The organism is Enterobacter sp. 118C5, assembly GCF_034107645.1.
Classification (GTDB): Bacteria; Pseudomonadota; Gammaproteobacteria; order Enterobacterales; family Enterobacteriaceae; genus Enterobacter; species Enterobacter nematophilus.
The window spans coordinates 744,558-798,758 of the sequence record NZ_JAWNEU010000001.1; the positions used below are offsets into that span (position 1 = coordinate 744,558).

Here is a 54,201-nt window from a genome sequence, read left to right on the forward strand (position 1 = left end):
TGAAAACGCCAAGGCGGCGCTGGAGCTGGCGCAGATTGACCTGCAAAACACCCGCATTACCGCCCCGCGCGACGGCCAGCTCGGCCAGATTGCCGTGCGTCTCGGCGCGTACGTGACCGCCGGCACGCACCTCACTACCCTGGTGCCGCCGCAGCACTGGGTGATCGCCAACATTAAAGAGACCCAGCTGGCGGAGCTGCGCGTCGGTCAGCCGGTGAAGTTCACCGTCGATGCCCTGAACAACAAAGCGTATCAGGGCCGCGTGGAGAGCATCTCCCCGGCGACCGGGGTTGAATTCAGCGCCATCACGCCGGACAACGCCACCGGCAACTTTGTCAAAATCGCCCAGCGCATTCCGGTGCGTATTGAGGTGCTGGGTGAAGAAGACGCGTACAAACTGCTGCGTCCGGGTATGTCGGTCCAGGTGACGATTGATACGCGGGAGGCGAAGCAATGACTCTTCGCCCGATAGCCGCTCTGGTGCTGGCGGTAACGCTGGCCGGATGCCAGTCCGTCGACGTAAAGCCGGCGCAGCCGACGCTGCACATCCCTGCGCAGTGGCGAGCCGACTCGGGGCCAGCCAGCCCGGCGGAGCAGCTCTGGTGGCGCAACTTTCATGACAACGAACTGAACCGCTACGTGGATCGGGCGCTTAAAAACAACAGCGACGTGCTGATTGCCCGCGAGCGGATAAACGAATATCAGGCGCGGGTCTTTGCCGCCGACGGGAGCCTGTTTCCTTCGCTCGACGCGGGGGTAAGCGGAACGCGCGCCCGTTCGCAATCCGCCACCACCGGGCTGCCGGTCTACGGCACGCTGTACAGAGGCAGCCTGACGGCGAGCTATGACGTTGATATCTGGGGCGTAAACCGCAGCACTTCTCGCGCAGCCGAGGCCTCGCTGGAGGCGCAAAAAGCCGCCGCCGCGGCCGCGGATCTCACCGTCGCGTCGTCCGTTGCCTCCGGGTACGTCACCCTGCTCTCGCTTGATGAACAGCTGCGCGTGACCGAATCCACGCTGAAATCGCGCGAGGAGGCGTTTAACCTCGCCAAACGCCAGCTTGAGACGGGCTACAGCTCGCGCCTGGAGCTGATGCAGTCGGATTCCGAGCTTCGCTCAACGCGGGCGCAGGTGCCCGTGCTGCGGCATCAGATTGCGCAGCAGGAGAATGCCCTGAGCCTGCTTCTGGGAAGCAATCCCGGCGCGGTGGCGCGCAGCGATAGCTTTGCGGCGCTGACGCCGCTGACGCTGCCGTCACAGCTGCCCTCCACGCTCCTGAATCGTCGGCCGGATATCGTGCAGGCCGAGCGACAGCTGATCGCGGCTGACGCCTCGCTTGCCGCGTCACGCGCCAGCCTGCTGCCGTCGATCAACCTGACCGCCAGCGGATCGATTCAGGATCGTACCCTTTCCGGCCTGCTGGACAACCCGCTCCAGCTCTGGAGCGCGGGCGGCAGCATTCTCGCCCCGCTGCTGAACCGTCAGGCGCTTAACGCGCAGGTGGATATTTCCCAGTCCCAGCGTAACCAGGCGCTGTATGCGTATGAAAAAACCGTGCGTAACGCGTTTGCCGAAGTGAATAACAGTCTTGACGCCATTACGCGCTATCAGGAACAGCTGACGGAGCTGCTTGCCCAGCAGGATGTGGCCCGGGAGACGCTGCGCATTGCGCAGAACCGCTATCGCAACGGGTACTCCTCCTATCTGGATGTGCTTGATGCGCAGCGCACGCTGTACTCGGTCCAGACCAGCGTGGTGCAGGTAAAAAATAATCTGCTGCTGGCACAGATTGATTTGTATAAAGCGCTGGGCGGCGGCTGGGTCAGTGCCTGAAAACCTGCCCGGTGGCGCTACGCTTACCGGGCCTACATTTCGCATCCGGCAATCCCTATCAAGGAGTCAATCTATGCAACAACAATGGTCTGCAGTAGATAATTACATGATTTCTTCGCTTATCCCTGAGGATGAGGTTCTTCAGAAGGTTCTTGAAAATAACAAGCGCGCCGGGTTACCCGAACACGATGTTGCGGCCAATCAGGGGCAGCTGCTGGCGCTGTTCGTGCGCATGACGCAGGCAAGACGCATTCTTGAGATCGGGACGCTGGGTGCCTATAGCTCAATCTGGATGGCGCGCGCCCTACCGCCGGACGGAAAGCTGATTACGCTTGAGGCTGACCCGACGCATGCCGATGTTGCCCGCCAGAATATTCACCTTGCGGGGCTAAGCGATCGTATTGAATTAATTGAAGGCCCGGCGCTGAACTCGCTCGAAAATTTTGGTGACATTCCGCCGTTCGACCTGATCTTTATTGATGCCGATAAGCCGAACAACCCCGGCTATCTGGAGTGGGCGCTGCACTACTCCCGTTCCGGCACGGTGATTATCGGCGATAACGTGGTGCGCGACGGCGAAGTCATTAACGGGGAAAGCGACGATGCGCGCGTGCAGGGCGTGCGGCGTTTTATCGAGATGATTGGGGATAACCCGCGCTTAACCGCCACCGCGCTGCAGACGGTGGGGGTTAAAGGATGGGATGGGTTTACGCTGGCGATGGTGAACGGGTGAAAAAATGTGCGGGATGATGCCCTCACCCCGAACCTCTCCCACAGGGCTGAGGATTCCCCACAAATTAATGCTAGCACTGAACAATCCCCTCGCCCCTTTGGGGAGAGGGTTAGGGTGAGGGGAACATACGGCAGTGGTGGTCATTCCGTTCACTTTATGTTCCTTGCTACTCTGTAAATGCTGTTTCGGTGAACGTGCCAGGGCGGCTCAATCGCCCCCGCCCGGGCAACCCGGGCTCCCGGCGGTAAATCGCCGCTTCGCGGTGCCCTCAGCTTATTCCTTCAGGCTATCGGGTCGGGCATGAGCCTGCATCCCTGCAGGCCACGCCCTCTCGGCGCATCCCTGCGCCTCGCCCCGGCCTTACGGAAACGCTTCGGCGATTTACAGCCGGACCAGGGCGTCGCTGAAAGCCTTTAGTCGTTCTGAAACAACGTTATTGCTTCTGCTTATAAATTACTGGGGATTCCTCAGCCCACAGGGAGAGGGAGAAAACCGGGTTTTAACCGGAGATCTGCTCCATCGCCTGCAGAATACGCTTATCCGAAATCGGATACGGCGTACCGAGCTGCTGAGCAAAGAAGCTCACGCGCAGTTCCTCGATCATCCAGCGGATCTCCTGCACATCTTCATCCTCGCGGCGCGCTGGCGGCAGCTTGTTCAGCCACTGCTGCCACGCCTGCTGCACGCTCTCCACTTTCAGCATCTGCGCGCGATCGCGGTGCGGGTCGATAGCTATTTTCTCCAGACGTTTTTCAATCGCCTGCAGATAGCGCAGGGTATCGCCGAGACGCTTAAAGCCGTTGCCGGTGACAAAGCCGCGGTACACCAGCCCCGCCATCTGCGCCTTCACGTCCGACAGTCCCAGCGCCATGGTCATATCCACGCGCCCCTTCAGGCGCTTGTTGATATTGAACACGGCGGTGAGGATCTGCTCGACCTGTTTGGCAATCTCGACCACGGTGTCGTTCAGCTCGGCGCGAACCTTGTCATGCAGCTTCGCAAAACCTTCTTCCGTCCAGACCGGGCCGCCCGCCTCGTGGATCAGCTTGTCCACGCCGCAGGAGATGCAGTCGTCGATCAAATCCAGCACCTTGCCGTACGGGTTAAAGTAGAGCCCCAGCTTGGCTTTGTTCGGCAGCTTCTCGTGCAGATACTTGATCGGCGACGGGATGTTGAGCAGCAGCAGGCGGCGCAGCCCGCGCCACATCATCTGCTGCTGTTCCTGCGGGTTATCAAAGAGCTTAATCGCCACGCTGTCGCGCTCGTCCACCAGCGCAGGCCAGGCTTTGACCTTATAGTTGCCCCGCTTCTGCTCGTAGCTTTCCGGAAGCTGGCCAAAGCTCCAGATGTGCAGCCCGCTCTGCTCGATGCCGTCGTCCGCCACCGCAGAAAGCGTCTCCTGAACTTTGCCTTTTAACGCCTCTTTTAGCTCGCTAAGCGAACGCCCTTCCAGCAGCTTTTTATTTTTATCATCCACCACGCGGAAGCTGATTTTCAGGTGATCGGGCACCTGATCCCAGTTCCAGTCTTCGCGGTCGATGGTGGTGCCGGTCATGCGGCGGAACTCACGCTCCAGCGCGTCCAGCAGCGGCAGCTCCAGCGGCGTGACGCGGCCTAAAAACGCTTCCGCATAGTTTGGCGCAGGCACAAAGTTTCGGCGCACCGGTTTCGGCAGGGATTTGATCAGCGCAATCACCAGCTCGCGGCGCAGGCCGGGGATTTGCCACTCAAACCCGCCCTCGTCGACCTGGTTCAGCAGCGGCAGCGGAATGTGCACGGTCACGCCGTCCGCGTCGGTGCCCGGTTCAAACTGGTAGGTCAGACGCAGCTTGAGGTTGCCCTGATGCCAGAAGTTCGGGTAGTCGAGCTTGCTGACCGACTCCGCTCCCTCTTTAATCAGCATGCTCTTTTCGAAGTTGAGCAGGTCCGGCGTCTCTTTGCTGGCCTTCTTCCACCAGCTGTCGAAGTGGCGGGCAGAGATAACATCATGGCTGATGCGCTGGTCGTAAAACTCAAACAGCGCCTCATCGTCCACCAGAATGTCGCGACGGCGGGACTTGTGCTCAAGCTCCTCGACCTCGGCGCGCAGCTTCAGGTTTTCACGGAAGAAGGCGTGACGCGTCTGCCAGTCCCCCTCCACCAGCGCGTGGCGGATAAACAGTTCGCGGCTGAGCGCCGGGTCAATCTGGCTGTAGTTGACCTTGCGCGCGGCGACCACCGGCAGGCCGTAAACGGTCACTTTCTCGGTTGCCATCACCGCGCCCTGCGCGCGCTCCCAGTGGGGTTCACTGTACGAGCGTTTCAGCAGGTGCTGAGCCACCGGCTCAACCCATTCCGGGTCGATACGCGCGGCAATGCGTCCCCACAGGCGGCTTGTTTCCACCAGCTCCGCGACCATGGTCCACTTCGGCGGCTTCTTGAACAAGCCGGAACCCGGGAAGATGGAGAAGCGGGCGTTACGCGCGCCGGTATATTCCTGCTTGTCCGCATCCTTCATCCCGATATGGGACAGCAGGCCGGTCAGCAGCGCGATGTGAATTTCGCGGTACTCCGCCGGCTCGCTGTTGACCGGAATGCCCAGCTCTTTCACCACCTGGCGCAGCTGGGTGTAGATATCCTGCCATTCGCGCACGCGCAGGTAGTTGAGGAAATCCACGCGGCACTGGCGGCGGAACTGGTTCGAGGAGAGCGCTTTCTGCTGCTCGCCGAGGTAGTTCCACAGGTTCACGAAGGCGAGGAAATCGGACTCTTTGTCGTGGAAGCGACGGTGCTTTTCGTCCGACGCCTGCTGCTTGTCCATCGGACGCTCGCGCGGGTCCTGAATGGAGAGCGCCGAGGTGATAATCATCGCCTCGCGCACGCAGCCGTGCTTTTGCGCTTCCAGCACCATGCGCGCCAGGCGCGGGTCGACCGGCAGCTGGCTGAGCTGGCGGCCCAGCGGCGTCAGCTTATAGATGCTCGCCTGCTCGTCGGTGGTAATGGCGCCGAGCTCTTCCAGCAGGCGCACGCCGTCCTGAATGTTGCGCTTATCCGGCGCTTCGACGAACGGGAACGCCGCAATGTCGCCCAGCCCCAGAGCGGTCATCTGCAGAATAACGGACGCCAGGTTGGTGCGAAGGATTTCCGGGTCGGTGAATTCCGGACGCGAGAGGAAATCGTCTTCGGAATAGAGACGAATACAGATCCCTTCCGACACGCGGCCGCAGCGGCCCTTACGCTGGTTAGCGGAAGCCTGAGAGACCGGCTCAATCGGCAGGCGCTGAACCTTGGTGCGGTAGCTGTAGCGGCTGATGCGCGCCGTGCCCGGGTCGATCACGTATTTGATGCCCGGCACGGTCAGCGAGGTTTCCGCCACGTTGGTCGCCAGCACGATGCGGCGCCCGCCGTGCGGCTGGAACACGCGGTTCTGCTCGCTGTTCGACAGACGCGCGTAAAGCGGCAGGATCTCGGTGTGGCGCAGGTCGCGCTTGCTGAGCGCGTCGGCGGTGTCGCGAATTTCGCGCTCGCCGCTCATGAAGATCAGGATGTCCCCCGCGCTCTCGTTGCCCAGCTCGTCGACGGCGTCGAAGATGGCCTGCAGCTGATCGCGCTCGGTATCGTCCGCCTCTTCCACAATCGGACGGTAGCGCACTTCAACCGGATAGGTTCGGCCAGAGACCTCAACGATCGGCGCATTGTTGAAATGCTTCGAGAAGCGCTCCGGGTCGATGGTCGCGGAGGTGATGATGATTTTCAGATCCGGGCGACGCGGCAGCAGCTCTTTCAGGTAGCCGAGCAGGAAGTCGATGTTCAGGCTGCGCTCGTGCGCTTCGTCAATGATGATGGTGTCGTACTGCATCAGCAGGCGGTCCTGCTGGATTTCCGCCAGCAGGATACCGTCCGTCATCAGCTTGACCATGGTGTTGTCGCTGACGTGGTCGCTGAAGCGCACCTTGTAGCCGATGCAGCCGCCCGGCTCCGTCTGCAGCTCTTCGGCAATACGGTTCGCCACGGTGCGCGCCGCCAGACGACGCGGCTGGGTGTGGCCAATCAGCCCTTTTAGCCCGCGCCCCAGCTCCATGCAGATTTTCGGCAGCTGGGTGGTTTTCCCCGAGCCGGTTTCCCCGGCGACAATCACCACCTGGTGATCGCGTACGGCCTCAAGGATGTCCTGTTTCTTCTGGCTGACGGGCAGGTTTTCCGGGTAGGTAATTGCCGGGCGTGCGGCTTCGCGCAGCACAACCTTCCCTGCCGCCTGTTCAATCTCTTTCGCCATCTCCTGGAAAATGGCCTGTTGTGCATCAGGATTTTTAACCTTCTTCACGCCGTGCAGCCGGCGGGAAAACCGCTGTTTATCGCGCAGCATCAGGGAATCAAGCTGTTGCAGGAGCATCGGGAAGGTGATTTTTGGTTGTTCTGTCATAGCGTTAACGGGCAGTGCTCTGCCGGGTAAAATCTCTTTTTAATGATTGCTATAGAGTACCACATTGACGCTTTTAGCGCCTTATTCAAAAAATTCGAACATAGGCTTCGATATATTGCGCTATCTCTGTGGCAGGATTGTGAATAAAGTGTCAACAAGCAACGGGGCAACCCCCTTCAATCAAATGCAACAACAGGAATCACCCATGAGCAAAGTATTAGTTTTGAAATCCAGCATTCTGGCAGGGTACTCTCAGTCTGGTCAGCTGTCTGATTACTTCGTTGAGCAGTGGCGTGAACAGCATTCTGCAGACGAAATCACCGTGCGTGACCTGGCAGCAAACCCAATTCCTGTCCTGGACGGCGAGCTGGTTGGCGCGCTGCGCCCGAGCGATGCGCCGCTGTCCCCGCGTCAGCAGGAAGCTCTGGCCCTGTCCGACGAGCTGATTGCTGAGCTGCAGGCGCACGACGTTATCGTCATCAACGCCCCAATGTACAACTTCAACATTCCTACCCAGCTGAAGAACTACTTCGACCTGGTGGCGCGCGCTGGCGTAACCTTCCGCTACACCGAGAACGGCCCTGAAGGTCTGGTGAAAGGCAAGCGTGCGATCGTCCTGACCAGCCGTGGCGGTATTCATAAAGATACCCCAACTGACCTGGTTGCGCCGTACCTGAGCCTGTTCCTGGGCTTCATCGGCATCACCGACGTGAACTTCGTGTTCGCTGAAGGTATCGCTTACGGTCCGGAAGTGGCGACCAAAGCGCAGACCGACGCAAAAGCCGCGATCGACAGCCTGGTCGCAGCGTAAGATTTTGCCCTCTCACCGCCCGGTGGGAGGGTTTTTCTTTTCCCCGCATTTCGCTATCATCCGCACCCACTCTCCAGCCGGGCGGCCTGATGTCTGCGATTATCGATTCTTTTATTGCCCCACCGTGTCACGACGACATTGAGATCCTCTGGCAGGATGAACATCTGCTGCTGATTAATAAGCCTTCCGGCCTGCTCAGCCTCTCGGGCAAAAACCCGCAAAACTTCGATTCTGTCCATTATCGTCTGGTCCAGACGTTCCCCGGCTGCACGCTGGTACACCGTCTGGATTTCGGCACGTCAGGGCTGATGGTGGTTGCGCGCAATAAAGCCATCAACGCGGCGCTCTGCCAGCAGTTCAGCCAGCACAGCGTGGAGAAAGTTTACAGCGCCCTGCTTTGCGGACATCTGGAAAACGACGAGGGAATAATAGACGCGCCCATTGCCAAAGACCCGGCGCTGTTCCCGCTGATGTCGATCTGCGCCGTCAACGGTAAACCCGCACGCTCCCGCTATCGGGTGGTGGAACGGTTTTACCAGGGGACGGGGCTACCGTTAACGCGTGTGAAACTGATACCGGAGACCGGGCGAACCCACCAGCTGCGCATCCACTGCCAGCAGCTGGGGCACCCTATTCTGGGCTGCGATCTGTATGGCGGTCTTGAAGCACCGGGGACTAACGGAACGCCCCGGCTGATGCTGCACGCAAGCGAGTTGAATTTTATTCATCCCGTGAGCGGAGAGCCGGTTAACGCCCGTCACGCCGCCCCGTTCTGAACGCGGTTTACCACATCAAATCGTCAGGGATTTTGAAGTCCGCGTACGGATCGTCTTCGTCCTGCTCTTCCTGACTGAGCGCGCTGTTAAGCACGATGCTGTCGGCATCGCGCTGGGCAATTTTATCGGCCACCACCGCCGGAATGATCGCGTATTCACAGTCGCCGTTTGCATTGAGCACCTGGCGCGCAATGGCCAGACGGCCGTTGATGAGCTGAGTTTGCGTCTGCTTATCGACCTCAATTTTTTTGATCAGATTGCCGTCGGTGAAGTTAAAGGTGATGTTGCCCTTCGCCACGGTGATGCGGTTCATCTCGATCAGCTGCTTCACCTGCGCTTTAAACTCTTTCGCCAGCACGGCCTGCTTCTGCTGCTCGCTCAGCAGCTTGTCGCGCTCGATCTGCGCCTTCTTGTTCTCTTCTACCGCTTCCCGAGCCTCACGTGCCTGAACGCGTGATTTCTTTGCCGTGCGCTGCACTTTCGCCGCTTTTTTGCTGCTGACTAAGCCCGCTTTCAGCATCTGCTCTTGTAAGGTGAGTTTTGTCATGATCGTTTCTAAACCGGTTGGAAATTTTGGGGATTATAGCGGGAATTTGGGAGGGTGTGCCAGAGAAGTAGGCGCACCGTTTTGTTACCTGAATCAGGTTCATTATTCATACAGCATTTATTAACGTTAATGCCTGAATAGTGGTTAAAAATTGCCTGGTCATTTTCTTAAAAAAACTGAGCAGTTCATAAATATGATGAGGGTTGAATATCTGTGCTCGCTTCAGTAGTAGGCTGCCTTTTTGTTTTTATAAGGATACGGAGAAAATATGGCCTTAAGAGGGACAATGATGCTTAACGGTGCAGACTATGCGCCTTTTAACCTGCATGGCGTTGGCGTATTTATGGCACATTCCGGGCAAGGCGTTTACAGAAACAATGGCTTCTGTGGTGCTGTTAAAGGATCGGGCCCAATTCCTCCAGGTAAATACTGGATTGTTGACAGAGGGAGTGGAGGTTTTCTTTCCGGATTAAAAGCGAAGGTTCAGGATCGGTGGAACAAGGTGAGATCCGGAGCGGAATTTGGCCGCGATGAATGGTTTGCCTTATACAAGGATGACTGGGGAATCGACGATGGTACCTGGATTGAAAACGTATACCGTGGATTGTTTCGACTGCATCCGGGAACGGTATCTGAAGGATGTATAACGATTGCACATAATTCTGATTATGCATTGATCCGTAATTCTTTGATGAATACTGAACTTATTCAGGTTCCCTGTATGCGCTCGCTGATGGCACGCGGCTGGGTTGAGGTGGTAGAAAGTGGCTATTCCAACACTTGCCCGTAAATGGAGCATCAGGCTGTTCAAAACGATCTGGTTTCTGCTCGTTAGCCTGATGGTAGGTCGCACGCTAGAGCCTGCTGAAATCTATTTTAATTATGACGTAGCTTCTTCCATATGTGATTTTATTTATGGAGATGTTAATGCTGAAACAATATATGACACATATACGTATATCGATATTTTAACTGTATTTACCCTTACTACGGCTATTTATCGATTAACAATGCTGCTAATCAATAAAATAAGGAAATAAAGAATGCCAATTCCTCCCTACATGTGGCTTAAAGACGATGGCGGAGCACATATCAAAGGCTCCGTAGATGTTCAGGACCGTGAGGGTAGCATTGAAATCATAGGGCTCAGTCATGGTCTAAACCTCCCGGTAGATAGCGCTAACGGCAAGATCACCGGCACGCGTCAACACTCATCCATGCGGATTGAAAAGGAAGTTGATAGCTCCACCCCTTATCTCTATAAAGCAGCATCTACCGGGCAGGCGCTTAAAAGCGCTGAAATCAAGTTCTATCATATTAATGATGCTGGACAGGAGGTCTGTTATTACACCGTATTAATGGAAAACGTAAAGGTTACCGGTGTTAACTGCAGCGTACCGAACGTTAAGATCGCTGCCAACGATAAAATGAACCATGTTGAAAGCGTAAGCCTGCAGTATGAAAAAATTACCTGGCGCATCGTCGATGGGAACATCATGCACAGCGACGCCTGGAACGAACGTCCTACAGCATAACCCTAAGGGGCTCAATGCCCCTTACTCTTTCACTTCCCTGCCTGAAGCCTCCACCGTGCATCTCGCGGTTCATGAACTTCGCTCATGTTGCATTGAAATTAAGTCACTTCCCCTGCGCCGCGGGCTCAGGCATAAATTATGCATTGGTAACTTCTTAGCAACATGAACTTAGGATGCATAACCACAATGAGCAAAGCTTTCACATATACCCTTAAGCGCAGTTGCTTCGATGAGAATTACAACCCGTCTGAAAATACGCGTACGACCACCAACTTTGCCAACCTGGCGCGTGGGGAAAAACGTCAGGAAAACCTGCGCAATACGCTGGTGATGATCAACAACCGCTTTAACGCCCTGGCGTGCTGGGATAACCCAACCGCCGATCGCTACGCGGTTGAGCTTGAAATCATCTCCGTCGACCTGAACATAGGCGCGGAAAAGCCGTTCCCGGCCATTGAGGTTTTGCAGACGTACATTGTCGACAAGAAAAATAATCAGCGCATCCCTGGCATTGTCGGGAATAACTTCTCTTCTTACGTGCGCGATTATGATTTCAGCGTTCTGCTGCTGGAGCACAACAAGAACCAACAGCACTTCAGCGTTCCGGAAAAGTTTGGCGAACTGCACGGCAACATTTTCCGCCATTTTATTAATTCGCCGGAATACAAAGAGAACTTCAGAAAGGGCCCGGTGATTTGCCTGAGCGTTTCCAGCAAAGACACCTACCGCCGCACCGGTAACCAGCACCCCGTTCTGGGCATTGAGTACGCGCCGGACGGCGAGTCGTTAACGGAACTGTACTTCGCCAAAATGGGCCTGAAGGTCCGCTACTTCATGCCGGAGAACAGCGTGGCGCCTTTCGCGTTCTTCTTTACCGGGGACTTGCTGAGCGATTACACCGATCTGGAGCTGATCGGCACCATCAGCACGATGGAGACGTTCCAGAAAATCTATCGCCCGGAAATTTACAACGCGAACTCGGCGGCGGGACTGTTTTATCGCCCGGATCTGAACCAGCAGGATCATTCATTAACCAAAATTGTTTATGACCGCGAAGAGCGAAGCCGGCTGGCGATTGAACAGGGTCGATTTACCGAAGAATATTTCATCAAGCCTTATAAACACATTCTCGAGCAGTGGTCTGATAACTACACGCTTTAATTCATCAAAAAAGGTCTTTTATTATGAAAACATTGCTCCCGACGTCTACGGCTGGCAGCCTGCCTAAGCCGACCTGGCTTGCGCAGCCTGAAACGCTCTGGTCTCCGTGGAAATTGCAGGATCAGGAACTGCTGGCGGGTAAACAGGATGCGCTGCGCCTGTCTCTGGACGAGCAGATCCGTGCGGGAATTGATATTGTCAGCGACGGGGAACAGACCCGCCAGCACTTCGTCACCACCTTTATTGAACACCTGAGCGGCGTCGATTTTGAGAACCGCCAGACCGTACGCATTCGTAACCGCTATGACGCCAGCGTGCCCACCGTGGTTTCTGCCGTTGCGCGTCAGAAGCCGGTATTCGTGGACGATGCAAAGTACCTGCGCCAGCTCACGGACAAGCCGATCAAATGGGCCCTGCCCGGGCCGATGACCATGATCGACACCCTTTACGACGCGCATTATAAAAGCCGCGAAAAGCTGGCCTGGGAATTCGCCAAAATCCTCAACCAGGAAGCGCGCGAATTAGAGGCCGCGGGCGTGGATATTATCCAGTTTGATGAGCCAGCGTTTAACGTCTTCTTCGACGAGGTCAACGACTGGGGCATCGCCGCGCTGGAACGCGCCATTGAGGGTCTGAAATGCGAAACCGCGGTACACATCTGCTACGGCTACGGCATCAAGGCCAATACCGACTGGAAAAAGACGCTCGGCTCAGAATGGCGCCAGTATGAAGAGGCCTTCCCTAAGCTGCAAACCTCTAATATCGACATCATCTCTCTGGAGTGCCACAACTCCCGCGTGCCGATGGATCTGCTGGAGCTGATTCGCGGTAAAAAGGTGATGGTTGGGGCGATTGACGTAGCCACCAACACCGTCGAAGCGCCAGAAGAGGTCGCCGACACCCTGCGTAAAGCGCTGCAGTTCGTTGATGCCGACAAGCTTTACCCGTCAACCAACTGCGGCATGGCTCCCCTCTCCCGTCAGGTGGCTAACGGCAAGCTGAAAGCGCTCAGCGCCGGCGCAGAAATTATCCGTAAAGAACTCGGCGCGTAATTGCCTTACGTTTGCCAGTACGGCGGCGAGCCGAAAAACGCCACGTAATAATCAATCACCGCCCTGACGTTCAGGGGCGGATGACGCGCGTGAGGATAGATCGCCGCAATATTGAGCGGCTCCGTATTGATAGCACACGCCATTTCCGGCATAAGGGCGACCAGCTCCCCCCGCTGCAGCCTGTCGCCAATCAGCCAGTCCGGAAACAGGACGATCCCCATTCCACCCAGCGCGGCAATGAGCAGCGACTCCGCATTATTGGACGTCATCAGCGGCGCGACGGGATAGTGCACCCAATTCTCCCCCTTGCGCCGTACGAGCCAGCGGTTAGGGCCAGACGAACCGCGATACACAAGGCATTTATGCTGGCTCAGCTCGGCCGGATCGGCCGGTACGCCGTGTTGACGCAGATACGCGGGCGACGCGGCAAGGTGGTAGCGCTGCTGCCCGAAGATGCGGGCGTGAAACGTCGAGTCCGTCAGCGTGCCGATGCGAAAGATGAGGTCGGCGGCATCCCGGTGCGGGTCGATAAAGTCATCGGTCAGCGTCAGCTCTATGGTTAACCGTGGATAACGCTCGGCCAGGCCTGCCAGGCCAGGCGCAACGTGCCTCTGTCCAAAAAATACCGGCCCGTTAATGCGGACCGTGCCGGAGGGTTCGGTCGAACGTTCATCCAGCTCCCGGCGCGCCTCTTCGAAGCTATCGACCATCGCCCGGGCATAGCGGATGAAAAGATGCCCGTTTTCCGTGGGGATCACCGCCCGGGTATTGCGGTAGAACAGCTGCTGGCCGAGCGCGTCCTCAAGCTGATGAATAATACGCGACACCTGCGAGGCGGAAATTCCCTCCCGTCGCGCAACGACGGAAAAGTTCTGCGTTTCATAGACGGCAATAAACAGCAGCAGTGATCGAAGGTTCATGCTTCCGGCATCTGACATTAATGCATTTCCTGCAAAGGTGTTTCCTGCATTATGGCATTTTTCTCACATGTCTACCGACGTAATCTTCTTCGCCTTAAAACGGAGGAAGCGTGATGCAGTTTGTATTGATTTTACTGGTGATTGCCGGCGGAATGGGCCTTTCCGTCGAGGCGGGTTTGCTGGGGCCGTTAGGAGGAGAAGTGGGCGATTTATGGGCCACATTCAGCATTTTCGGGGTCGGCGCCGCGCTGACCTTTCTGCTGATGCTGTTTTTCAGCCCGCGCAACAGCCCGTCGTTTTTCGCACAGCCCGGCTGGCAGCTGCTCGGCGGCGTGCTGGGGCCTGTTTATGTTGTTATTCTGACTATCGCCACCCCCGCCATCGGCATCGCTCTGACGATGATCGGCATTCTGGCAGGTCAGGTTTTTAAAAGCCTGATCATTGACCATTTTGGCCTGCTGGGTACGCCGCACAGGAAGATAAACGCAAGACGCATCGTGGCGCTGGTTTTTATTATTGCCGCACTGGTACTGGTCGCAAAGGGCTAAACACATGACGCTGATGATGATAATTCTGGCCGTTTGCGGGGGCGCGACGCTGAGCGTACAGGCAGCGATTAACGGACAGCTCGGCAGCAGCGTGGGCGTTTTCAAGAGCGCGTTTCTGACGTTTTCCGTCGGCGCCCTGGTGACCGCCCTGCTCATTTTCTTCTTTGAGCCTAAGCAGACGGTCACGCTGCTGGACGTGCCGAAATGGCAGCTCCTCGGGGCGATGTTTGGCGTGCCCTATATTGCGATCATGGTGCTCGCCGTGCAGCGCATCGGCACCGCCGTCGCCACGGTGGCGGTGATATTCGGCCAGCTCGCCATGAGCATGCTGATAGATAACTTTGGCTGGTTGAACAATCCCGCTATTGCGTTTTCACCGAGCCGTCTGGGCGCGGTGGTTTGCCTGGGGATTGCCCTGTACTTCATTTACTCCAGCAGCAAAACCGGCGATGTTCGCGACTAGGCTTCCGTGTTCCGGGTGAAGAACAGCGTCACCGTAGCGACGGTGACGCCAAATTTCTTCATCTCGGTTTTATTGAACAGATGCGTCTCATCCTGCAGGTACATCCAGTCGTCAAAGTTCAGCAGCCAGGTTTTGCCGTTGGCCTTCACGTTCATGCTGTAATGCCAGTTAAAGGCGTTGCCTGCGGCCTGCCCGGTGGCAACGCCTTCAATATCTCCTGCCGTTCCCTCGTAGCGGTCGTTCCCCACGCGGCGAATGTGCCAGACCCGCTGCTGCTTCTCGCCGTCGTCGTACACGAAGTGCTCGTTCAGCGTCAGCGTATCGCCGATAACGTCCCCGGCAATTTCAACGTGGAAACGGCGGATCTGCTTGCCGCTGCGATCCTGCACCATGCCCCACGCTTCGGTTTTGCCCTGGAAGTAGTGGAAGATATCAAGCCGCGGCTGCTGCTGGCGATACTCGGCCACCTCCGTGCTACAGCCCGCCAGCAGCATCGTGAATGCCAGCGCCAGCGTCAGGATTCGTTTCATTTTTGGCCTCCGATTAGCTGCTGACGCAGCTCAGGATATTGCGTGCGGGGATCGAGCCAGATAGCCAGAAAGCGGGTGCTGAACGCTTCCGACTGACGCGGCCCGAGCGGAATAAAGGATGTTTGCGCCGCCGATGCGCGGTACCAGAACTGCCCCTGCTTATCGTTGAGAACAAACGCCAGCTGCGCGCCCGGTCGTACATCCGGCCACAGGGACTGGAGCATCCTTAGCCAGGCTTCACTTTCCGGTTCCTGTGCCAGGATCCCCAGCGCCTGCCACTGGTCGCGGGTCGCCTCAACCAGTTCATCGCGATCTACGTCGCGCGCGTAGGTAATAATCAGCGCCTGATCCCGATCGTCCCGGCCGTAACGGCCATCCGGCGTGCGGAGCTGGGAGGTATAGACCGTGAACGGCCCCCAGGTCAGCGTGGCGTCGCCCACCTTACGCCAGGCCAGCCAGTCGGCGGCCTGGGCGCCGGGAACAGCCAGCATCAGCCAAAGCAGCAGAACCTCAGCTCTCATTTTTGTCTCCCCATCAGCAGGTGGAAAAACAGCATCAACACCAGCCAGCCCGGCGCCATCCAGCTGACGACGATAAAGGTCGGCTCCAGAAACGTGATGGCGCCCAGCCGCTCGCCAATCAGGTAGGCCACCGGGCCTCCCACGGCCGCCAGCAGGGTCAGAAGCCAGCCGGGTAACGTGGTGGTACGCGCAAGCTGCGTCCAGACCACGGCGAACATCAGCCACAATGCCACCATCCATAGCGGCATCAGGGCGTCGCCCGTGAAGGCAATCAGCCCCGTTAACGCCCAGAGCGCATCCAGCAGGCTGCCCGCCGCGGCCAGCCCAATGGCGTACAGACGGTATGCTGACGGCAATAACAGGCACGCCAGGATCGCCAGCCCGAGCCAGATAATCAGGCCCTGTTCGCGAAACAGCACCACCAGCGCCCAGTAGAGATCGAACCCGACGGCCAGCAGAAAGACCTGAAGGTAGCGTCTCATACGCGCTCGGCGGTCAGCTGCACCACGCTGATGGTGCGGGCGTTAAACCCGGCTTCGCAGTAGCCGAAGTAGTACAGCCACATGCGGCGGAACCGTTCATCAAAGCCGAGCTTTTCAATCTCCTGCCAGGCGTGGACAAAACGCTGCCGCCAGTGGGCCAGCGTCCGGGCGTAGTCCGGCCCCATATCGAAGAGATTGCGCACCACGAAATCGGTGTGGCGCGTCATCAGCTCGTTCATCGCCGTAATGCTCGGCAGGAAGCCGCCGGGGAAAATGTAGCGCTGGATAAAATCGACGCTTTTGCTGTAGTCGCGATAGCGCTGGTCCTGAATGGTGATGGCCTGAATCGCCATCCGTCCACCGGGGCGCAGCCGCGCCTGGCAGGTACGGAAGAACGTGGGCAGATAGCGTTGCCCGACGGCTTCAATCATCTCTATCGAGACCAGCTTGTCGTACTGTCCGGTGAGGTCGCGATAGTCGCAGAGCAGTACCTCAACCCGATCCTGCAGCCCGGCGCGGGCGATGCGCTCGGTTGCCCAGATATATTGCTCCTGCGACAGCGTGGTGGTGGTCACCCGACAGCCGTAGTGACGGGCGGCGTATTCCGCCATCGCGCCCCAGCCGGTGCCAATTTCCAGCAGATGGTCACCCGCGTTTAGCGCCAGCTGGTCGCACAGGCGCGCCATTTTGGCCTGCTGCGCCACGGTAAGATCCTGCTCGTCAGCGGTAAACAGCGCGCTGGAGTAAAGCAGCTCCTTATCCAAAAAATGGGCATAGAACGCGTTGCCCAGATCGTAATGGGCGGCAATATTTTCCCGGGCCTGGGCGCGAGAGTTACGCCGCGTCCAGTGGCGCAGCCGCTCCAGCGGGCGGCCGAACAGCCGGAACCCGTTCTCCAGACGACCAAGCACCTCACCGTTGAGGGCCAGGATTTGCAGAAGCGGCGTAAGCTGCGCGGTCTCCCATTCGCCGTCCATCCAGGCTTCTGCGGCGGCCAGGCTACCGCCCGTTAAGACGCGCCAGTAGACGCCGGGGGTGAGGATCTGCACGTCGGCGTGCAGCGCGGAGGATGTCTCGCCAAAATGGAAGGTCTGCGCCCCTTCACGCAGGGTGAGCGAGCCGCCGCGAATGCCGCTTAACAGACGAAACAGCAGCCAACGCGCAATGCGGACGTTGCGCGGGATATCGGGTTCTAGCGCAAAGACGGGATCGGTCATGAGCGTTCACTCCTGCTGACGGGATGGTTATACAGCGGCACGCGCTTGAGCCATAGCCTCAGCGCCTGCCAGTAAATGGCGAAAACGGTTTTCAGAGTCATCAGCGGGATGCGCAGCAGCAGCGAGCGCAGCGCCGGGCGGGTCAGAGGCTCCCGACGCAGCGCCAGCGTGGCGTCAAAGACCTTCGCCTCCTGATGAATTTCAATGTGCATATGCAGCGTGTTGTCCGGGGTGTTGAAGCGCCAGTGGTAGATCATGTCCATCGGGTTGAAGGGGGAAACGTGAAACGCTTTCTCCGTAGGCTGGGCATTTTGCCCGTCGACCGCGTAATAGTGGCGCTCGTTCCACGGCGTGTTGCGCACCTCCGCCAGCACCCAGCGAAGCGTGTTTTCCTGGTCATAGCAGTAGTAAAAGTTGACCGGATTGAAATGGAACCCGAAATAGCGCAGCTGCGTCAGAAGCATGACCCGCCCTGCGGGACGTTCCCCGGTCAGGCTCTCCAGCCTGCTCAGCACGTTCTCTTTAAGCGGCGTGCCGAGCGCGTAGTCCGCGTCATGGAACGAGGCGGCGGCAAAGCGGTTGCGCCGCACGCCGACGGAGGCCAGCAGCGGCAGCTCATCCAGATCCAGCCAGGCCATAAAAACGCCGTAGCTGAATTCGTGGTTTTTCGGCTGAAGGCGGCGGTGGCGCAATACGCCGTGATAGAGGCAGCTGTTCATCTCAGTTCCCCTCCCCGGCGGCGATTTCATTGACCACGTCCAGCGCGCTGCGCACGCCGTCTTCATGAAAACCGTTGTACCAGTAAGCGCCGCAGTACCAGCTCCGGTGATGACCGTTGATCTCGCCGCGGCGCGCCTGCGCCCGCCAGCTTTGCGGGTTAAACAGCGGATGCTCATAGACAAAGCGTTGCAGGACGAAGCGTTCATCCACCGGCGCGTCCGGGTTCAGGGTGACGCAGAACAGCGGGCTGCCCGCAGGCAGACCCTGAAGAATGTTCATGTTGTAGGTGACGCAGGCGCTGGCCTGCTCCTGGGCGCTCAGGCGGTAGTTCCAGCTCGCCCACGCGCGCTGCCGCACCGGCAGCCAGCGCGGATCGCTGTGCAAAACAACCTCGTTGCGCTGCCAGCCGATATCGCCCAGCACTTCGCGCTCCGCGGGCGTAGGATCCTCAAGCATCGCCAGGGCAGTGGCGGAGTGGCAGGCAAAAATCACCTGGTCGAAACGCTGGCTGCCGTTTTCGAGCTGTAGCGTAACGCCGCGCTCGTGGCGGCTCACGCGCTGCACCGGTGAATTAAGATGCAGTTTCAGACGGTCGCCCAGCTTGTCGAGCATGGCGCGGATATACTCCCGCGAGCCGCCCGGCACTACGTACCACTGCGGGCGATGGGTGATATCCAGCAGGCCGTGGTGATGAAAGAAGCGCAGGAAGAGCGGCAGCGGGAAGCGCTTCATCTCCTGCAGCGACGACGACCAGATGGCGGCCCCCATCGGCAGAATGTAGTGGCGCGCAAAAAACGGCGTGAAGCCGTGCTGGTCCAGAAACGTCTGCAGCGTGGCGTTCGGGTTGACCTCCTCTTCAAGCGCCTGCTTCGCCAGGCGGTTAAAGCGGACGATGTCACCGAGCAGCCGCCAGAACGCCGGATTCACCAGGTTTCTGCGCTGGGCAAACAGCGACGTCAGGGTGTGGCCGTTGTACTCAAGCCCTGTCTCGGGGTTGTGCACCGAAAAGCTCATCTGCGTTTTTTGCCCGCTGATGCCAAGCTCGCTGAGCAGGCCCATAAAGCGCGGGTAGGTGCGGTCGTTGTAGACGATAAACCCGGTATCGATCGCGTATGTGCCCTGTGGCGTTGAGACGTCAACCGTCGCGGTATGGCCGCCGGGGGTGGCGCCCGCTTCAAACAGGGTTACCTGATGGTGCCCGGCCAGGCGCCAGGCGCAGGTCAGCCCGGCGATGCCGCTGCCGATAATTGCAATGTTCATGAGCGCACCATCCTGCGCAGCAGCGCGCGCTGCAGAAACGCGGGCAGCCCGGAGAGCAGCCGCAAAATAAGGCCAAACCCGGCCGGAAACGCGATATGCATTTTGCCTTTCGCCAGCCCGGTACGGATCGCCTTGACCGCCTCGTCGACGCTCACCCTGCCCGGCATGGCGAAATCGTTTTTGCGCGTCAGCGGCGTGTCGACAAAGCCCGGAGAAACGACCGTCACGGCAATCCCCTTTGGCTCCCAGTCCAGGCGCAGACTGTCGGCAAACCAGCTCAGCGCCGCTTTGGACGCGCCGTAGGCCTCTGCCCGCGGAAAAGGAAGCCAGTGGGCCATCGAGCTCACCAGCACCACGCGGTTGCCGGCAGCCAGCTGCGGCTGCAGCGCGGCCAGACAGTTCACCGGCCCGAGAAAATTGGTGTTCATGACCCGCTCCACCAGCGCCGCATCCACCACGCCGCCGTCGAGATATTCGCAGGTACCGGCGCAGAGAATAACCAGATCGGCGTAAACGCCGCTCAGCGCCTGGCGACAGGCGTCCCTGTCTGTCATATCGAACAGGCGAACGGAGAGATTGGGGCAGGTCTGATGCAGCGCTTCAAGCCGCGCCGGATCGCGCCCGCAGGCAATCACGTGGTAACCGTCAGCGGCAAAGGACTTCGCCAGCCCCGCGCCAATGCCCGAGCTTGCGCCGGTAATCAGCACCGTCTTCATGATTTGACCCTCCGCTTCACGCCGCGTACCGCCCAGCCCAGCAGAGGGAGGTGTTCGTAGATCATCTCTCCCGCATCGTAGAAGTCCCGCTGGCGCGTGATGAGATCGTTTTCGGTGTCCACCACCGAACATCCAGGCAGTTCAAGCGGCTCCCCTCCGGCAATGCGAGGATGCGACCAGTGCATTACCCACGTGACAACGAACCGGTTCCCGCTGCACAGCGGCGGATCGATGGTAAAACGGCACTTCTCGACATTGGCCAGCAGATGGGTGAAATAGCGCTGAAGCGCGAAGATACCGTCGTGCTCGCCGAACGGATCGATAAGGGTGGCATTCGAATGGTAAAGCCCGACCAGCGCGGACGGCGGCTGGCTATCCAGTGCGGCGTAGTACTCAATAAACCGACTCACGACAGAGGGCAAAGTGCTCATGGGTCACATCCTGGCTGTAAACAACGTGGCGTAATCGCATAATTAAAACTTACACAATTAACGTTATTTGTCCAAGTTTGTGCAAATTTATTTTTTAATCCCTATAAATATCAATATGTTGATGACTCAATCCTTTGACGGTTTTGTAGGCCAGTTAAGGCGTAGCCGCCACCCGGCTTTCACTTTCAGGTTATCCTTAAGGCAAACATACCGGTTCTCTTCCAGGCTTATTCTTTTTATTCATAAGGATGCCTGACATGAAACGCTTCTTTCTCTCGCTTTTCTCCAGCCCCGAATCCTTGCTCCAGGTAATGAGCCAGCAGGAAATTATTGAAGCCGTGGAAGATGGCGATCGCATCATTATCGACCAGGACGGGAACGCTTCGGTGAACTACAAAAGCAACGAGGTGCGGCAGGATTTTCTGCGTCACGTCAACACGCTGAAGAGGGCTTGATATGGGAACGGCGATATTTATGGTGCTGATGGTTTGCGGGTACTGGTACACCAGCCGGGACCTGTCGACGCGCTTTAAAATCAAGCGTTCCTTCGGCTGGGACGTCTATTTTCTCGTTGCGCTTTATGGCTGTATTTTCGTTCTGCAGGGCGTAATCGCCACGGGATTACTCTGGCTGCTGCTGTTCACCCTTTCCGCCGCCAACAACGCTTTCCATTTTGCCTCGCTGAAATATACCGACTGGCAAATCGACTTTATGAACTGGAGTTTTTTAGGCATTCAGGCGCCGGTGGTGGTGATGCTGGCGTTTGCTATCCTGTTTTGCCTCTACCGCTCTAACTGGGCAGGCAGCGCCAGGCTGGACGGTGAAAGCCGGAAAAAGCTCTACAAGCGTCTTGCCCAGTCGAGCGGTATTGAACAGCTGCTGTACCAGTGTATGGAGCAAGGCGAGCTGGCGCAGGTGACGCTTCGGTCGCGGCGGATTTACATCGGCATGATCCACACCGCGACGCTGGAATATGAAAAAACGGCCAATATTGTGCTGATCCCGATGTTAAGCGGCTACAGGGACGAGAAAACGATGAATCTGCGCATTGAGAATAATTACAGCAAGTGGTATGCGGAGCATGACATCACGCTCGATTCAGAACCCCGCAGCGCCATGTCTTTCCGAAAGGTGATTTTGCTCAATCAGATTGAGAGCATCTCGTTGTTCGACCCCGCCAGCGCCAGCGCGCTGTCCCTGGCGCAGCGGGACGACCCCCCTCTTTCTAAAGAGACATCCCCATAATCCTGAGTATGCTCTGCTGTGAGGGAATGCTAATAACCCGCGTTAACGAACGGCGAATGACAACAGTTTATGGCGTCATTCACCGTTTGGGTTTTTGAAAGAGGTTCCGTCGGTAGCCAGGCTCGCATAATTCTCGCGTTTTTCTGCCCATTTCAGCATGGCATCGAGTGCCGGGCATAATGCCTGCCCCCATTCGGTGAGTCGATATTCCACTTTTGGTGGTACCTGAGGATAGACCATCCGCGAAACAATACCGTCGGACTCAAGCTGTCGAAGCTGCTGCGCCAGCATCTTCTGGGAAATACCGGGGATCAGTTTTTCAAAATCAGAGTAGCGCTGCACTTTTCCGTCGAAAAGATGAAAAAGAATAATTAATTTCCAGCGGCCTTCGAGCAGCCGTAATACTTGCTCCACGCCGCTTGCGGCAGATTCCGGACTATATAACTTACTCATAATTTAGTAACTCACTTTTTCGTGCGTACTTGTCAATTTCTCAGTCTATGTTGAATATACCCGTACTGTAAATAACGGGAGTTATTGGTCATGTCATTAGATATTAATTTCACAGGCAAGCGCGTGCTTGTTACCGCTGGCACAAAAGGACTGGGAAAAGCAGTCGTCGGGCTTTTAAAACAACTTGGTGCAACGGTATTTACCACGGCGCGCCATGAGCCGGAGGTCAATATCGCAGATACATTCTTAGCCGCTGACCTTACGACAATTGCAGGATGTGACCTGGTCGCATCAGCCGTTCAGGAACAGATGGGAGGAGTCGACGTGATTATTCATGTGGCAGGCGGTTCCACCTCACCCGGCGGCGGTTTTGCTGCGCTGGGAGAAGAAGCGTGGCAGCAGGAGCTCAATCTTAATTTACTGCCCGCCGTTCGCCTGGATCGCGCCCTGCTTCCCGGAATGCTTGCTCAGGGAAACGGGGTAATTATTCACGTGACCTCTATTCAGCGCGAACTGCCGTTACCGGAATCAACCACCGCGTATGCAGCGGCTAAAGCGGCACTTTCGACCTACAGTAAAAGCCTTTCAAAAGAAGTGTCGCCGAAGGGGGTTCGGGTTGTGCGCGTCGCGCCCGGCTGGATCGAAACCGAAGCCGCGGTGGCGCTGGCGGAGAGGCTGGCTACGCAGGCAGGCACAGACTACGAAGGCGGCAAGCAAATTATTATGAAGTCGCTGGGTGGAATACCGCTGGGACGCCCTGCCAGGCCGATTGAAGTGGCTAACCTCATCGTCTTCCTCGCGTCATCGCATGCTGCGAGTATTACCGGTACTGAATTTGTCATTGATGGCGGCACCATCCCGACGGTGTAACGCGGGTGCTTAATCGGCCCCGGATGAGGGCTGATTAAGCACAGAGTCATGTCATTGGCCCGTCAGCTTTTCTAAGCCCGTTTTCAACGCGTTTATTACTGCGTCTGTATCCATTCCCATTTGAGCATGAATAATAGCCCCGTCGATAAGCATCATAATGTCGTTACAGGTCTTTTCATCCGCTATATCGGCGAGCATTGCGATTTTTTTCTTTGTTTCTGCCTTATGGTCCCGGCATATCGCTTTTATTTCATTTTCAATTTCTTCGGATTTTGCCTCTGCGCTGGCGTTAATAAACGCGCAGCCGTGAAAATCGGGTGAAATAAACCATTCGTGAAGCGTTGCAGATATCGCATCAGAAGGTGATTCGCCTTCGTCCAGATGTCGACGTAACGTAGCTTCAAACCAGCTAATCCATATTTCATGCCGATAGTGCAAATAGGCGAGAATAAGCAAACTTTTACTCGGAAAGTGACGATAAAAAGTCACCTTGGTGACTTTTGACGCCTTAATCAGCGTATCCACCCCCGTCGCCCTGAAGCCTGTGGAATAAAACAGATCGTGCGCCGTAAGTAATATTTTATCCCTGACGCTGACTTTCGGTTCGTTACTTGCGGATTGTGTTTTCATTTTTTCGACGGCCTCAAAACGGATATTGACAGCGTTATTTTTCAGGCATAGATTACATCAGGTAGACAGATCTGTCTACTTCATATAACGCTGAGGTTATCGCTATGAACACACGTCCTCCATTACCGCCCTTCACTCGCGAAAGCGCCATCGAAAAAGTCAGGCTGGCCGAAGACGGCTGGAACAGCCGCGACCCGGCAAAAGTCGCGCTGGCCTATACGCTGGATACCCAGTGGCGCAACCGCGCGGAGTTCGCCACCAACCGCGAGGAAGCCCAGGCGTTTCTGGCGCGGAAATGGAAAAAAGAGCTGGATTACCGCCTGATTAAAGAGCTCTGGGCGTTTACGGATAACCGGATCGCGGTACGCTATGCCTATGAATGGCATGATGATTCCGGCAACTGGTTCCGCTCTTACGGCAATGAAAACTGGGAGTTTGAGCCGGACGGGCTGATGAAGCGCCGCTTTGCCTGCGTAAACGATATGCCGATAAAAGAATCTGAACGTCTGTTCCACTGGCCGCTGGGCAGACGCCCGGACGATCATCCTTCTCTGAGCGAACTGGGGCTATGACGTTCCGGTTTCGCTCTGGGAAACAACGGGTGCAGCAGCCTGCCTAAAACGTGTAAACTACCATGAGTAGATAACAGAACCGAGGAAAGCATGGTTGTTAAGCGCTTAAGAAAAGAGGATCGCCGCGTGCAGCTGCTGGAAGTGGCGCGCGGAATCGTTCGTCAGCAAGGCACGGAGGCGCTGACGCTGGGCTACCTGGCGGAGCGGGCCAACGTGACGAAGCCTATTCCCTACGATCACTTTGGCGATCGCGAAGGGCTGCTGATGGCGCTCTACCAGGACTATAGCGACCGGCAGCTGGCGAAGTTCAGGGAGACGCTGGCGGTAGACAGCAAAACCCTGGACAAGACGATCCGCTTTTTCAGCGCCGCCTATATCGACTGCGCCATTACCGCCGGACCGGAAACCGGTCCGATTGCGGCGGCGCTGTCCGGCTCCCGCGCGTTGCAGACGTTCCGCGAGGCGTGCGTGGCTGAATGTGCCGACTGCCTGCGTACCGCGCTGTCCCCGTTCGTCGTGCTGAAAGGCGTTCAGGGAGAAGCGGCGCTGACGGCCATCATCGGTGCGGCGGACGCGCTCAGTACCGCCGCGGGTAACGGCGTGCTGGCCCGCAATGTTGCAGAAGATACGCTCAGCGGCGCGATGTCCGGCGTGCTGGAGACCTACGCGAATAGCACAAAATGATCGTTGGGTGCGGATTGACAGCTAAGTTACCAATAGTAATATAGCTGACAGTTCTCACCCACTTCGAGGTCGCTATGTCTGCAACACACGCTGTTAATAACGCGCTGATCGTGACGGCTCATCCTGTCGACACGTCGTTATCCCATACGCTGGCCGCCCGCATTGCCGGTAAATTACGCGAGCAAGGCATGCAGGTTGAGATCGCCGACCTTCATGCGGAAGGGTTTAATCCGGCGTTTTCTCGCCCCGATCTCGATTTATATCACGGCGATCCGGGCGCGCTTCCCGACGATATCCTGCGCGAGCAGCAGCGCGTCGAGCGAGCGGATATGCTGGTGTTTGTCTTTCCCATTTACTGGTGGTCGGTCCCCGCGCTGTTGAAAGGCTGGTTCGATCGCGTTTTAACCCTGAACTGGGCGTATAAGGTGGCCGACGACGGCCGAGTTGTGGGCAACTTACGGGACGTTCCCGTCCGCCTGATTGCCACCGGCGGCAGCGATCTCGCCGGATTCGACAAGCACGGCTATTCGACGGCAATTCAGACGCAGATAATCGAAGGGGTATTTGGCTTCTGCGGGTTGAAAAACGTTAAGCTCGATATTCTTTACCAGGCAGATACGGCTACGCCTGAGCAGGTTGAAGATTTTCTGCAAAGCCTCGGCAGCATTAAATAATCCCGGCTATCCAGTCAGCAAAGGCGCGCACGGCTGGAGAAAGATATCGCTGGTGGGGATAGAGCAGCGTGACGGGCACCGACGGCGGCTGCCAGTCCGCCAGCACCTCCACCAGCCTTCCCTCGTGCAGATGCTCTGCGACAATATTCTCGGCAACCTGCACCAGCCCAAAACCCTCCAGACACATTTGAATATAGAGCCCCGTTTCATTGACGGCGGCGGCACCGCTCACCGGAACAGACAGCATTTCAGCGCCCTGAGCGAAGCGCAATTCGTTCGCGCGTCGCGTCTGGCCGGAAAAATAGTGAACCGCCCGGTGCCCGCTAAGTTCATCCGGCGACGGCGGAATGCCGTATTCCCGGAGATAGCCCGGCGAGGCGCAGGTGACCCAGCGAAAGCGGCCCAGCGGACGCGCTACCAGCGTGGAGTTATTCAGTTCCCCCGTTCGAATGACACAGTCGACGCCCTCCTGCACCAGGTCAACCTGACGATCGCTGACGCCGATCATGAGGTAGATATCCGGATAAAGACGGTAAAAATCATTCAGCTGGGGCATCACGATGTGATGAGCAATCCCGGCTGGCATATCCACCCGCAGGCGACCCTGCGGTCTACTGACGGAATCGCTCAGGCTGGACTCCGCCTGGTCGATTAATGCAAGAATTACCCGACACTGCGTCAGGTACTGCAAGCCTTCGGGCGTCAGGCTCACCCGCCGTGTCGTCCTGTTCAGCAGGCGCACCTGCAGGTATTTCTCCAGATTTTTAATGGTGCTGGTGACCGTTGAGGCAGGCAGGGAGAGGGTTTCAGCCGCACGCACGAAGCTGCCGGACTCCGCCACCCTTATAAAGATCTGCATAGCCTGGATACGATCCATTCGTTCTTCCACCTGTAGGATTCAATTATTCGCTGATTATGAATAAAGAAAACATATTACGCGCCTTTTTCACGCTAATCGAGTGACGTAGCTTGTGGACAGTAGTTAACAAGAGAGACGAAAAAATGACCGATTACGTAAGAAATATTGTGAATAATCAGAACACCCCTTCCCCGGCGACGCTGATTCGCGGCGCGACGATCCTCAGCATGGATGAGACCGTGGGCAATATCGAACGCGGCGACATCCTCATCAAAGGGACCACGATTGCGGCCGTCGGCGAAAAACTGGAGGCACAGGGAGCCACGGTTATTGATGCCACAAACATGATTGCCATGCCGGGGATGGTGGATACCCATCGCCACGCCTGGGAGGGGCAATTGCGTCGCATCAACCCTAACGCGGAATCGATGGAGGACTACTGCAACGCCACGCATTTCTCTTTTGCGAAATACTACCGCCCTGCCGATATGTACGTTGGCAACCTGCTCTCCGCGCTGGGCTGTATTGACGCCGGGATCACCACCGTCATTGATAACTCACATAACAGCCGCAGCGCCGCCCATTCAGACGCCGCCGTCGAGGCGCTTCAGGATGCCGGGATCCGCGCTATTCACGCCTCTGGCGCGCCGGTATCCGGGGAATGGGACACTGCAAACTGGCCGGGAAACTGGCAGCGCCTGCAGGAAAAGTATTTTCGGAACAACCCGGACAGCCTTGTTTCACTGGCGGCGATGGCCCAGCTGGAACCTGATATGTGGACCGAGGCGCGCAGGCTCGGGCTACCGATCGTCACTGAATTTTTCGGCGGTGAAATGGCCTCACAGCTTGCGGAGCTGCATCAGCGGGGGATGCTGGGCACGGACAATATCTTCAATCACTGCACGGCCCTGCCTGACGAAGGCTGGGCGATCCTGCGGGATGCGGGCGTGCGGGTGAACGTCTGCCCTCGTTCCGACGCGCACTACGGCATTGAGGACGGGATGTTTGCCATTCAGTCTGCCCTGCGTCACGGCATTCGGCCCGGCCTGAGCGTTGATAATGAAACCTCATATAGCGGCGACATGTTTATGGAGATGCGCGTGGCGTTTTACCTGCAGCGCGTCATGGGCATGCATCAACAATCCTGTTGCGGCAGCGCGCACTCCCTGAAAACGCTTCAGGCCTCCCAGCTTCTGAAGGCCGCCACCATCGATGGCGCGGCGTGCGCCGGGCTGCAGGAGAAAGTAGGCAGCCTGACGCCGGGCAAACAGGCCGACCTGATCCTGATTAACGCGGGCGATCTCAACCTCTACCCCTCCGGGAATGCTTTTGGCACGGTTGTGCATGCCGCTGAGCGCAGCAATATTGATACCGTGATGATTGGAGGACGCATCGTTAAGCAAGGCGGCAACGTGCTGGGCGTGGACAGCGCACGCCTTCGTGCAGCGATTGATGAATCACGCCAGCATCTTTTTACCGCCACTGGCTATGAGCCTGACATATTTGCGGACAGCTTCCTGCCGCTGCATCAGGCGCACTGAAGGTAATGAAACGGATGAGCATGGTTTATTACGTCATCGCCTTTGCCGCAGGCCTGGGTATTACGCTGCAAACAACCCTCAACAGCCAGCTGGCAAAGGGTCTGGCCGGTGATGCGGTAACGGCGGCCCTGTTTTCTTTTACCGCCGGGGCGGTGAGTCTTGGGATTTACGCATTGCTAAGGGGTGGATTAGCCACCTCGCTTTCGGCAATTCCGTCGCAACCGCTGTGGAGCCTGACGGGAGGATTCATCGGTGCCTGCGCGCTGTTCAGCTATGTCGTGCTGGCACCGAAAATTGGTTTTTCCGCCCTGCTCGGGCTGGCGATTGTCGGGCAGTTGCTCTCGTCGCAGGTGATTGACCACTTTGGTCTGCTGGGTACCCTGCGTCGTCCGGTTTCAGCGATGCGGTTGGGCGGAATGGTCATCATGCTCGTTGGGCTCGCCATCATGCTGTTTGGCGATCGCTTCACCGAACGTTTTTTGCAGTGAACGCTAACGGCACGCCTGTGTAGCCTGAAGAAGCGGGTCATCGCCCGGCACTTAAGCGCGCAATTACAGGGTAAAACCGCCGTCACCCACTTGCGCCTGGGCGTACCACGCCATCAACTCTTTTGTGCCGGGTTCGTTTTCAGCAGGCGACCACGGGGCGGTATCATGCTCGGGAACAGGCTGATACCCTCCGTGTTTTACCTCAAAAATGACGCCGCCTTTATCCAGAGACAGCACGGCATGCCAGGTGCCGGCATCCATCTCCAGCACCTTGCACTCTTCGCCTAACACCACGCGCCGGGTTACGTTGCCGCTGTCGTCGAAGTTCAATACAAGAAAGCGACCGCTCAGCGCCGTCAGCAGTTCAAACGTGTGCGGGTGGCGATGAGGGCGAACATAGGTGCCGGGCTCCATGGCGATAGCCAGGCGCTGCACCGGGTCGCTCAGATCAGGGTGTAAATTACGATGCGCCCGTAAGCGAGGAGAATTAGCGGCCTGCTCGCTTTGCTGTTGCAGGTCACTGAAGGTAATTTGTTTCATATAAGCCTTTGCGAATGTGGCGATTAATGGCAAGCCGATTGCTGCACAACGTTATACCATTCTGAAAAGCCGGTGAGCTATGGCGTTTGTGAAACAAAACGCTGCAGTGAGAGGATCTGCAATGTTGGGGCCCAGAGCGTCACGTTGAGTAAAACTCACATTGACTGCCACTATTTATCGTTTTTCAAACGTAACCGCATTGAAATACCATCCGTCCATCACTGGTATATTGCAGGCCAGAAATTGATAGCAAAATTCAAATAATAATATATGTGTATGGAGTACCTATGACACTCGATGTTTTATTTCATCTAATGAAAATGGCCTCACCTGAAAAAAACACCGCCGGTGAAAATATACATGCGCTCATCACGTTACTTTCATCAGATAGCGATCGCGCTGAGGCGCTTTCGCCATTCATCCATCGACTGCATCTCCTGTCTTTCGCTCAACGCAATCCTGGTAACGCCGAAGAGTTGCTCTCGGCACACATTCCGAAAGACGATGTAACCCTACCCCTGCCTGACTTCGCGGACTGGCCTCGGATGCGTTATACAGGGTCCGGTGAAGTCCAGACGCCGGAATCAGAAGAGTATTTCAGCAAAATGACTTCGGCTACCAATGTGATACGCGCGGCGCTGATCGACGCCGAGCGAGCAAAAGGAACGCCTGCGCTTTATATTCTGGATAAATTACTCAACCTGAACAGTGCCCTGCCGGAAAGATATAAGAAAATGGCAAATATTCCCTACGCCTGAGTACATTAAATAGGCAGGATATTTCGCGAGAAATATCCTGCTTTTTATTTCATACTCGCTTTTCATTGTAATCAAGACAGACGATATCCAGCGAAGGAACGACAGGCGAATTGAGGTTAAGCCACGCCAGCAGACGTTCAATACTCTGTCTCCTGAGCGAATTTTTCGGCCACACAAGATAGTAGCCGTCCCCCGTTGCTATCGCCTCCCTGAAGGGCAGCGCGAGCAGGCCGCTTTTTAGTGCTTCCAGCGTGAGCCGGAGATCGGCCATCGCCACGCCGTGACCGTGCATGGCGGCGAGGCTCCCCTGTTCGAGGGTATCAAACACAATTCCGCCGCTCATGTCGAGCCCGGGGAAAAGCCCTGTTCTTTTCAGCCAGCGCTTCCAGTCTCGCCTGTCCGGAGAGGGATGGATAAGATCGCACTCAGGAAGCTGGTGCCGGGCAGACTCAAGCAGTGACGGCGGACAAACAGGAATAAGCCATTCGCTGAAAAGCAGGCTGCTCTCCGTTGACTCGCCGAAATAGCCATTACCGAGGAGGATCGCGCAATCGTATGGCTCCCGGCTGAAGTCAACGGTGTCGAAGTCCATCCAGACGCTGGCGATTTCGATTTTCGGTTTCGCATGGTTCTCGCGAAAGGTTTTGAGAACGTTCAGGAGCCATCGCATCGTCAGGGTGCTGGGCGCTTTGAGGCGTAGAAGGTGATTTTCACTGCGGAATGCGCGACAGGCCCACTCAATGTTCGAGAAACTTTCGCTAAGCTGACCGGCCAGAATACGCCCGGCTTCGCTGACCTCCACTCTCGGCCCCTGCCGCTTAAACAGCTCGCAGTCGAACCACATTTCAAGCGTCCGGACATGCCTGCTGACCGCGCCCGGAGTGATATTCAATGCTTCAGCGGCTTTGCTGAAGGAGTTCAGCCGCGCGGCAACTTCAAACGCGCGCAGCGCGTACAGTGGCGGTAAAGACATACTTTTCCTTTCAGTGAGGTGAGATCAGGGTGTTATTTTTATTATCGGCACTCAGCTACCTGTCACTCAGTTCTTCAGGCGGAAACGTCAACAGTGATTCCCTGAGAATGGATCCAAGCTGTGCACGTTTAACATCCGGTACGTTTTTAAGCAGTGCACCCCTGCTTTTACAGATTGTTGAACCGGTCGTCATCGCCCCCAAGGTCAGCAACAACGATTTATACAGCTCCGTGGGCGAAAGGCAATACGGATCCCCGTCGTGAGCGAGCTGGCGCGGTGAATGCGACACCAGAATTGAGAGTCGTATTTCAGCCAGCCGTAAGGTAAATTCAGAATGTTTTTTGGTCATTACGGAGTGGATATGTCGCAGACGTTACCGGGAGTAGATGTTTTGTTTATCGCCGGGTTCGGGCCTGTTTCGCGCGATACAGAATCCAGCATCGCCTTTTATATCCAGACACTCGGCCTGCCGCTGAAGCCGATGGAGGGGAATAGTGATTATCTGCTCACTGAAGAGGGCCAATTAGAAGGCGTGAAGCATTTTGCCGTCTGGCCGCTCGCGCAGGCGGCAACCTCCTGTTTTGGAGAAGAACAGTGGCCAGCTGAGCACCCGATACCGCAGGGTTGGATTGAGTACGAGGTGCAGGATCTGGAATCGGCTACCCGAGTTCTGAGTGAAAAAGGCTATCGGTTGCTGGTGGCTAACCGTATGGAACCATGGGGGCAAACCGTCACTCGCCTGCTCAGCCCGGAAGGCTTGCTTACGGGTTTGACGATTACGCCCTGGTTGCGGGGGTGATATTTTTTGCAGGACCTGGATTCCATGTGGGGATGTCCGCTTTGAGCGAAGAACGGACGTTAGTACTGCCTGATAACTTGCCGCAAGCCGAATGGCTGTTATCTATTGAATTGATTACGCCTTCAATAGATGTTTTGATGGGGAATGTATTTCATCTGACAATATGCAAGGTATAGCATGTTAACTAACGCTTCCATGATTTATCCCTATCTGCCTATTGAAGTCTTTGTTCCAAATTGGACAGAGAAAAATCTAACATCGGCCCTAGTTCTGGACTGGCGGAGCGCGCTAGTGTCATTTTTCGTCAAAAAAGAATTCAGCACTCAGGAGGCTGTACTGGTCGGAAGCGGTTTTCTCTACTTGCTTGATGGTAAATTGATGGTGTTAAATTCCTGTTCGATAATCTGGAAATTCTTTTTAATAATGAACAAGATTATGCAGTGATACCTTTGCCGAAAAAGATTGCAATGGGTATTCCTAACAGCAACTTATTCACTTCTATCTATAATACCGGAGATATTAAAACATCATCTTTTGTCATTATTGGTTATCCTGCAAAGCACAACAAACTACATAAACTGCGACAAGAGAAAGGGCTGACTCCTTTCGCCCTAACCTTTCACAATTTTCACTATGATCGGATAACAGAAGATATCTTCTTCCACTTTATCCCTGATGGGAAAAAGAAAAATATCAATTTTGAACCGATCAGCTGTACAACAGCTATACCATCGCTGGCTGGAATGAGTGGAGGAGTGATTGCTCAGATCGTTATGAGCAGCAACGTTGAACGGTATTCACTTCGAGCAGTTGGCTTATTTAAAGAACATCGAGCTAAAAGAGGAAACTTCCTGGTGGGTGCTACCATAATTGATTTTTCTAATGAACTTAATGCATTGTTCAAATAAATATCGTTCCCTGTGCCTAACTTCATCTAACTCCCATGAAGTTAACGCCATCCGCTCTTGGCTCGAAGCCGTCGGTCAAGGGATGGCATGTCCACTCTGAGCGAGAAGCGGAAGCTGGCTGCCGAAGCCGTGGCGATTCATGATGTGCAATAAGATGAGTAGAATCACTTTTTAGTATCTGAATCTGGTTGGACCGTATATATTTATCCCGTAACTCTATTGCTCGTTATTTACCTGTAAAAGCCAAAGCTGGGAAACCCACCTTTCTATTTTTTTGAATTCACAATCACTGGCTGTTCACTAAACACATTCCTATTTAAAGTAAACCTATAGCACTCATTGTTGTTTCTCCTTAGATACATCACCCCCCATTGCTTTACTCCGCAATCAGATACAAATGACGCATCCGACAAGATAGCTATCTTTGCGACATAATCTGAAGATATAGCGGCAAGTAAGAACGGTATTGCTACAACAATCACCAGAGATTGAAGTATGGTAACAAACCTGACAAAGATTGATTGCTCATAATAAACCTTTGCCCGTTCGGGGAGGAAGCCAACAACGTTACCAGTAATCATGCCTACTGCACTGGATATGCCGGCGACAAGCACCAAGAAGAAGTACAAAATACAAATAGAAATAGGGATAGCAACAACGGCAGGGGAATATTTCAAATACTCCTCATCAACACCATAAATCACACTAAGCATTTTTAGCGTCAATACATATGAAACAAACCATATTACTACATTATAAAACTTAATAGCAAATGCGCTTTTTATTATTTTTTCCAGCATATATCTTTCTGTGTATAGCTTATAAAAGCTGTAGATGAACAAAACTGAAAATGCGATAAAAACATGCTTGAACTTCAGAAGCAGCAACCCAGTCGCGACAACTCCTAACGATAGCAAAAAAACCTTTATTTTCTCTCTCATGACCTCATCCTTATCATTCATAGTAAATTTCCATCAGGGCTTTATGAACAGCAGACATGTAACATTAAAAAATACGCTTCCAATTGTATATCTTCCCATTTTATTGTTTGGTTTTAAATTATTACGTGGCAAAGAGTTTGGTTTGAAGTGTTCACCTAACAGTTCTACCTTTGTATAGGAATGTTAACAACTTCCGCTTCTAACACAAAGCGAACAACATGAATTCCTCTAGTACCAGACTAGTGACTAATTCCAATACCAACCCCCTACCCCCCTAAAGCCTCCACAATCGCCCTCTCCATTTTCTCTGGCGTGGTCATCGGTGCAAAACGCTTGAGGGGTTTACCGTCGCGTCCGATCAGAAACTTAGTAAAGTTCCACTTAATCCGCCCCCCCAGCACGCCGGGCAATTCGTTTTTAAGATAGCGAAACAGCGGGTGCGCTGCGCTGCCGTTAACCTCGACCTTCTCGAACATCGGGAAGCTCACGCCGTAGTTAATGTGGCAGGTCTTTGAGATTTCATCGGCGTCGCCGGGTTCCTGTTTACCGAACTGGTTGCAGGGGAAACCCAGCACCACTAACCCTTGTTCGGCGTATTTCTTGTATAGCGCTTCGAGGCCCGCATACTGGGGCGTAAAGCCGCACTGGCTGGCGGTATTGACGACCAGAACCACCTTCCCCGCATAGTCGTCCATTGAGATAAGACGGCCATCCAGGCTGGTGGCGTTAAGTTGATGAAAGCGTGTCATGCTGAAATCCTCAAAGCAGGCAGAAAAGTCACCCTGACCACCAGCGCGGCGGCCTCCGTACAGAAAGTTTACATTCACACAGGCTAAGTGTGATACATTCCCGCCGCGCCAATGACCATCACACTCGCTATCAGGTATGCAGAACATCACTAAAAAAATTTGCTGGCTTCTGCTTACCATCCCACTACTCAGCGGTTGTGGCACGCTCTCGCAAATGTCCTCCCCGGAAGGTACCCAGGAACTCCTCACCCATGAATCGCTGGATGGCGACGTTGACAGCGTGGTGCGTCACTACATGGCGCAAAAATCCGTTCCAGGAATGACGGTCGCGGTGATCCATAATCACGGCTCACCGCAGTTTTATACCTGGGGCGTTACCGATGCGGTCAATCGTTACCCGGTCAAGCCAGATACCCTGTTCGCGCTCGGCTCGCTCAGCAAAGGGATCACGGCGGAAGTGGTGGCCTGTCTGGTCAGTGAGGGGCAACTGAACTGGAACGACAGCCTGGCAACATTGCTACCGGCGGGAACGCCGCTGAGCAAAGATGCACAAAAAATCACCCTGCTGGAGCTGGTAACCCACACCTCCGGCCTTCCGCGCCAGAATATGGATGTTCCGATGCTCGGAAAATTCATCCGCTACTTAAGCACGGGTGATAACTTCTACGGTGATCTGGACAGCGATAACGTGCTGAACTATCTCGCCAACTGGCGCGCGCCGAAGAATAAAACGCCGCAATACTCCAATACCGGCTACGCCCTGATTGGCTATATCCTGAAGCACAAAACCGGGGAAGATATTCAGAGTTTAGCCTCGCGCTATATTTTCCGTCCGCTGCACATGGCTAACAGCAGCTTTACGCCCCAGAAGCTCAAAGGATACCCGCAGCGGGCGCTCGGCCACGCGGGCGATCAGCCGAAATTTATCCCGCGCGGGCAGCTGACGCCAGACTGGCATTTCTCCAACAACATGGTGGCGGCAGCGAGCTTGTACAGCAACGCCGAAGATCTGGCGGCCTATGCCCGCTATCACGTCTCTGTGACCCACAATCCCTTGCTGGACAGCGTCTTTGACGAAGTCAGAAATACCGATATTCAACGCCCCGACGGGGTGCAGGGCATTGCCTGGACCACCGACTTTATCGGTCTGGAAAAAATCACCTATCAGGTCGGCTATATCGGCGGCTACTCCAGCTTTATCGGTTATGACAAAGAGAAAGGCAATGCGGTGGTGGTGCTGCAAAATACCTTTAACTGGAGCAACTATATTGGCATCGCGCTATTGATGGATATGGCGAAAAAAGACGGCCTTACCCCTACACCGCCGACTTCGGCCTTAAATTCTCGTCAAACGTCAGCCGTTTCCGGTCAGGCTCAGCCTCGCGCAGCGGCTCAACCTGGTGCATAGTTAGCTTGCAGCGCTCCACCAGCACCTGATACTCCCGCGTGCCCTGCCGCTTCCACGCCAGCTCCTGCTCGCTCAGCTCGCGAATCGCTTTGGCCGGGCTGCCGATAATCAAGTGGTTGGCGGGCATCTCCGCTTTCGCCTTCACGAACGCCGCCGCGCCGACGATGCTGTTTTCACCGATGACCGCCCCGTCCATCACCACCGCGTTCATGCCCACCAGCGCGTTACGGCGGATGATGCAGCCGTGAAGGATGGCGCTATGGCCGATATGACCGTCTTCTTCAACCACCGTGTCCTGCTCAGGGAAACCGTGCATGACGCAGTTATCCTGAATGTTGGCGCCGTCTTTCACGACGATACGGCCAAAATCACCGCGCAGGCTGGCGTTAGGGCCAACATAAACGCCTTTACCCAGAATTACGTCGCCAATCAGCACCGCCGTTGGGTGAACATAGCTCTCGTCCGGCACCACCGGCGTCAGACCGTCAATTTGATAAACTGGCATCTTCACTCCTTATGCGCTTGTAAGGCCACCAAAGCGTTGATAGTAGAGCGTGCCGGGCACGGGCAGCTCGCCCACGGAGGTTTCCCCCTTCTCGCTGACAAACGCCAGCGCCCCCGGCGCGACACGCTGATAGATATTAATGCAGAGCTGTCGGGCGCTTTGTCCCGCCCAGTGCGCGGGCAGTAACTCCTCCGGCAGCAGCGGATCTTTCAGCACCACGCGACGATAAAAATGAATCAGCAGCAGCTGGATCTGGAAGCAGCGCTCCGGCGTCAGCTCCTCCGGCGCGGCCTCCTTCAGCAGCGGCAGCAGCGGGCGGAACGAGTTGATAAACGACTCGTACATCGCGTTTTGCTCGGTTAGCTGCCAGCACTCTTCCACCCGCGAACGCAGCGCCGCGCGGGAAAGCGCCAGCGGCGAGTGGGCTTCAAAGAAAATCACGTTTTCCGCCACGCCGGCATCGTGAAGCAGGGACTGCACGTCCGCCAGATGCTGCGACGGCGAGGCCATCAGGCTCGGCGCCAGCGTGCCAAACCCCTGCCAGATCAGCTGTTTTTTGACGTCGGCAAGGGTGGTTTTATCCAGCCCTTCGGAGAGCAGCAGCAGCCATTTGCCGTCCCAGGCGGGCAGCTCTGCGCGATAGATCTTATTCTCCGCGCGACGCGTCAGGCGCAGCCCCTTATCGCTCAGGCGGTAAAAGCTGCGCCGCCCGATGCGGGAAACGTCCAGCCAGCCCTCTTTGTTGAGGCGAAACAGCGCGGTGCGCACGAAGCGCTCGCCAAATCCCATGCCTTCCAGTAAGGCTGCCAGGCTGCCGAGCCAAATCTCGCCGCCGCGGTGGGAAAGCGCGTCACCGTATAGCGAGGAGATAAGCGACGTTCCGCTGACGGGAACCGAGCTGACCGCGTGCTGGATAAAGGCGTCGAGTTTATTCATGTGATTCATTCTGTTGTTATTTTTGTCCTGGATGAATCATAGCATAGGATTCTGGGATAGCCCCTCACCCTAACCCTCTCCCAAAAGGAGAGGGAACTTTTACACCCTCTCCCTTTGGGAGAGGGCTGAGGTGAGGGAAACTCAACCGTTGGCCGCAATTTTACGCAAATCAAACACCCGGCAGGCCTTCCCCTCCGAGCGCGGGATGCTGCCGCAGTTCACAATCATTACGTCGGTGGAAATCCCCACCATCGACTTAATGCGGTGGCGCAGCTGGTGGCACACCTGGCAGCGCTGCTCGTGCGTCAGCGTTAAGCTGCTCTCTTTCAGCTCCACCTTCACGGAAAGCGAATCAAGATGCCCGCGACGGTTCACCTCCAGCTGGTAGTGCGGAGAAAGGTGTTCGAACTTCACAATCTCCTCTTCCAGCTGCGACGGGAAGACGTTGACGCCGCGGATGATCAGCATATCGTCGCTGCGGCCGCTGATGCGGTCCATGCGGCGCATGCTGCGCGCGGTTGCCGGCAGCAGGCGCGTCAGGTCGCGGGTGCGGTAGCGGATCACCGGCAGCGCCTCTTTGGTCAGCGTGGTGAACAGCAGTTCGCCCTGCTCGCCGTCGTCCAGCGGCGTGCCGTCGTTCGGGTTGACGATCTCCGGGTAGAAATGATCTTCCCAGATGGTCGGGCCGTCGGCGGTTTCGATACACTCCATCGCCACGCCCGGCCCCATCACCTCGGAGAGGCCATAAATATCCAGCGCCGTAATGCCTAAGCGTTTTTCGATTTCGCGACGCATGGCCTGCGTCCACGGCTCGGCGCCGAAAACGCCCACGCGCAGGGAACAGCCGCTGGCATCGCCGCCCATCTGGCGCTCCAGCTCCTCAATCAGGTTGAGGCAGTAGGATGGCGTCACCATGATCATGTCCGGCTGGAAATCACGGATCAGCTGCGCCTGTTTCTCCGTCTGGCCGCCGGACATCGGGATCACCGTCGCGCCTAAACGCTCGGCGCCGTAATGCGCGCCCAGCCCGCCGGTAAACAGGCCATAGCCATATGCCACGTGAATTTTGTCCTTCGCGCTGCCGCCCGCGGCGCGCAGGGAGCGGGCCACCAGGTTGGCCCAGTTGTCGATGTCGCCCTGCGTATAGCCGACAACGGTCGGTTTGCCGGTGGTGCCGGATGACGCGTGAATACGCACCACCTGCTCCATCGGCACGGCAAAGGTATCGAACGGATAGTTATCCCGCAGGTCCTGCTTGGTGGTGCACGGGAATTTGCGGATATCCGCAAGCTCTTTGAAATCGTCAGGGTGAACGCCCGCGGCGTCAAACTTGCGTTTGTACATCGGCACGTTGTTATAGGCGTGGTGCAGCGTCCATTTCAGGCGCGCGGTCTGCAGCGCCTGTAACTCGTCAAGGGAGGCCGTTTCAATCGGATCAAGCTTTGTTGTATTTGTCATTGTAGGGTGCTCACATTGTAATTTGATCAAACACGCTCAAGGATCATGGCAATGCCCTGACCCACACCGATGCACATCGTACACAGCGCGTAGCGCCCGCCGCGTCGGTGCAGTTCATTACTCGCGGCCAGCGCCAGCCTGGCGCCGCTCATGCCCAGCGGGTGGCCCAGCGCAATCGCGCCACCGTTCGGGTTGACGTGCGCGGCATCATCCGGCAGGCCCAGCTGACGCAGCACGCCCAGCGCCTGCGCGGCAAAAGCTTCGTTAAGCTCGATCACATCCATATCGTTAATGCTGAGTCCGGCGCGCTCCAGCACCTTGCGCGTGGCGGGTACCGGGCCGAGCCCCATCAGACGTGGCTCCACGCCTGCCGTCGCCATCGCCACGATCCGCGTGCGCGGGACTAACCCCTGCGCCAGCGCCATCTGCTCGCTGGCGACGATCAGCGCCGCCGCGCCGTCGTTGACCCCGGAGGCATTTCCCGCCGTGACCACCCCGTTCCGGCGAAACGGCGTTTTTAGCCCGGCAAGCTGCTCAAGCGTGGTGTCCGCGCGGGGATGTTCATCTTCGCTGAACTCGGTGACCGCCCCTTTTTTGCCCGGCACCCGCACCGGCACAATCTCCTGCGCCAGAATGCCGTTCTGCTGCGCCTGCGCGGTACGCTGCTGGCTGCGCAGCGCGAACGCGTCCTGATCGGCACGGCTGATATTTAACAATTCAGCTACATTCTCTGCCGTTTCCGGCATACTGTCAGTTCCGAATTGCTGATGCATGAGCGGATTCACAAATCGCCAGCCGATGGTGGTATCAAAGATCTCCGCCTGACGCTGAAACGCGGCGGTGGCTTTACCCATCACAAACGGCGCGCGGGACATCGACTCCACGCCGCCCGCGATCAGCAGGTCGCCATCGCCCGCCTTAATGGTACGCGCCGCAAACCCAATCGCGTCCAGCCCCGACCCGCACAGGCGGTTAATGGTGGTTCCGGACACCGTCTGCGGCAGCCCGGCGAGCAGCGACGACATGCGCGCCACGTTGCGGTTATCTTCCCCCGCCTGGTTGGCGCAGCCGAAGATCACGTCATCAATCCGCTCCAGATCGAGCTGCGGATAGCGGGCCAGCAGCGCGCGCAGCGGCACGGCGCCGAGATCGTCGGTCCGAACGGCGGAAAGTGCCCCGCCGTAGCGCCCCACCGGGGTTCGAACGCCATCACAAATAAATGCGTCACGCATCAGGCCTCTCCTGTCACATTGCCGCCGATGCGGTGAGATTTTCCGCGAAAAAGGGCGACTGTTTTCTGTTGCTGGTTCTGAATTTCAATGTCGTACACGCCGGTTAGCTTGCCCTGATGCTTCACCCGCGCGGTGGCGGTGAGCGTATCCCCGGCAAAGCCCGGACGCAGAAAATCAATCGAGCAGCCGGAGGCCACCGCCGCCAGCCCCTGGCTGTTGCAGGCGTAGGCAAAGGCGGTGTCTGCCAGCGAAAACAGCTGTCCGCCGTGGCAGGTTTTATGGCCGTTGAGCATCTGCGGGGTGATGGTCATGGATACCACCGCGTAGCCGTCGTCCATGTCGACAATGTCCATCCCCATCGCCTGCGCGCAGGCGTCCCGTTCATACATGGCGCGGGCGTTATGCCAGGCGTTATGACTCATAACTACTCTCCAGAAGCGCGCGCTGGCGCAGCAGGGAACAGGGGCGATAGCGCTCTTCGCCGTAATGGCGCTGCAGGTTCTCCAGCAGCGTCAGCAGGCGCTGCCAGCCCAGACGCTCGCCCCAGGCGATTGGCCCGCTCGGGTAGTTGACGCCGAGGCGCATGGCGGTATCGATGTCCTTCTCGCTGGCGACTCCTTTTTGCAGGGCATCCAGCGCTTCGTTGGCAATCATCGCCACCGTGCGCCAGACCAGCAGGCCGGGATAATCGGCAATCTGCAGCACCCGGTGCCCCTGCTGCTGCAGGTAGCGGATGGCCTTTTGCGTTGCGGTGTGCGGGTTGCTGGCGGCTGCGGCAATCACCGCCACGTCGCGCTCGATACGGTCCACCACCACCACCGGGCCGTTAAGCCGCAGCGCCAGAGCCTGCGCGGTTTCGCCCTGCGTTTCGATCAGGTACACATCATCAATTTCGGTGACGCCGTCACGTCTTTTTTCCACGCGCATCAGGCTGTAGCTGTCATTTACGGCATCAGCCCAGCGCACCCCGGGCCTGTCACCCTGCCAGTCGTAAACGCCCTTCCCGCTCTTTTTGCCCAGCCTTCCCGCCAGCACCAGCTCCTGCTGCACCAGCGAGGGCAGAAAACGACGCTCCTGCCAGAAGGCGTTAAATACCGAGCAGGTCACCGCAAAGTTGACGTCCTGACCGATCATGTCGGTCAGCTCCAGCGGTCCCATCGGGAAACCGCCGCCTTCACGCAGGGCGGCGTCAATTACCTCCGGCGCAGCCACCTGCTCTTCCAGCGCGCGCCAGGCCTCGGAATAGAACGGACGCGCGACGCGGTTGACGATGAACCCCGGCGTTGACTGGCAGCGCACGGGCTGTTTGCCCCAGTTCAGCGCCAGCTCGCACAGCGCGTCGGCCACTTCCGGGGAGGTCGCCAGCCCGCTCACCACCTCCACCAGCTTCATTACCGGCGCCGGGTTAAAGAAGTGCAGCCCGGCGACGCGTTCCGGATGGTGGATGTCCGCGGCAATCGCCGTGACGGAGATGGAAGAGGTATTGCTGGTCAGCACCGTCTGCGGCGGGCAGATTTCAGCCAGCTGCGCAAACAGCGCCTTTTTCACCTCCAGCCGCTCGGAGGCCGCTTCAATCACCAGATCGGCGGCGGAGAGCGCGGTGATATCCGTAACCGGAAGCAGCCGGGCGAGGATCTGGCTCCCGGCATCGGCGGAGAGTTTTCCACGCGTCACTCGCGAAGCCAGACGCTGGCGGATCCCGTCGAAGGCGCGGGATATCGCATCACTGGAGATGTCGTAGAGCAGCACCTGATGCCCGTGGCTGGCCGCCACTTCGGCAATCCCGGCGCCCATCGTGCCGCTGCCAATCACGGCGACAGTCCGTATGTTCAGCATCTTATTTCCCCGTAAAGTTCGGCGCGCGCTTCGCGAGGAAGGCGCTGACGCCCTCGCGGTAGTCGTCGCTGCGTCCGGCCAGACGCTGATAGTCGCGCTCCAGATCGAGCTGGGCGTCCAGGGTGTTGGTTTCCGCGGCGTTGATCGCCTGCTTGATCAGCCCCAGGCCGAAGGTCGGTTGAGACGCAAAATGCAGCGCCATCTGCTGCGCGGTGGCGGAGAGCTGGTCGTCGTCCACCACCTGCCAGATCATCCCCCACGCCTGCGCCTGTTCGGCGCTGAGCTTGTCGCCGAGCAGCGCCAGCCCCATGGCGCGGGCGCGTCCCGCCACGCGCGGCAGCAGCCAGGTACCGCCGCAGTCCGGCACCAGGCCGAGCTTGCTGAAGGCCATCACGAAGTTGGCCGATCGGGCGGCAATCACCATGTCGCACCCGAGCGCCAGCGTGGCACCGGCACCCGCCGCCACGCCGTTGATCGCGCATATCACCGGCTTCGGCAGCTTTGCCAGGCGGCGCACCAGCGGGTTATAGAAGGTTTCAACGGACATCCCCAGATCTGGCGCCGGGCCGTTGGGGTCGACGTTGCGGTCGTTCAGATCCTGACCGGCGCAGAAGCCGCGTCCCGCCCCGGTGAGCAGCAGGCAGCGAACGGCGTCATCGCGCTCGGCCTGCTTCAGGCACTCGGCAAGCTGCTGGTGCATCACGTCGTTAAAGCTGTTCAGACGCTCCGGACGGTTCAGCGTAATGGTCATTACGCCCTGTTCTACGTGACTGAGAATAAATTCCACTATTAGCGTCCTTTAAAGTCGGGGGTGCGTTTTTGTAAGAAGGCGTCGATCCCTTCCCGGCGGTCTTCGGTGGCGGAAAGCAGCGTAAACAGCTGGCGCTCCTGCGCGAGCCCGGCCTGGAGCGGCACCTCCTGAGACTGGCGCAGCGCCTGCTTCGCCGCCTGCAGGGCCAGCGGCGAGTGGCGCGCCATCAGCGCCGCCTGCTTCAGGGCATACTCCAGCGTCAGCGCTGCGGGGAAAACATCGCTGACCAGCCCGGCATTCAGCGCCTGCTGCGCGGAGAGGCTCTCGCCGGTCAGCACCATTTTGCTGGCAAGGGATTTACCGACGCTGCGGATAAGACGCTGGGTGCCGCCCGCGCCGGGCATAATGCCCAGCGTGATTTCCGGCAGGCCGAAACGGGCGTTGTCGCCCGCAATGACCACGTCGCACAGCAGCGCCAGCTCGCAGCCTGCGCCCAGCGCGAAGCCGTTCACGGCGGCGATCAGCGGTTTGCTGAACGCGTTAATGCGCGCCCACAGCTGCGGGCGGATATCGTTCAGGGTGGCGGGCAGGTCTTTCTCCGCCATTTCGTTGAGATCGGCCCCGGCGGCAAAGCAGCGCTCGCTGCCGTAAATTACGCAGACGGCGATGTCGGCATCCACAGCCGCGGCCTCAAGCTGCTCGGCAAGCTGCGCCAGCAGCGCATTGTTGAGGGCGTTGCGCGCCGCCGGACGGTTCAGCGTCAGCTGCAGCACGCGGTCATGACGGGTAACAATCAGTTCGCTCATGCCATCCCCTTCGCGTCGAAGTCGACAATCACGTCGGCGGTCAACGGCAGCGACTGACAGCTCAGCACGTATCCGGCGGCCAGCTCGTCCGGCTCCAGGCTGTAGTTGGTTGCCATGCCCACCTTGCCTCGCAGCACTTTGCATTTGCAGGTGGCGCACACGCCGCCCTTGCAGGCGTAAGGGAGATCCGCCCCCTGGCGCAGGGCGGCATCAAGAATGCTTTCGTCGTCCGCCATCAGGGTGATTTCACGGTCGCGCCCGTCCTGGCGCACGGTCACTTTCTGCCCTTCCGCCTGTACGTGCACCGCGCGTTTAGCGGTGGTTCCGGGGGTGTTAAAGCGCTCAAGGTGAATAGATTTTTCCGGCATCCCCAGCGCCTTCAGCGCCGCTTCGGCGTCGTCCATCATCGCCGACGGGCCGCAGACAAACGCCTCGTCGTACTGGCTGAAGTTGATCAGGGTTTTCGCCAGCGCCTGCAGCTTTTCCCCGTCGATGCGGCCAAAGAGCAGGTCGCTGTCCAGCCGCTCCTGGCTGAAGATGGAGAGCAGCTGCAGCCGCTGCGGGTATTTGTCCTTCAGGTCCGCCAGCGCCCGGCGGAACATCATGCTCTGGCTGCTGCGGTTGCCGTAGATCAGGGTGAAATGGCTGTTGGGTTCGGTCGCCAGCGTGGCGGAGATAATCGCCAGCATCGGGGTGATCCCGGAGCCTGCCGCAATCGCCAGGTAGTGGCCTTCACGGTCAGCCTGCGGCTGGTAGCCAAACTGTCCCTGAGGAACCATCACCTCCAGCGCCATGCCCGCTTTGATCTCATCCCGGGCATAGCGGGAAAAGCGCCCGCCGTCGATGGCTTTAACCGCCACGCTGATCTCACCCGGCGCGGAGCTGCGGCAGATGGAGTAGCAGCGGCGCAGCTCGTCCTCACCCAGCGTCGTTTTCAGGGTCAGGTGCTGGCCGGGGCGGAAGCGGTAGGCCTCCTGCAACGCCTGCGGCACCGCGAAGGTGATGGTCACTGCGTCGCGGGTTTCAGGTTCCACTTTTGCCACTGTTAATGAATGAAACGTTGTCATGGCAGCCTCAAATACATTTGAAATAGTCGAAGGGCTCGCGGCAGGTATTGCAGCGGTAGAGCGCTTTGCAGGCCGTCGAACCGAATTCACTGATAAGGGAGGTGTCGGTGCTGGCGCAGCGCGGGCAGCTCACCTCTGCCGGGGCGTGCGCGTGGCAGCTATGGCCCACGGGCGGGCTGATGCCGTACGCCCGCAGGCGTTCGCGCGCGTCGGCGGTCATCCAGTCGGTGGTCCAGGCCGGTTCAAGCTGGAGCACAATGTGCACCGGGGTAAAGCCGCGCCTGGTCATCGCGTCGCGGATCGCCCCCAGCAGGTGCTCCGTTGCCGGACAGCCCGAGTAGGTTGGCGTGAAGCCAATGACCCAGCCCTCCCCCTGCGCCTTCACGCTGCGCACCATGCCTAAATCGGTGATGGTTAATACCGGCACTTCCGGATCGGGGATATGGCTTAACAGCGACCAGATCTCAGGTATTTGCGCAGGCGCGATGTCGACGAGGCGTTGCATAGCGTTCTCCTTTACCACTGCTGACCGGGATACGCGCGCTGGAGATACTGCATTTCCGCCAGCATCGGGCCCAGATGTTCGGTATGGAGCCCCTTTTTGCCCCCGGTGCGGTACGCCACCTCTGCGGGAACCTGCAGGCAGGCTTCTTTCAGACCAGCAAACACTTCGCTTTCCCACGGCTGGCGCAGGAGGCGCGGGTCAACCGCCACGCCGGAGTCAATCAGGGCCAGCTCGACCTCATCCGCTTCAAACAGCTCCGCCGTAAAACGCCACAGGCTGTCGATGGCCTGCTGCATTTTTTGCGCGGACGTGTCGGTCCCGTCGCCCAGCCGCACCAGCCAGCCGCGGCTGAAGCGCAGGTGGTAGCGCGCCTCTTTAATGGCTTTGGCGGCAATGGCTGCAAGCTGGCTATCGCTGCTCTGAGTCAGACGTTCGTACAGCGCCACGTTCCAGGCGTCCATCAGGTACTGGCGGGCAATGGTGTCGGCGAAGCTGCCGTTCGGCTGCTCCACCAGCAGGACGTTGCGGAACTGGCGTTCGTCGCGGCCAAACGCCAGCGTGTCTTCATCGCCCTGACCTTCTGATTGCGCGGCATAGGTCAGGAAATTGCGCGCCTGCCCCAGCAGGTCGAGGCCGATATTGGCGAGCGCGAGGTCAATTTCCAGCTCCGGCGCATGGCCGCACCAGGCGCCGAGACGCTGGGAGAGCACCAGACCGTTGTCGCCCAGACGCAGGGCATAGGCAGTCACTGAGTTCATTCTTTGCCTCACATATGCTCGATGCCGTCAGGGATGGTGTAGAACGTCGGATGGCGGTAAACCTTGCTTTCCGCCGGGTCGAAGAACTCGCCGCTCTCTTCCGGCTGAGAGGCAACAATCTCGCTCGCCTTAACCACCCAGATAGAACAGCCTTCGCTGCGGCGGGTGTAGGCATCGCGCGCATTTTCCAGCGCCATGCGATCGTCGGCGGCATGCAGGCTGCCCACGTGACGGTGCGATAACCCTTGTTTGCTGCGTACGAACACTTCGTACAGCGGCCAGTAGACATTGCTCATGGTTATTTCCTCTTATGCGGCCTGACGGGTACGTTGTTTTTCGGCGTGCGCCAGCGCGGCTTCGCGCACCCAAGCCCCGTCATCCCAGGCCTTGCGTTTCGCGGCCAGACGTTCGTGGTTACAGATGCCGCGCCCGTTAATGACCTCGTCAAACTCCTGCCAGTCGATCTCGCCGAAGCGGTAGTGGCCGCTCTCTTCATCAAAACGCAGGTCCGGATCCGGCACCGTCATGCCGAGCATCTCCACCTGTGGCACCGTGTTGTCTACAAAGCGCTGGCGCAGCTCGTCGTTACCGAAGCGTTTGATTTTCCAGGCCAGGCTGCGGGCGCTGTTCGGCGAGTTGTCGTCGTTCGGCCCGAACATCATCAGCGCCGGCCACCAGAAGCGGTTGATGGCGTCCTGCAGCATCTGACGCTGGGCCTCACTGCCCTGCGCCAGCGCCATACAGGCCTCAAAGCCCTGACGCTGGTGGAAGCTCTCTTCTTTACAGATTTTCACCATCGCGCGGGCATACGGGCCGTAGGAGGTACGGCACAGCGCCACCTGGTTAACGATGGCGGCGCCGTCCACCAGCCAGCCAATCACGCCAATGTCGGCCCAGCTCAGGGTCGGGTAGTTAAAGATGGAGGAGTATTTCATCTTGCCGTCGAGCATCTTTTGGTAGATGTCTTCCCGCGCGCAGCCCAGCGTTTCCGCCGCGCTGTAGAGGTAGAGCCCGTGCCCGGCTTCGTCCTGCACTTTCGCCAGCAGAATGGCTTTACGGCGCAGCGTCGGCGCGCGGGCTATCCAGTTCCCTTCCGGCAGCATGCCGACAATTTCGGAGTGCGCGTGCTGACCAATCTGGCGGATCAGCGTTTTACGGTAGGCGTCCGGCATCCAGTCCTGAGGCTCAATCGCCGTCTCCTGCGCTATGCGCTGCTCAAACCGTTGTTCTTGCGTCACGTCATCACCTTTATGATTCGTTAGTTTGCAAATTAAAGCGAAATGTTGAATCACTTTGTTTTTTAAAAGTTACACAAAGGTTAAATATAACCCCAAGAATTGTTTCCCGGTTTTGTGATACTGCTCGCAAGGCTTTTACTCCGAGCCTTTTGCAAAGCGCCTTCACGCGAGGCGATTCGTCCAGCCAGATCACAACGTTAACAATTCATTAAAAACACAGCTTGATTTTTATGATTCACGATCAAACTATTAATAGTGAAATCACGAAACATTTGGAGATAAGCGATGCAGCAGTTAGCCAGCTTCTTGTCCGGTACCTGGCAGTCTGGCCGGGGCCGCGAACGCGCGATTCATCACGCCATCAGCGGCGAAGCACTCTGGGAAGTGACCAGCGAAGGGCTGGACATGGCGGCCGCCCGTCGCTATGCCATTGAGCATGGGGGCGAAGCATTGCGCGCCATGACCTTTATCGAACGTGCCGCCATGCTGAAAGCGGTGGCGAAACACCTGCTCGGCGAAAAAGAGACGTTTTATGCCCTGTCCGCCCAGACGGGCGCGACGAAGGCGGACAGCTGGGTCGATATTGAGGGCGGCATCGGCACCCTCTTCACTTACGCCAGCCTGGGCAGCCGCGAGCTGCCGGACGACACGCTGTGGCCGGAAGATGAGCTTATTCCCCTCTCGAAAGAAGGCGGCTTTGCGGCGCGCCACGTCCTGACCTCTAAGTCCGGCGTAGCGGTGCATATCAACGCCTTTAACTTCCCCTGCTGGGGGATGCTGGAAAAACTCGCGCCGACCTGGCTTGCCGGGATGCCCGCCATCATCAAGCCCGCCACCGCTACCGCGCAGGTGACGCAGGCGATGGTCAAATCCATCGTGGACAGCGGACTGGTGCCGGACGGCGCCATCAGCCTCATTTGCGGCAGCGCGGGGGATTTGCTCGACCAGCTCGACGGCCAGGACGTGGTGACCTTTACCGGCTCCGCCAGCACCGGGCAAAGCCTGCGCGTGCACCCGAATATTGTGGCGAATTCGATACCGTTCACTATGGAAGCCGACTCCCTGAACTGCTGCGTGCTGGGTGAAGACGTAACGCCGGAGCAGCCTGAGTTTGCCCTGTTCATTCGGGAGGTGGTCCGCGAAATGACCGCCAAGGCCGGGCAGAAATGTACCGCCATTCGCCGGATTATCGTCCCGCAAAGCCAGGTTGATGCCGTCAGCCAGGCGCTGATTGCCCGTCTGGAAAAGGTCGTCGTTGGCGACCCGGCGCAGGAAGGGGTGAAGATGGGGGCGCTGGTCAACGCCGAGCAGCGCGCGGACGTGCAGGAGAAAGTCGATCGGCTGGTCGCCGCAGGCTGCCAGATCCGCCTGGGCGGCAAAGTGGATCTACAGGCCGCGGGGGCGTTCTTCCCGCCAACCCTGCTGTTCTGCCCGCAGCCGGATGAAACCCCGGCGGTGCACGATACCGAAGCCTTCGGCCCGGTCGCCACGCTGATGCCGTATCGCAGCGCAGACCACGCCATGCAGCTTGCCCGCGCGGGCGGCGGCAGCCTGGCGGGGACGCTGGTCACCGCAGATTTGACCCTTGCCCGCCAGTTTATCGCCGGCGCGGCCCGCGCCCACGGGCGTGTTCAAATCCTTAACGAGGAATCATCAAAAGAGTCTACCGGCCACGGCTCCCCGCTGCCTCAGCTGGTGCACGGCGGCCCTGGCCGCGCGGGCGGCGGCGAAGAGCTGGGCGGCCTGCGCGCGGTGAAGCACTACCTGCAGCGCACCGCGATTCAGGGTAGCCCGTCGATGCTGGCCGCCATCGGCAAACAGTGGGTGCGCGGCGCGGCGGTGCAGGAAGATCGCGTCCATCCGTTCCGTAAATACTTTGAGGAGCTGCAGCCGGGCGACAGCCTGCTGACGCCGCGCCGCACGCTGACGGAGGCGGACATCGTGAACTTTGCCTGCCTGAGCGGGGACCACTTCTATGCCCATATGGACAAGATCGGTGCGGCAGAGTCGATCTTTGGCGAGCGCGTGGTCCACGGCTACTTCCTGATCTCCGCCGCGGCGGGACTGTTCGTTGATGCAGGCGTCGGGCCGGTGATTGCCAACTACGGCATGGAAAACCTGCGCTTTATCGAGCCGGTTAAGCCGGGCGACACCATCCAGGTGCGTCTGACCTGCAAGCGCAAAACGCTGAAGAAACAGCGTACCGCCGAGGAAAAACCAACCGGCGTGGTGGAATGGGCGGTTGAGATTTTCAATCAGCACCAGCAGGCCGTGGCGCTCTACTCCATTCTTACGCTGGTGGCGCGCCAGCGGGGTGATTTCAGCTAAAGTCACCCCTCACCCTGACCCTCTCCCCAACGGGGAGAGGGGATTGATCTGCACGACCCTGTGATTCATCCCCGCTCTTTTTTTAACCTGGCAAGACCAACAAATAACCTGGCAGATGCAGGCAAACGCTTTTCTCAGGCGCCTGTCAGGATAAGGCTGTCACAACACAATAAACACAACAAGATGAGGTCTACGATGGGAAGCAATTCTTCTTTTTCTGCCCGTAGAACGGCACTGGCCATGGCCGTTGCGCTGTGTTGCGCCTGGCAATCCCCTGTTTTCGCCCACGGCAGCGAGGCGCATATGGTCCCGATGGACAAAACGCTGCAGGACTTTGGCGCGGACGTGCAGTGGGATGATTACGCACAGATGTTCACCATTGCGAAGGACGGTGCCTTTGTGAAGGTCAAACCGGGCGCAAAGACGGCCATCGTCAACGGTCAAACCCTCAAGCTTGAGGTGCCGGTAGTGATGAAGGGCAAAAAAGCCTTTATCTCAGAGACCTTCATCAACGACGTTTTCCAGTCTGGTCTTGACCAGACCTTCCAGGTTGAAAAACGCCCTCACCCGCTAAACGCGCTGACTGCGGACGAAATTAAGCAGGCCGTCGAGATTGTGAAAGCCTCTGCGGATTTTAAACCCAATACCCGTTTTACCCAGATCGCCCTTGCGGAACCAGAGAAAGCCAAAGTGTGGGACTTCGTCCTCAACGGTACGGCACTGGATGCCCCTCGTCAGGCGAAAATCGTCATGCTCGACGGCAAGCACGTCATCGAAAGCGTGGTGGATCTGAAGGATAAAAAAATCCTGCGCCGGGAAGCGGTAAAAGACGCGCACGGCATGGTGTTGCTGGATGATTTCACCGCGGTGCAGCAGATTATCAACGAGAGCACGGAGTTTGCCGAGGTGCTTAAAAAACGCGGCATCACCGACCCGAAAAAAGTGATTACCACGCCGCTGACCGTCGGCTACTTCGACGGTAAAGACGGCCTGAAGCAGGAAGACCGCCTGCTGAAGGTGGTGAGCTATCTGGACGTCGGCGACGGCAACTACTGGGCGCACCCGATCGAGAACCTCGTGGCCGTGGTCGATCTGGAGCAAAAGAAAATCCAGAAGATTGAAGAAGGTGCCGTTGTGCCGGTTCCCCTGACCCCGCGTCCCTATGACGGCCGCGACCGCATAGAGACGCTGAAAAAACCGCTCGACATCATTGAGCCGGAAGGCAAGAACTACACCATAACCGGCGACATGGTGCACTGGCAGAACTGGGATTTCCACCTGAGCCTGGACTCCCGCGTCGGCCCGATGATTTCAACCGTCACGTATAACGACAACGGCAAAAAGCGTCAGGTGATGTATCAGGGATCGCTCGGCGGCATGATTGTCCCTTACGGCGATCCGGACGTGGGCTGGTACTTCAAGGCTTATCTCGACTCCGGCGACTACGGCATGGGCACCCTGACCTCGCCTTTGGTGCGCGGTAAGGACGTGCCGTCCAACGCCGTGATGCTCAACGAAACCATCCCGGATTACACCGGCACGCCGATGGAGATCCCGCGCGCGATCGCCATTTTCGAACGCTACGCGGGGCCGGAATATAAACATCAGGAGATGGGCAAGCCGAACGTCAGCGCCGAGCGTCGCGAGCTGGTGGTGCGCTGGGTGAGTACCGTGGGCAACTACGATTACATCTTCGACTGGGTGTTCCATGAAAACGGCACCATCGGTATTGATGCCGGCGCGACGGGTATTGAAGCGGTGAAAGGCGTTCAGGCGAAAACCATGCATGACGCCACCGCCAAAGACGACACAAAGTACGGCACGCTGATCGACCATAACATCGTGGGCACCACCCATCAGCACATCTATAACTTCCGTCTTGATATGGACGTGGACGGCATCAACAACAAGCTGGTGGCGATGGATCCGGAGGTGAAGCCGAATACCGCAGGCGGCCCGCGCACCAGCACCATGCAGGTCAATCAGTACGATATTGATACCGAACAGCAGGCGGCGCAGAAGTTTGACCCGGGCACCATCCGCCTGTTGAGCAACACCAGCAAAGAGAACCGCATGGGCAACCCGGTCTCGTACCAGATTATCCCTTACGCGGGCGGTACTCATCCGGTAGCGACCGGCGCGAAATTTGCCCCGGACGAGTGGATTTACCATCGCCTGAGCTTTATGGATAAACAGCTGTGGGTGACGCGTTACCACCCGGATGAGCTGTATCCGGAAGGGAAATTCCCGAACCGCTCCATCCACGACACGGGCCTCGGTCAGTACAGCAAGGATAACGAATCGCTGAACGACCAGGATGACGTGGTCTGGATGACCACCGGCACCACCCACGTGGCGCGCGCGGAAGAGTGGCCGATCATGCCGACGGAATGGGTGCACACCCTGCTTAAACCGTGGAACTTCTTCGACGAGACGCCAACGCTTGGGAAGAAAAAAGACGAAAAATAACCACCTGCCGGGCAAAAGCCCGGTTTTTTTTACCCCAGCGTTTGAGGATCGTCCTGGCTTGCTTATAGTTACTGATATCTCACCTGAATGATTTATCCCCCGGACGGGAAAGGATTTTATGGAAAAAAGAAAAAAACCGACGCTGGAACGGGCAACCTGGCCTACGCGCCACGCCATGGTTATGCACGGGCTGGCGATGAACCTGCCCTGGCTGGCCTTCGTCAACATCAGCTTCGCCGTGATGATTCTGCTGCGACACGTCCTGCTTAACGCCAGCGATCCGCTTTATCCCCACTTGCCGCATATGATGAAAATGGTCGACGCGTCGATGCTCGGCATTATTATCCTTTCGGCTGCGCTGATCCTTATGGCCTGGCGGCGCATAGCCGGTATCAGCGTGGTGCTGTTTATCTGTAGCGCTATCTGGTCGATATCCTCCTTCTGGTTTATCACCGATTTACTGCTGCCTCACGTCTGGCCGCTGTGCGTCATTTTATTACTCGCAGGGTTAACGGCGCTCTACTTTTACCCTCAGGGGCTGCTCGCCTTCGTGCTCCCGCTCTGGATAACCCTGCCGATTGCCAGCTGGGTACTGAATGATGGCCTTAATCTTCACTTCGTTATCATCTGGAGCGTCTTTTCGTTGATCCTGATCTGCGGGCGTTTCATCCTGTTAAGCTGGTTTGACGAGGCCTGGCGACGTAACCAGCAAAACCAGCTGCTGATCTCACGACTGGATGCGCTGGCGCATCAGGATCCGTTAACCACAACCGCCAACCGCCGGAAGATGGAAGTGGTGCTGGAGAACGCGGTTGAGCAGAAGAAACCGTTCTCGCTGATTATGCTGGATATCGACTATTTCAAACGCTACAACGACACCTACGGTCACCAGGCGGGTGACGACTGTCTGACGCGCGTGGCGCGGGTGCTGAAGCAGTCGGTGCGAACGCCCGACGACGTGGTGTCACGCTACGGCGGCGAGGAGTTTGTGGTGATCCTGTTTAACTGTCCGGAAAATATCGCGGAAAAAGTTGCGGTACGCATTCAGGATGGCCTGCGCGCGGAGTCGATACCGCACAGCGCGTCAGACGTCAGCGATCGTGTCACCGTCAGCATGGGGATTGCGGGTATGGTCGAGGGCTTAGCCGGCACCGAGATCATCGCCCGCGCCGATGCGGCGCTGTATCGGGCGAAGGAGGCCGGGCGGGATCGGTGGTCGCTTTGAATAAAGCCGGGTGCGGCCTGATGCCCTAACCCTGACCCTCTCCCACAGGAGAGGGAACAAACACTAAAAAGGCAACCTCCCGGTTGCCTTTTGCTTTTACTAGTAGCGCACGCAAACCGACTTGGTTTCGCACCAGCCGTCCAGCCAGTCCGGGCCAAAGTCGCGTCCTGTACCGGACTGCTTCATCCCGCCGAACGGCAGGTTGGCGTCAATCAGCGTATGGCTGTTCACCCAGACGGTGCCCGCCTGCAGCCTGTCGGTATACTCCAGCGCCTTGCTGATGTTCTGCGTCCAGACGCTGGCCGTCAGGCCATATTCGGTGTCGTTTGCCAGCTGGAGCGCCTCTTCTCCGTCGGATACCCGCACCAGGTTGACCACCGGACCAAACACCTCTTCACGGGTTAACCGCAGCGCGGCATCCGGGTTCACCACCAGCGTAGGCGAGACGTAATAGCCTTTGCCCTCCGGACCGCGGTTACCGACGATCAGCTCCGCGTTGCGCGACGTCGCCTCGTCGAGGAAGGTCTGCACCTTATCGCAGTGCGCGCGCGACACCAGCGGGTTGATAAACGCCTCCGGCGACATGCCCGGCCCGACGCTCAGGGATTTCACCGCCTGTTCGAACCCGCTCACCAGCGTGTCAAACAGCGGGGCTTCAATGTAGATGCGCGAGCTCGCCGCGCACACCTGCCCCTGGTTCAGGAAGCTGCCGGTCATTAATCCTTCTATCACCCACGCGGGGTCCGCATCCTTCAGCACGATGGCCGGGTTTTTCCCGCCCAGCTCCAGAGTCACCCCGGTTAGCGTGTCCGCCGCCGCGCGGGCAATTTGCTTACCCGTCGCCGTTGAGCCGGTAAAGCTCACCTTCGCGATATGCGAGTGCGAGGTTAGCGCTGCGCCACACACCGCGCCGCTCCCGGTCACCACGTTGAATACCCCGTCCGGGATGCCCGCTTCGCTGGCCAGCTCCGCCACGCGCAGCAGGGTCAGCGGCGTGGTTTCTGAAGGCTTGATGACAATTGAGCAGCCCGCGGCCAGCGCAGGCATCACTTTCCACATTCCAATCATCAGCGGGAAGTTCCACGGCACAATCCCGGCCACCACGCCAACCGGCTCCTTACGCGTCCACGCCTGATAGCGCGCGCCCTGCGGCAGCGGGATGGAAAGGTCGAGGGTTTTGCCCGCTATTTTGGTGGTCAGCCCGGCGGTATAGCGCATCCAGTTAAGGGTGCAGCCGACTTCAAAAGCCCGTGAAATGTTAATTGATTTGCCCTGCTCCAGCGTTTCAAGCTGGGCCAGCTCCTCGCCGTGCTGTTCGACCAGATCGGCGAAATGGA

General features: G+C 57.7%; 59 protein-coding genes (2 of these 59 running past the window's edge). 27 read left to right on the forward strand and 32 right to left on the reverse strand.

Annotated elements, in window-relative coordinates:
* From UTO39_RS03445 to UTO39_RS03455, 3 genes are all read left to right on the forward strand, one after another.
* Positions 1-457, forward strand: partial view of an HlyD family secretion protein gene (locus tag UTO39_RS03445; RefSeq protein ID WP_320726473.1) — the 3' portion only. The gene continues 626 nt to the left of window position 1, outside the view; only the last 457 of its 1,083 coding nucleotides appear in the window; its start codon lies beyond the left edge, outside the window; its stop codon occupies positions 455-457.
* Entirely contained in the window at positions 454-1,833 is a 1,380-nt protein-coding gene (locus UTO39_RS03450) for an efflux transporter outer membrane subunit (RefSeq protein ID WP_320726474.1), read from the forward strand. Before UTO39_RS03445 ends, UTO39_RS03450 begins: the two co-directional genes overlap by 4 nt.
* A gap of 73 nt (positions 1,834-1,906) precedes the next feature.
* Positions 1,907-2,566 (forward strand): O-methyltransferase, encoded by a 660-nt coding sequence (locus UTO39_RS03455; protein WP_266178079.1) that lies wholly within the window; start codon positions 1,907-1,909, stop codon positions 2,564-2,566.
* Between the two features lie 499 nt (positions 2,567-3,065).
* Here the strand turns inward: UTO39_RS03455 and hrpA are convergent, their stop codons facing one another.
* Entirely contained in the window at positions 3,066-6,968 is a 3,903-nt protein-coding gene (gene hrpA, locus UTO39_RS03460) for an ATP-dependent RNA helicase HrpA (protein ID WP_320726475.1), read from the reverse strand.
* A 205-nt stretch (positions 6,969-7,173) separates the two neighbouring features.
* Here hrpA and azoR point away from each other — a divergent pair, with 205 nt between their 5' ends.
* Positions 7,174-7,779 (forward strand): FMN-dependent NADH-azoreductase, encoded by a 606-nt coding sequence (gene azoR / locus UTO39_RS03465; protein ID WP_008502313.1) that lies wholly within the window; start codon positions 7,174-7,176, stop codon positions 7,777-7,779.
* 89 nt (positions 7,780-7,868) lie between these two features.
* Positions 7,869-8,555 carry an RluA family pseudouridine synthase gene (locus UTO39_RS03470; protein WP_320726476.1) on the forward strand — a complete coding sequence of 229 codons (687 nt, stop codon included), beginning with the start codon at positions 7,869-7,871 and terminating at the stop codon, positions 8,553-8,555.
* A 7-nt stretch (positions 8,556-8,562) separates the two neighbouring features.
* Here the strand turns inward: UTO39_RS03470 and UTO39_RS03475 are convergent, their stop codons facing one another.
* Positions 8,563-9,102 carry a DUF2058 domain-containing protein gene (locus tag UTO39_RS03475; RefSeq protein WP_252051211.1) on the reverse strand — a complete coding sequence of 180 codons (540 nt, stop codon included), beginning with the start codon at positions 9,100-9,102 and terminating at the stop codon, positions 8,563-8,565.
* Positions 9,103-9,370: 268 nt separating this feature from the next.
* Between UTO39_RS03475 and UTO39_RS03480 the strand changes: the two genes are divergently transcribed.
* The 5 genes from UTO39_RS03480 to UTO39_RS03500 all read left to right on the forward strand — a co-directional run bounded on the left by UTO39_RS03480 (position 9,371) and on the right by UTO39_RS03500 (position 12,850).
* On the forward strand, positions 9,371-9,892 hold the full coding sequence (locus UTO39_RS03480) for a DUF2778 domain-containing protein (protein ID WP_320726477.1): 522 nt from the start codon (positions 9,371-9,373) through the stop codon (positions 9,890-9,892).
* Positions 9,867-10,142: a hypothetical protein gene (locus UTO39_RS03485; RefSeq protein WP_320726478.1), complete on the forward strand. Its 276-nt coding sequence runs from the start codon at positions 9,867-9,869 to the stop codon at positions 10,140-10,142. Before UTO39_RS03480 ends, UTO39_RS03485 begins: the two co-directional genes overlap by 26 nt.
* Before the next feature lie 3 nt (positions 10,143-10,145).
* Positions 10,146-10,637: a type VI secretion system tube protein TssD gene (locus UTO39_RS03490; protein ID WP_320726479.1), complete on the forward strand. Its 492-nt coding sequence runs from the start codon at positions 10,146-10,148 to the stop codon at positions 10,635-10,637.
* 186 nt (positions 10,638-10,823) lie between these two features.
* Positions 10,824-11,798, forward strand: a complete 975-nt coding sequence (locus UTO39_RS03495; protein WP_320726480.1) for a DUF1852 domain-containing protein — start codon at positions 10,824-10,826, stop codon at positions 11,796-11,798.
* A gap of 23 nt (positions 11,799-11,821) precedes the next feature.
* Positions 11,822-12,850, forward strand: coding sequence for a methionine synthase (locus tag UTO39_RS03500; protein ID WP_061098288.1), 1,029 nt, complete (start codon positions 11,822-11,824; stop codon positions 12,848-12,850).
* Positions 12,851-12,855: 5 nt separating this feature from the next.
* Here UTO39_RS03500 and UTO39_RS03505 read toward each other — a convergent pair whose 3' ends face one another.
* On the reverse strand, positions 12,856-13,788 hold the full coding sequence (locus tag UTO39_RS03505) for a LysR family transcriptional regulator (RefSeq protein ID WP_151413816.1): 933 nt from the start codon (positions 13,786-13,788) through the stop codon (positions 12,856-12,858).
* A gap of 95 nt (positions 13,789-13,883) precedes the next feature.
* On the opposite strand from UTO39_RS03505, the gene UTO39_RS03510 reads away from it, so the two are divergent.
* Together UTO39_RS03510 and UTO39_RS03515 are read left to right on the forward strand one after the other, a co-directional pair.
* Positions 13,884-14,318, forward strand: coding sequence for a DMT family transporter (locus UTO39_RS03510; protein WP_320726481.1), 435 nt, complete (start codon positions 13,884-13,886; stop codon positions 14,316-14,318).
* Positions 14,319-14,322: 4 nt separating this feature from the next.
* A complete protein-coding gene (locus UTO39_RS03515; RefSeq protein ID WP_320726482.1) occupies positions 14,323-14,781 on the forward strand; it encodes a DMT family transporter in 459 nt (152 codons plus the stop codon).
* On the opposite strand, the gene UTO39_RS03520 is transcribed toward UTO39_RS03515, so the two are convergent.
* The 8 genes from UTO39_RS03520 to UTO39_RS03555 are packed head-to-tail and all read right to left on the reverse strand — an operon-like array spanning position 14,778 to position 20,658.
* Entirely contained in the window at positions 14,778-15,311 is a 534-nt protein-coding gene (locus tag UTO39_RS03520; protein WP_320726483.1) for a DUF3833 domain-containing protein, read from the reverse strand. The two genes, UTO39_RS03515 and UTO39_RS03520, sit on opposite strands and share 4 nt — an antisense overlap.
* Entirely contained in the window at positions 15,308-15,832 is a 525-nt protein-coding gene (locus tag UTO39_RS03525) for a hypothetical protein (RefSeq protein ID WP_320726484.1), read from the reverse strand. Before UTO39_RS03525 ends, UTO39_RS03520 begins: the two co-directional genes overlap by 4 nt.
* Positions 15,829-16,314: a DUF2878 domain-containing protein gene (locus tag UTO39_RS03530; protein WP_320726485.1), complete on the reverse strand. Its 486-nt coding sequence runs from the start codon at positions 16,312-16,314 to the stop codon at positions 15,829-15,831. The genes UTO39_RS03525 and UTO39_RS03530 overlap by 4 nt, the downstream gene beginning before the upstream one ends.
* Positions 16,311-17,531 (reverse strand): cyclopropane-fatty-acyl-phospholipid synthase family protein, encoded by a 1,221-nt coding sequence (locus UTO39_RS03535; protein WP_320726486.1) that lies wholly within the window; start codon positions 17,529-17,531, stop codon positions 16,311-16,313. The genes UTO39_RS03530 and UTO39_RS03535 overlap by 4 nt, the downstream gene beginning before the upstream one ends.
* Positions 17,528-18,250, reverse strand: a complete 723-nt coding sequence (locus UTO39_RS03540; protein ID WP_320726487.1) for a DUF1365 domain-containing protein — start codon at positions 18,248-18,250, stop codon at positions 17,528-17,530. Before UTO39_RS03540 ends, UTO39_RS03535 begins: the two co-directional genes overlap by 4 nt.
* Before the next feature lies 1 nt (position 18,251).
* Positions 18,252-19,511: an FAD-dependent oxidoreductase gene (locus UTO39_RS03545; RefSeq protein ID WP_320726488.1), complete on the reverse strand. Its 1,260-nt coding sequence runs from the start codon at positions 19,509-19,511 to the stop codon at positions 18,252-18,254.
* Positions 19,508-20,227 carry an SDR family NAD(P)-dependent oxidoreductase gene (locus UTO39_RS03550; protein ID WP_266178093.1) on the reverse strand — a complete coding sequence of 240 codons (720 nt, stop codon included), beginning with the start codon at positions 20,225-20,227 and terminating at the stop codon, positions 19,508-19,510. Before UTO39_RS03550 ends, UTO39_RS03545 begins: the two co-directional genes overlap by 4 nt.
* The gene (locus UTO39_RS03555) at positions 20,224-20,658 is read right to left on the reverse strand and encodes a nuclear transport factor 2 family protein (RefSeq protein WP_061098299.1); all 435 of its coding nucleotides are present in this window, start codon (positions 20,656-20,658) and stop codon (positions 20,224-20,226) included. The genes UTO39_RS03550 and UTO39_RS03555 overlap by 4 nt, the downstream gene beginning before the upstream one ends.
* A 257-nt stretch (positions 20,659-20,915) precedes the next feature.
* Here UTO39_RS03555 and UTO39_RS03560 point away from each other — a divergent pair, with 257 nt between their 5' ends.
* Positions 20,916-21,113: a hypothetical protein gene (locus tag UTO39_RS03560; protein ID WP_024908361.1), complete on the forward strand. Its 198-nt coding sequence runs from the start codon at positions 20,916-20,918 to the stop codon at positions 21,111-21,113.
* A 1-nt stretch (position 21,114) separates the two neighbouring features.
* Complete coding sequence (locus UTO39_RS03565; RefSeq protein ID WP_266178095.1) at positions 21,115-21,903, forward strand: hypothetical protein; 789 nt, start codon at positions 21,115-21,117, stop codon at positions 21,901-21,903.
* Between the two features lie 75 nt (positions 21,904-21,978).
* Here UTO39_RS03565 and UTO39_RS03570 read toward each other — a convergent pair whose 3' ends face one another.
* Entirely contained in the window at positions 21,979-22,356 is a 378-nt protein-coding gene (locus tag UTO39_RS03570) for a helix-turn-helix domain-containing protein (protein WP_061098301.1), read from the reverse strand.
* Positions 22,357-22,446: 90 nt separating this feature from the next.
* Between UTO39_RS03570 and UTO39_RS03575 the strand changes: the two genes are divergently transcribed.
* On the forward strand, positions 22,447-23,226 hold the full coding sequence (locus UTO39_RS03575) for an SDR family oxidoreductase (protein ID WP_320726489.1): 780 nt from the start codon (positions 22,447-22,449) through the stop codon (positions 23,224-23,226).
* Positions 23,227-23,277: 51 nt separating this feature from the next.
* Here the strand turns inward: UTO39_RS03575 and UTO39_RS03580 are convergent, their stop codons facing one another.
* Positions 23,278-23,856 carry a TetR/AcrR family transcriptional regulator gene (locus UTO39_RS03580; protein ID WP_320726490.1) on the reverse strand — a complete coding sequence of 193 codons (579 nt, stop codon included), beginning with the start codon at positions 23,854-23,856 and terminating at the stop codon, positions 23,278-23,280.
* A gap of 104 nt (positions 23,857-23,960) precedes the next feature.
* Here UTO39_RS03580 and UTO39_RS03585 point away from each other — a divergent pair, with 104 nt between their 5' ends.
* The 3 genes from UTO39_RS03585 (at position 23,961) to UTO39_RS03595 (ending at position 25,786) form a co-directional block, all read left to right on the forward strand.
* On the forward strand, positions 23,961-24,428 hold the full coding sequence (locus UTO39_RS03585; protein ID WP_061098304.1) for a nuclear transport factor 2 family protein: 468 nt from the start codon (positions 23,961-23,963) through the stop codon (positions 24,426-24,428).
* 90 nt (positions 24,429-24,518) lie between these two features.
* Positions 24,519-25,112, forward strand: a complete 594-nt coding sequence (locus UTO39_RS03590) for a TetR/AcrR family transcriptional regulator (RefSeq protein ID WP_061098305.1) — start codon at positions 24,519-24,521, stop codon at positions 25,110-25,112.
* Between the two features lie 74 nt (positions 25,113-25,186).
* A complete protein-coding gene (locus UTO39_RS03595) occupies positions 25,187-25,786 on the forward strand; it encodes an NAD(P)H-dependent oxidoreductase (RefSeq protein WP_320726491.1) in 600 nt (199 codons plus the stop codon).
* On the opposite strand, the gene UTO39_RS03600 is transcribed toward UTO39_RS03595, so the two are convergent.
* On the reverse strand, positions 25,779-26,663 hold the full coding sequence (locus UTO39_RS03600; protein ID WP_320726492.1) for a LysR family transcriptional regulator: 885 nt from the start codon (positions 26,661-26,663) through the stop codon (positions 25,779-25,781). The two genes, UTO39_RS03595 and UTO39_RS03600, sit on opposite strands and share 8 nt — an antisense overlap.
* 125 nt (positions 26,664-26,788) lie before the next feature.
* On the opposite strand from UTO39_RS03600, the gene UTO39_RS03605 reads away from it, so the two are divergent.
* Both UTO39_RS03605 and UTO39_RS03610 read left to right on the forward strand, forming a co-directional pair.
* Entirely contained in the window at positions 26,789-28,186 is a 1,398-nt protein-coding gene (locus UTO39_RS03605; protein ID WP_320726493.1) for an amidohydrolase family protein, read from the forward strand.
* A gap of 14 nt (positions 28,187-28,200) precedes the next feature.
* Positions 28,201-28,674, forward strand: coding sequence for a DMT family transporter (locus UTO39_RS03610; protein WP_253541868.1), 474 nt, complete (start codon positions 28,201-28,203; stop codon positions 28,672-28,674).
* 63 nt (positions 28,675-28,737) lie between these two features.
* Here the strand turns inward: UTO39_RS03610 and UTO39_RS03615 are convergent, their stop codons facing one another.
* Entirely contained in the window at positions 28,738-29,214 is a 477-nt protein-coding gene (locus tag UTO39_RS03615; RefSeq protein WP_061098307.1) for a WbuC family cupin fold metalloprotein, read from the reverse strand.
* 287 nt (positions 29,215-29,501) lie between these two features.
* Between UTO39_RS03615 and UTO39_RS03620 the strand changes: the two genes are divergently transcribed.
* A complete protein-coding gene (locus UTO39_RS03620) occupies positions 29,502-29,972 on the forward strand; it encodes a hypothetical protein (RefSeq protein WP_320726494.1) in 471 nt (156 codons plus the stop codon).
* 49 nt (positions 29,973-30,021) lie between these two features.
* On the opposite strand, the gene UTO39_RS03625 is transcribed toward UTO39_RS03620, so the two are convergent.
* Positions 30,022-30,945 carry a LysR substrate-binding domain-containing protein gene (locus UTO39_RS03625; RefSeq protein WP_320726495.1) on the reverse strand — a complete coding sequence of 308 codons (924 nt, stop codon included), beginning with the start codon at positions 30,943-30,945 and terminating at the stop codon, positions 30,022-30,024.
* Between the two features lie 361 nt (positions 30,946-31,306).
* On the opposite strand from UTO39_RS03625, the gene UTO39_RS03630 reads away from it, so the two are divergent.
* Positions 31,307-31,744 carry a VOC family protein gene (locus tag UTO39_RS03630; RefSeq protein WP_320726496.1) on the forward strand — a complete coding sequence of 146 codons (438 nt, stop codon included), beginning with the start codon at positions 31,307-31,309 and terminating at the stop codon, positions 31,742-31,744.
* A gap of 467 nt (positions 31,745-32,211) precedes the next feature.
* The gene (locus UTO39_RS03635; RefSeq protein ID WP_320726497.1) at positions 32,212-32,652 is read left to right on the forward strand and encodes a hypothetical protein; all 441 of its coding nucleotides are present in this window, start codon (positions 32,212-32,214) and stop codon (positions 32,650-32,652) included.
* Between the two features lie 266 nt (positions 32,653-32,918).
* On the opposite strand, the gene UTO39_RS03640 is transcribed toward UTO39_RS03635, so the two are convergent.
* Both UTO39_RS03640 and UTO39_RS03645 read right to left on the reverse strand, forming a co-directional pair.
* Positions 32,919-33,614 carry a hypothetical protein gene (locus tag UTO39_RS03640; RefSeq protein ID WP_320726498.1) on the reverse strand — a complete coding sequence of 232 codons (696 nt, stop codon included), beginning with the start codon at positions 33,612-33,614 and terminating at the stop codon, positions 32,919-32,921.
* A gap of 245 nt (positions 33,615-33,859) precedes the next feature.
* On the reverse strand, positions 33,860-34,342 hold the full coding sequence (locus UTO39_RS03645) for a glutathione peroxidase (RefSeq protein WP_320726499.1): 483 nt from the start codon (positions 34,340-34,342) through the stop codon (positions 33,860-33,862).
* Positions 34,343-34,478: 136 nt separating this feature from the next.
* On the opposite strand from UTO39_RS03645, the gene UTO39_RS03650 reads away from it, so the two are divergent.
* Positions 34,479-35,750: a serine hydrolase domain-containing protein gene (locus UTO39_RS03650; RefSeq protein WP_320726500.1), complete on the forward strand. Its 1,272-nt coding sequence runs from the start codon at positions 34,479-34,481 to the stop codon at positions 35,748-35,750.
* Here UTO39_RS03650 and paaY read toward each other — a convergent pair.
* The 13 genes from paaY to paaA form a co-directional block, all read right to left on the reverse strand.
* On the reverse strand, positions 35,659-36,255 hold the full coding sequence (gene paaY / locus UTO39_RS03655) for a phenylacetic acid degradation protein PaaY (RefSeq protein WP_253541858.1): 597 nt from the start codon (positions 36,253-36,255) through the stop codon (positions 35,659-35,661). The genes UTO39_RS03650 and paaY overlap by 92 nt on opposite strands.
* 9 nt (positions 36,256-36,264) lie before the next feature.
* On the reverse strand, positions 36,265-37,200 hold the full coding sequence (gene paaX / locus UTO39_RS03660; protein WP_021241337.1) for a phenylacetic acid degradation operon negative regulatory protein PaaX: 936 nt from the start codon (positions 37,198-37,200) through the stop codon (positions 36,265-36,267).
* A 132-nt stretch (positions 37,201-37,332) separates the two neighbouring features.
* The gene (gene paaK, locus UTO39_RS03665) at positions 37,333-38,649 is read right to left on the reverse strand and encodes a phenylacetate--CoA ligase PaaK (protein WP_320726501.1); all 1,317 of its coding nucleotides are present in this window, start codon (positions 38,647-38,649) and stop codon (positions 37,333-37,335) included.
* A 26-nt stretch (positions 38,650-38,675) separates the two neighbouring features.
* Complete coding sequence (gene pcaF / locus UTO39_RS03670) at positions 38,676-39,881, reverse strand: 3-oxoadipyl-CoA thiolase (protein ID WP_320726502.1); 1,206 nt, start codon at positions 39,879-39,881, stop codon at positions 38,676-38,678.
* Positions 39,881-40,303: a hydroxyphenylacetyl-CoA thioesterase PaaI gene (gene paaI / locus UTO39_RS03675; protein ID WP_253541848.1), complete on the reverse strand. Its 423-nt coding sequence runs from the start codon at positions 40,301-40,303 to the stop codon at positions 39,881-39,883. Before paaI ends, pcaF begins: the two co-directional genes overlap by 1 nt.
* Entirely contained in the window at positions 40,293-41,717 is a 1,425-nt protein-coding gene (gene paaH, locus UTO39_RS03680) for a 3-hydroxyacyl-CoA dehydrogenase PaaH (RefSeq protein ID WP_320726503.1), read from the reverse strand. Before paaH ends, paaI begins: the two co-directional genes overlap by 11 nt.
* A gap of 1 nt (position 41,718) precedes the next feature.
* Entirely contained in the window at positions 41,719-42,507 is a 789-nt protein-coding gene (gene paaG / locus UTO39_RS03685) for a 2-(1,2-epoxy-1,2-dihydrophenyl)acetyl-CoA isomerase PaaG (RefSeq protein WP_320726655.1), read from the reverse strand.
* Positions 42,507-43,274, reverse strand: coding sequence for a 2,3-dehydroadipyl-CoA hydratase PaaF (gene paaF, locus UTO39_RS03690; protein WP_320726504.1), 768 nt, complete (start codon positions 43,272-43,274; stop codon positions 42,507-42,509). The genes paaG and paaF overlap by 1 nt, the downstream gene beginning before the upstream one ends.
* The gene (gene paaE / locus UTO39_RS03695) at positions 43,271-44,341 is read right to left on the reverse strand and encodes a 1,2-phenylacetyl-CoA epoxidase subunit PaaE (RefSeq protein WP_320726505.1); all 1,071 of its coding nucleotides are present in this window, start codon (positions 44,339-44,341) and stop codon (positions 43,271-43,273) included. Before paaE ends, paaF begins: the two co-directional genes overlap by 4 nt.
* A 7-nt stretch (positions 44,342-44,348) precedes the next feature.
* A complete protein-coding gene (paaD, locus tag UTO39_RS03700) occupies positions 44,349-44,846 on the reverse strand; it encodes a 1,2-phenylacetyl-CoA epoxidase subunit PaaD (RefSeq protein ID WP_320726506.1) in 498 nt (165 codons plus the stop codon).
* Positions 44,847-44,857: 11 nt separating this feature from the next.
* Positions 44,858-45,604: a 1,2-phenylacetyl-CoA epoxidase subunit PaaC gene (gene paaC, locus UTO39_RS03705; protein WP_320726507.1), complete on the reverse strand. Its 747-nt coding sequence runs from the start codon at positions 45,602-45,604 to the stop codon at positions 44,858-44,860.
* An 8-nt stretch (positions 45,605-45,612) separates the two neighbouring features.
* A complete protein-coding gene (paaB, locus tag UTO39_RS03710) occupies positions 45,613-45,900 on the reverse strand; it encodes a 1,2-phenylacetyl-CoA epoxidase subunit PaaB (protein WP_003857353.1) in 288 nt (95 codons plus the stop codon).
* Positions 45,901-45,912: 12 nt separating this feature from the next.
* On the reverse strand, positions 45,913-46,842 hold the full coding sequence (paaA, locus tag UTO39_RS03715; protein WP_061098322.1) for a 1,2-phenylacetyl-CoA epoxidase subunit PaaA: 930 nt from the start codon (positions 46,840-46,842) through the stop codon (positions 45,913-45,915).
* Between the two features lie 285 nt (positions 46,843-47,127).
* Between paaA and paaZ the strand changes: the two genes are divergently transcribed.
* From paaZ to UTO39_RS03730, 3 genes are all read left to right on the forward strand, one after another.
* Positions 47,128-49,170 carry a phenylacetic acid degradation bifunctional protein PaaZ gene (gene paaZ, locus UTO39_RS03720; protein ID WP_320726508.1) on the forward strand — a complete coding sequence of 681 codons (2,043 nt, stop codon included), beginning with the start codon at positions 47,128-47,130 and terminating at the stop codon, positions 49,168-49,170.
* A gap of 195 nt (positions 49,171-49,365) precedes the next feature.
* The gene (gene tynA / locus UTO39_RS03725) at positions 49,366-51,639 is read left to right on the forward strand and encodes a primary-amine oxidase (RefSeq protein ID WP_320726509.1); all 2,274 of its coding nucleotides are present in this window, start codon (positions 49,366-49,368) and stop codon (positions 51,637-51,639) included.
* 118 nt (positions 51,640-51,757) lie between these two features.
* Entirely contained in the window at positions 51,758-52,864 is a 1,107-nt protein-coding gene (locus UTO39_RS03730) for a membrane-associated sensor domain-containing protein (RefSeq protein WP_320726510.1), read from the forward strand.
* 99 nt (positions 52,865-52,963) lie between these two features.
* Here UTO39_RS03730 and UTO39_RS03735 read toward each other — a convergent pair whose 3' ends face one another.
* Positions 52,964-54,201: the 3' portion of an aldehyde dehydrogenase family protein gene (locus UTO39_RS03735; RefSeq protein ID WP_320726511.1), read on the reverse strand. 262 nt of this gene lie beyond the right edge of the window; 1,238 of the gene's 1,500 nt are visible here — the last part of the coding sequence; the start codon falls outside the window, past its right edge — the gene reads right to left on this strand; the stop codon is at positions 52,964-52,966.

What these genes read in the sequence shown, in the direction of transcription:
- UTO39_RS03450 (WP_320726474.1), top strand. Translation starts at nt 454, where the DNA reads ATGACTCTTCGCCCGATAGCCGCTCTGGTGCTGGCGGTAACGCTGGCC.
- UTO39_RS03455 (WP_266178079.1), top strand. Translation starts at nt 1,907, where the DNA reads ATGCAACAACAATGGTCTGCAGTAGATAATTACATGATTTCTTCGCTT.
- hrpA (WP_320726475.1), bottom strand. Translation starts at nt 6,968, where the DNA reads ATGACAGAACAACCAAAAATCACCTTCCCGATGCTCCTGCAACAGCTT.
- azoR (WP_008502313.1), top strand. Translation starts at nt 7,174, where the DNA reads ATGAGCAAAGTATTAGTTTTGAAATCCAGCATTCTGGCAGGGTACTCT.
- UTO39_RS03470 (WP_320726476.1), top strand. Translation starts at nt 7,869, where the DNA reads ATGTCTGCGATTATCGATTCTTTTATTGCCCCACCGTGTCACGACGAC.
- UTO39_RS03475 (WP_252051211.1), bottom strand. Translation starts at nt 9,102, where the DNA reads ATGACAAAACTCACCTTACAAGAGCAGATGCTGAAAGCGGGCTTAGTC.
- UTO39_RS03480 (WP_320726477.1), top strand. Translation starts at nt 9,371, where the DNA reads ATGGCCTTAAGAGGGACAATGATGCTTAACGGTGCAGACTATGCGCCT.
- UTO39_RS03490 (WP_320726479.1), top strand. Translation starts at nt 10,146, where the DNA reads ATGCCAATTCCTCCCTACATGTGGCTTAAAGACGATGGCGGAGCACAT.
- UTO39_RS03495 (WP_320726480.1), top strand. Translation starts at nt 10,824, where the DNA reads ATGAGCAAAGCTTTCACATATACCCTTAAGCGCAGTTGCTTCGATGAG.
- UTO39_RS03500 (WP_061098288.1), top strand. Translation starts at nt 11,822, where the DNA reads ATGAAAACATTGCTCCCGACGTCTACGGCTGGCAGCCTGCCTAAGCCG.
- UTO39_RS03505 (WP_151413816.1), bottom strand. Translation starts at nt 13,788, where the DNA reads ATGTCAGATGCCGGAAGCATGAACCTTCGATCACTGCTGCTGTTTATT.
- UTO39_RS03510 (WP_320726481.1), top strand. Translation starts at nt 13,884, where the DNA reads ATGCAGTTTGTATTGATTTTACTGGTGATTGCCGGCGGAATGGGCCTT.
- UTO39_RS03515 (WP_320726482.1), top strand. Translation starts at nt 14,323, where the DNA reads ATGACGCTGATGATGATAATTCTGGCCGTTTGCGGGGGCGCGACGCTG.
- UTO39_RS03520 (WP_320726483.1), bottom strand. Translation starts at nt 15,311, where the DNA reads ATGAAACGAATCCTGACGCTGGCGCTGGCATTCACGATGCTGCTGGCG.
- UTO39_RS03525 (WP_320726484.1), bottom strand. Translation starts at nt 15,832, where the DNA reads ATGAGAGCTGAGGTTCTGCTGCTTTGGCTGATGCTGGCTGTTCCCGGC.
- UTO39_RS03530 (WP_320726485.1), bottom strand. Translation starts at nt 16,314, where the DNA reads ATGAGACGCTACCTTCAGGTCTTTCTGCTGGCCGTCGGGTTCGATCTC.
- UTO39_RS03535 (WP_320726486.1), bottom strand. Translation starts at nt 17,531, where the DNA reads ATGACCGATCCCGTCTTTGCGCTAGAACCCGATATCCCGCGCAACGTC.
- UTO39_RS03540 (WP_320726487.1), bottom strand. Translation starts at nt 18,250, where the DNA reads ATGAACAGCTGCCTCTATCACGGCGTATTGCGCCACCGCCGCCTTCAG.
- UTO39_RS03545 (WP_320726488.1), bottom strand. Translation starts at nt 19,511, where the DNA reads ATGAACATTGCAATTATCGGCAGCGGCATCGCCGGGCTGACCTGCGCC.
- UTO39_RS03550 (WP_266178093.1), bottom strand. Translation starts at nt 20,227, where the DNA reads ATGAAGACGGTGCTGATTACCGGCGCAAGCTCGGGCATTGGCGCGGGG.
- UTO39_RS03555 (WP_061098299.1), bottom strand. Translation starts at nt 20,658, where the DNA reads ATGAGCACTTTGCCCTCTGTCGTGAGTCGGTTTATTGAGTACTACGCC.
- UTO39_RS03560 (WP_024908361.1), top strand. Translation starts at nt 20,916, where the DNA reads ATGAAACGCTTCTTTCTCTCGCTTTTCTCCAGCCCCGAATCCTTGCTC.
- UTO39_RS03565 (WP_266178095.1), top strand. Translation starts at nt 21,115, where the DNA reads ATGGGAACGGCGATATTTATGGTGCTGATGGTTTGCGGGTACTGGTAC.
- UTO39_RS03570 (WP_061098301.1), bottom strand. Translation starts at nt 22,356, where the DNA reads ATGAGTAAGTTATATAGTCCGGAATCTGCCGCAAGCGGCGTGGAGCAA.
- UTO39_RS03575 (WP_320726489.1), top strand. Translation starts at nt 22,447, where the DNA reads ATGTCATTAGATATTAATTTCACAGGCAAGCGCGTGCTTGTTACCGCT.
- UTO39_RS03580 (WP_320726490.1), bottom strand. Translation starts at nt 23,856, where the DNA reads ATGAAAACACAATCCGCAAGTAACGAACCGAAAGTCAGCGTCAGGGAT.
- UTO39_RS03585 (WP_061098304.1), top strand. Translation starts at nt 23,961, where the DNA reads ATGAACACACGTCCTCCATTACCGCCCTTCACTCGCGAAAGCGCCATC.
- UTO39_RS03590 (WP_061098305.1), top strand. Translation starts at nt 24,519, where the DNA reads ATGGTTGTTAAGCGCTTAAGAAAAGAGGATCGCCGCGTGCAGCTGCTG.
- UTO39_RS03595 (WP_320726491.1), top strand. Translation starts at nt 25,187, where the DNA reads ATGTCTGCAACACACGCTGTTAATAACGCGCTGATCGTGACGGCTCAT.
- UTO39_RS03600 (WP_320726492.1), bottom strand. Translation starts at nt 26,663, where the DNA reads ATGGATCGTATCCAGGCTATGCAGATCTTTATAAGGGTGGCGGAGTCC.
- UTO39_RS03605 (WP_320726493.1), top strand. Translation starts at nt 26,789, where the DNA reads ATGACCGATTACGTAAGAAATATTGTGAATAATCAGAACACCCCTTCC.
- UTO39_RS03610 (WP_253541868.1), top strand. Translation starts at nt 28,201, where the DNA reads ATGAGCATGGTTTATTACGTCATCGCCTTTGCCGCAGGCCTGGGTATT.
- UTO39_RS03615 (WP_061098307.1), bottom strand. Translation starts at nt 29,214, where the DNA reads ATGAAACAAATTACCTTCAGTGACCTGCAACAGCAAAGCGAGCAGGCC.
- UTO39_RS03620 (WP_320726494.1), top strand. Translation starts at nt 29,502, where the DNA reads ATGACACTCGATGTTTTATTTCATCTAATGAAAATGGCCTCACCTGAA.
- UTO39_RS03625 (WP_320726495.1), bottom strand. Translation starts at nt 30,945, where the DNA reads ATGTCTTTACCGCCACTGTACGCGCTGCGCGCGTTTGAAGTTGCCGCG.
- UTO39_RS03630 (WP_320726496.1), top strand. Translation starts at nt 31,307, where the DNA reads ATGTCGCAGACGTTACCGGGAGTAGATGTTTTGTTTATCGCCGGGTTC.
- UTO39_RS03635 (WP_320726497.1), top strand. Translation starts at nt 32,212, where the DNA reads ATGGGTATTCCTAACAGCAACTTATTCACTTCTATCTATAATACCGGA.
- UTO39_RS03640 (WP_320726498.1), bottom strand. Translation starts at nt 33,614, where the DNA reads ATGAATGATAAGGATGAGGTCATGAGAGAGAAAATAAAGGTTTTTTTG.
- UTO39_RS03645 (WP_320726499.1), bottom strand. Translation starts at nt 34,342, where the DNA reads ATGACACGCTTTCATCAACTTAACGCCACCAGCCTGGATGGCCGTCTT.
- UTO39_RS03650 (WP_320726500.1), top strand. Translation starts at nt 34,479, where the DNA reads ATGCAGAACATCACTAAAAAAATTTGCTGGCTTCTGCTTACCATCCCA.
- paaY (WP_253541858.1), bottom strand. Translation starts at nt 36,255, where the DNA reads ATGCCAGTTTATCAAATTGACGGTCTGACGCCGGTGGTGCCGGACGAG.
- paaX (WP_021241337.1), bottom strand. Translation starts at nt 37,200, where the DNA reads ATGAATCACATGAATAAACTCGACGCCTTTATCCAGCACGCGGTCAGC.
- paaK (WP_320726501.1), bottom strand. Translation starts at nt 38,649, where the DNA reads ATGACAAATACAACAAAGCTTGATCCGATTGAAACGGCCTCCCTTGAC.
- pcaF (WP_320726502.1), bottom strand. Translation starts at nt 39,881, where the DNA reads ATGCGTGACGCATTTATTTGTGATGGCGTTCGAACCCCGGTGGGGCGC.
- paaI (WP_253541848.1), bottom strand. Translation starts at nt 40,303, where the DNA reads ATGAGTCATAACGCCTGGCATAACGCCCGCGCCATGTATGAACGGGAC.
- paaH (WP_320726503.1), bottom strand. Translation starts at nt 41,717, where the DNA reads ATGCTGAACATACGGACTGTCGCCGTGATTGGCAGCGGCACGATGGGC.
- paaF (WP_320726504.1), bottom strand. Translation starts at nt 43,274, where the DNA reads ATGAGCGAACTGATTGTTACCCGTCATGACCGCGTGCTGCAGCTGACG.
- paaE (WP_320726505.1), bottom strand. Translation starts at nt 44,341, where the DNA reads ATGACAACGTTTCATTCATTAACAGTGGCAAAAGTGGAACCTGAAACC.
- paaD (WP_320726506.1), bottom strand. Translation starts at nt 44,846, where the DNA reads ATGCAACGCCTCGTCGACATCGCGCCTGCGCAAATACCTGAGATCTGG.
- paaC (WP_320726507.1), bottom strand. Translation starts at nt 45,604, where the DNA reads ATGAACTCAGTGACTGCCTATGCCCTGCGTCTGGGCGACAACGGTCTG.
- paaB (WP_003857353.1), bottom strand. Translation starts at nt 45,900, where the DNA reads ATGAGCAATGTCTACTGGCCGCTGTACGAAGTGTTCGTACGCAGCAAA.
- paaZ (WP_320726508.1), top strand. Translation starts at nt 47,128, where the DNA reads ATGCAGCAGTTAGCCAGCTTCTTGTCCGGTACCTGGCAGTCTGGCCGG.
- tynA (WP_320726509.1), top strand. Translation starts at nt 49,366, where the DNA reads ATGGGAAGCAATTCTTCTTTTTCTGCCCGTAGAACGGCACTGGCCATG.
- UTO39_RS03730 (WP_320726510.1), top strand. Translation starts at nt 51,758, where the DNA reads ATGGAAAAAAGAAAAAAACCGACGCTGGAACGGGCAACCTGGCCTACG.